The organism is Promicromonospora sukumoe 327MFSha3.1 (genome assembly GCF_000385135.1).
GTDB classification, from domain to species: Bacteria; Actinomycetota; Actinomycetes; order Actinomycetales; family Cellulomonadaceae; genus Promicromonospora; species Promicromonospora sukumoe_B.
On sequence record NZ_ARQM01000014.1, the window covers coordinates 230152 to 287499 of the forward strand.

51 protein-coding genes and 1 tRNA gene (2 of these 52 cut by a window edge) are annotated in these 57348 nt (G+C 73.5%); 32 read left to right on the forward strand and 20 right to left on the reverse strand.

What is annotated here, in order from left to right; all coding sequences use genetic code 11:
* A protein-coding gene (locus H291_RS0123470) for a glycoside hydrolase family 10 protein (RefSeq protein ID WP_232216150.1) crosses the window boundary here: on the forward strand, positions 1-308 show its end. It extends 1393 nt beyond the left edge of the window; 308 of the gene's 1701 nt are visible here — the last part of the coding sequence; the start codon falls outside the window, past its left edge; it ends in the stop codon at positions 306-308.
* Between the two features lie 3 nt (positions 309-311).
* On the opposite strand, the gene H291_RS0123475 is transcribed toward H291_RS0123470, so the two are convergent.
* Positions 312-647 (reverse strand): rhodanese-like domain-containing protein, encoded by a 336-nt coding sequence (locus H291_RS0123475; RefSeq protein ID WP_020017472.1) that lies wholly within the window; start codon positions 645-647, stop codon positions 312-314.
* Between the two features lie 87 nt (positions 648-734).
* Here H291_RS0123475 and pgm point away from each other — a divergent pair, with 87 nt between their 5' ends.
* Positions 735-2420, forward strand: coding sequence for a phosphoglucomutase (alpha-D-glucose-1,6-bisphosphate-dependent) (pgm, locus tag H291_RS0123480; RefSeq protein ID WP_020017473.1), 1686 nt, complete (start codon positions 735-737; stop codon positions 2418-2420).
* On the opposite strand, the gene H291_RS31445 is transcribed toward pgm, so the two are convergent.
* Positions 2421-3116 carry a TetR/AcrR family transcriptional regulator gene (locus H291_RS31445; protein WP_020017474.1) on the reverse strand — a complete coding sequence of 232 codons (696 nt, stop codon included), beginning with the start codon at positions 3114-3116 and terminating at the stop codon, positions 2421-2423. It abuts the gene before it with no gap.
* 125 nt (positions 3117-3241) lie between these two features.
* Between H291_RS31445 and H291_RS0123490 the strand changes: the two genes are divergently transcribed.
* Complete coding sequence (locus H291_RS0123490; RefSeq protein WP_020017475.1) at positions 3242-6076, forward strand: MMPL family transporter; 2835 nt, start codon at positions 3242-3244, stop codon at positions 6074-6076.
* Positions 6073-8448 (forward strand): YhgE/Pip domain-containing protein, encoded by a 2376-nt coding sequence (locus H291_RS31450; protein ID WP_020017476.1) that lies wholly within the window; start codon positions 6073-6075, stop codon positions 8446-8448. The genes H291_RS0123490 and H291_RS31450 overlap by 4 nt, the downstream gene beginning before the upstream one ends.
* Before the next feature lie 70 nt (positions 8449-8518).
* Here H291_RS31450 and H291_RS31455 read toward each other — a convergent pair whose 3' ends face one another.
* The 3 genes from H291_RS31455 to H291_RS0123510 all read right to left on the reverse strand — a co-directional run bounded on the left by H291_RS31455 (position 8519) and on the right by H291_RS0123510 (position 11936).
* Positions 8519-8893 carry a hypothetical protein gene (locus H291_RS31455; RefSeq protein WP_020017477.1) on the reverse strand — a complete coding sequence of 125 codons (375 nt, stop codon included), beginning with the start codon at positions 8891-8893 and terminating at the stop codon, positions 8519-8521.
* A gap of 64 nt (positions 8894-8957) precedes the next feature.
* Positions 8958-10334, reverse strand: coding sequence for an acetamidase/formamidase family protein (locus tag H291_RS0123505; RefSeq protein ID WP_020017478.1), 1377 nt, complete (start codon positions 10332-10334; stop codon positions 8958-8960).
* Between the two features lie 231 nt (positions 10335-10565).
* Positions 10566-11936, reverse strand: a complete 1371-nt coding sequence (locus H291_RS0123510; protein ID WP_020017479.1) for a M20 family metallopeptidase — start codon at positions 11934-11936, stop codon at positions 10566-10568.
* 88 nt (positions 11937-12024) lie between these two features.
* On the opposite strand from H291_RS0123510, the gene H291_RS0123515 reads away from it, so the two are divergent.
* Complete coding sequence (locus tag H291_RS0123515) at positions 12025-13629, forward strand: AbgT family transporter (protein WP_020017480.1); 1605 nt, start codon at positions 12025-12027, stop codon at positions 13627-13629.
* A gap of 105 nt (positions 13630-13734) precedes the next feature.
* On the opposite strand, the gene purB is transcribed toward H291_RS0123515, so the two are convergent.
* Positions 13735-15216, reverse strand: coding sequence for an adenylosuccinate lyase (gene purB / locus H291_RS0123520; protein WP_020017481.1), 1482 nt, complete (start codon positions 15214-15216; stop codon positions 13735-13737).
* Positions 15217-15479: 263 nt separating this feature from the next.
* Here purB and H291_RS0123525 point away from each other — a divergent pair, with 263 nt between their 5' ends.
* Positions 15480-15719, forward strand: a complete 240-nt coding sequence (locus H291_RS0123525) for a hypothetical protein (protein ID WP_157237279.1) — start codon at positions 15480-15482, stop codon at positions 15717-15719.
* The gene (locus H291_RS0123530; RefSeq protein ID WP_157237280.1) at positions 15716-17266 is read left to right on the forward strand and encodes a hypothetical protein; all 1551 of its coding nucleotides are present in this window, start codon (positions 15716-15718) and stop codon (positions 17264-17266) included. The genes H291_RS0123525 and H291_RS0123530 overlap by 4 nt, the downstream gene beginning before the upstream one ends.
* A 32-nt stretch (positions 17267-17298) precedes the next feature.
* Here the strand turns inward: H291_RS0123530 and H291_RS0123535 are convergent, their stop codons facing one another.
* The gene (locus H291_RS0123535) at positions 17299-17706 is read right to left on the reverse strand and encodes a phage holin family protein (RefSeq protein WP_020017484.1); all 408 of its coding nucleotides are present in this window, start codon (positions 17704-17706) and stop codon (positions 17299-17301) included.
* A 14-nt stretch (positions 17707-17720) separates the two neighbouring features.
* Here H291_RS0123535 and hisC point away from each other — a divergent pair, with 14 nt between their 5' ends.
* The gene (hisC, locus tag H291_RS0123540; protein WP_020017485.1) at positions 17721-18809 is read left to right on the forward strand and encodes a histidinol-phosphate transaminase; all 1089 of its coding nucleotides are present in this window, start codon (positions 17721-17723) and stop codon (positions 18807-18809) included.
* Between the two features lie 39 nt (positions 18810-18848).
* On the opposite strand, the gene H291_RS0123545 is transcribed toward hisC, so the two are convergent.
* Entirely contained in the window at positions 18849-19748 is a 900-nt protein-coding gene (locus H291_RS0123545) for a helix-turn-helix transcriptional regulator (protein WP_020017486.1), read from the reverse strand.
* Between the two features lie 101 nt (positions 19749-19849).
* Between H291_RS0123545 and H291_RS31460 the strand changes: the two genes are divergently transcribed.
* On the forward strand, positions 19850-21364 hold the full coding sequence (locus H291_RS31460; RefSeq protein WP_020017487.1) for an MFS transporter: 1515 nt from the start codon (positions 19850-19852) through the stop codon (positions 21362-21364).
* Between the two features lie 108 nt (positions 21365-21472).
* On the opposite strand, the gene H291_RS0123555 is transcribed toward H291_RS31460, so the two are convergent.
* The gene (locus tag H291_RS0123555; RefSeq protein ID WP_020017488.1) at positions 21473-22477 is read right to left on the reverse strand and encodes an acetylxylan esterase; all 1005 of its coding nucleotides are present in this window, start codon (positions 22475-22477) and stop codon (positions 21473-21475) included.
* 303 nt (positions 22478-22780) lie between these two features.
* Here H291_RS0123555 and pdhA point away from each other — a divergent pair, with 303 nt between their 5' ends.
* Genes pdhA through H291_RS0123570 form a run of 3 tightly spaced genes read left to right on the forward strand, consistent with a single transcriptional unit; the run spans position 22781 to position 26454 of the window.
* Positions 22781-23950: a pyruvate dehydrogenase (acetyl-transferring) E1 component subunit alpha gene (pdhA, locus tag H291_RS31465; RefSeq protein WP_232216152.1), complete on the forward strand. Its 1170-nt coding sequence runs from the start codon at positions 22781-22783 to the stop codon at positions 23948-23950.
* A 5-nt stretch (positions 23951-23955) separates the two neighbouring features.
* Positions 23956-24990, forward strand: coding sequence for an alpha-ketoacid dehydrogenase subunit beta (locus H291_RS0123565; protein WP_020017490.1), 1035 nt, complete (start codon positions 23956-23958; stop codon positions 24988-24990).
* Positions 24991-25008: 18 nt separating this feature from the next.
* Positions 25009-26454, forward strand: coding sequence for a dihydrolipoamide acetyltransferase family protein (locus tag H291_RS0123570; RefSeq protein ID WP_020017491.1), 1446 nt, complete (start codon positions 25009-25011; stop codon positions 26452-26454).
* 233 nt (positions 26455-26687) lie between these two features.
* On the opposite strand, the gene H291_RS0123575 is transcribed toward H291_RS0123570, so the two are convergent.
* The gene (locus tag H291_RS0123575; protein WP_020017492.1) at positions 26688-26960 is read right to left on the reverse strand and encodes a WhiB family transcriptional regulator; all 273 of its coding nucleotides are present in this window, start codon (positions 26958-26960) and stop codon (positions 26688-26690) included.
* 167 nt (positions 26961-27127) lie between these two features.
* On the opposite strand from H291_RS0123575, the gene H291_RS0123580 reads away from it, so the two are divergent.
* Complete coding sequence (locus tag H291_RS0123580; RefSeq protein WP_020017493.1) at positions 27128-29176, forward strand: cytochrome c oxidase assembly protein; 2049 nt, start codon at positions 27128-27130, stop codon at positions 29174-29176.
* A gap of 896 nt (positions 29177-30072) precedes the next feature.
* A complete protein-coding gene (locus H291_RS0123595; RefSeq protein WP_020017496.1) occupies positions 30073-32244 on the forward strand; it encodes a S9 family peptidase in 2172 nt (723 codons plus the stop codon).
* Positions 32245-32313: 69 nt separating this feature from the next.
* Here H291_RS0123595 and H291_RS33925 read toward each other — a convergent pair whose 3' ends face one another.
* Positions 32314-32454 carry a hypothetical protein gene (locus H291_RS33925; RefSeq protein WP_157237281.1) on the reverse strand — a complete coding sequence of 47 codons (141 nt, stop codon included), beginning with the start codon at positions 32452-32454 and terminating at the stop codon, positions 32314-32316.
* 462 nt (positions 32455-32916) lie between these two features.
* A complete protein-coding gene (locus H291_RS0123605; RefSeq protein ID WP_020017498.1) occupies positions 32917-33972 on the reverse strand; it encodes a hypothetical protein in 1056 nt (351 codons plus the stop codon).
* 259 nt (positions 33973-34231) lie between these two features.
* On the opposite strand from H291_RS0123605, the gene H291_RS0123610 reads away from it, so the two are divergent.
* Both H291_RS0123610 and H291_RS0123615 read left to right on the forward strand, forming a co-directional pair.
* Positions 34232-34447: a hypothetical protein gene (locus tag H291_RS0123610; protein WP_157237282.1), complete on the forward strand. Its 216-nt coding sequence runs from the start codon at positions 34232-34234 to the stop codon at positions 34445-34447.
* 10 nt (positions 34448-34457) lie between these two features.
* A complete protein-coding gene (locus H291_RS0123615) occupies positions 34458-36392 on the forward strand; it encodes an NHL domain-containing thioredoxin family protein (RefSeq protein ID WP_020017500.1) in 1935 nt (644 codons plus the stop codon).
* A 4-nt stretch (positions 36393-36396) separates the two neighbouring features.
* Here the strand turns inward: H291_RS0123615 and H291_RS0123620 are convergent, their stop codons facing one another.
* Complete coding sequence (locus H291_RS0123620) at positions 36397-37041, reverse strand: HAD family hydrolase (protein ID WP_020017501.1); 645 nt, start codon at positions 37039-37041, stop codon at positions 36397-36399.
* Between the two features lie 33 nt (positions 37042-37074).
* Positions 37075-37560, reverse strand: a complete 486-nt coding sequence (locus H291_RS0123625) for a PTS sugar transporter subunit IIA (RefSeq protein WP_033327785.1) — start codon at positions 37558-37560, stop codon at positions 37075-37077.
* Between the two features lie 253 nt (positions 37561-37813).
* Between H291_RS0123625 and ptsP the strand changes: the two genes are divergently transcribed.
* From ptsP to H291_RS0123640, 3 genes are all read left to right on the forward strand, one after another.
* Entirely contained in the window at positions 37814-39463 is a 1650-nt protein-coding gene (ptsP, locus tag H291_RS0123630; protein WP_020017503.1) for a phosphoenolpyruvate--protein phosphotransferase, read from the forward strand.
* A gap of 55 nt (positions 39464-39518) precedes the next feature.
* The gene (locus tag H291_RS0123635; RefSeq protein WP_020017504.1) at positions 39519-40397 is read left to right on the forward strand and encodes a sugar phosphate isomerase/epimerase family protein; all 879 of its coding nucleotides are present in this window, start codon (positions 39519-39521) and stop codon (positions 40395-40397) included.
* A 311-nt stretch (positions 40398-40708) separates the two neighbouring features.
* Positions 40709-41845 (forward strand): magnesium and cobalt transport protein CorA, encoded by a 1137-nt coding sequence (locus H291_RS0123640; RefSeq protein WP_020017505.1) that lies wholly within the window; start codon positions 40709-40711, stop codon positions 41843-41845.
* 28 nt (positions 41846-41873) lie between these two features.
* Here H291_RS0123640 and H291_RS0123645 read toward each other — a convergent pair whose 3' ends face one another.
* A complete protein-coding gene (locus H291_RS0123645; RefSeq protein WP_157237283.1) occupies positions 41874-43235 on the reverse strand; it encodes an MFS transporter in 1362 nt (453 codons plus the stop codon).
* Positions 43236-43304: 69 nt separating this feature from the next.
* Positions 43305-43916, reverse strand: coding sequence for a TetR/AcrR family transcriptional regulator (locus tag H291_RS0123650; protein ID WP_020017507.1), 612 nt, complete (start codon positions 43914-43916; stop codon positions 43305-43307).
* 368 nt (positions 43917-44284) lie between these two features.
* On the opposite strand from H291_RS0123650, the gene H291_RS0123655 reads away from it, so the two are divergent.
* Positions 44285-45238, forward strand: a complete 954-nt coding sequence (locus tag H291_RS0123655; RefSeq protein ID WP_232216153.1) for a hypothetical protein — start codon at positions 44285-44287, stop codon at positions 45236-45238.
* Positions 45239-45748: 510 nt separating this feature from the next.
* Positions 45749-46789, forward strand: coding sequence for a pirin family protein (locus H291_RS0123660; RefSeq protein WP_020017509.1), 1041 nt, complete (start codon positions 45749-45751; stop codon positions 46787-46789).
* Positions 46790-46832: 43 nt separating this feature from the next.
* Here H291_RS0123660 and H291_RS0123665 read toward each other — a convergent pair whose 3' ends face one another.
* Positions 46833-47588, reverse strand: a complete 756-nt coding sequence (locus H291_RS0123665; protein WP_020017510.1) for an NUDIX hydrolase — start codon at positions 47586-47588, stop codon at positions 46833-46835.
* A 90-nt stretch (positions 47589-47678) separates the two neighbouring features.
* On the opposite strand from H291_RS0123665, the gene H291_RS0123670 reads away from it, so the two are divergent.
* Positions 47679-48731, forward strand: coding sequence for an SPFH domain-containing protein (locus tag H291_RS0123670; RefSeq protein WP_020017511.1), 1053 nt, complete (start codon positions 47679-47681; stop codon positions 48729-48731).
* Position 48732: 1 nt separating this feature from the next.
* The gene (locus H291_RS0123675) at positions 48733-49662 is read left to right on the forward strand and encodes a hypothetical protein (protein ID WP_020017512.1); all 930 of its coding nucleotides are present in this window, start codon (positions 48733-48735) and stop codon (positions 49660-49662) included.
* A gap of 79 nt (positions 49663-49741) precedes the next feature.
* Here the strand turns inward: H291_RS0123675 and H291_RS0123680 are convergent, their stop codons facing one another.
* Complete coding sequence (locus H291_RS0123680; RefSeq protein WP_332257184.1) at positions 49742-50488, reverse strand: GntR family transcriptional regulator; 747 nt, start codon at positions 50486-50488, stop codon at positions 49742-49744.
* 113 nt (positions 50489-50601) lie between these two features.
* On the opposite strand from H291_RS0123680, the gene H291_RS0123685 reads away from it, so the two are divergent.
* The 6 genes from H291_RS0123685 to H291_RS0123710 all read left to right on the forward strand — a co-directional run bounded on the left by H291_RS0123685 (position 50602) and on the right by H291_RS0123710 (position 54211).
* On the forward strand, positions 50602-50901 hold the full coding sequence (locus H291_RS0123685; protein ID WP_020017514.1) for a hypothetical protein: 300 nt from the start codon (positions 50602-50604) through the stop codon (positions 50899-50901).
* Positions 50898-51272, forward strand: coding sequence for a hypothetical protein (locus H291_RS0123690; RefSeq protein ID WP_020017515.1), 375 nt, complete (start codon positions 50898-50900; stop codon positions 51270-51272). The genes H291_RS0123685 and H291_RS0123690 overlap by 4 nt, the downstream gene beginning before the upstream one ends.
* 103 nt (positions 51273-51375) lie before the next feature.
* On the forward strand, positions 51376-51888 hold the full coding sequence (locus H291_RS0123695; RefSeq protein ID WP_157237284.1) for a hypothetical protein: 513 nt from the start codon (positions 51376-51378) through the stop codon (positions 51886-51888).
* 101 nt (positions 51889-51989) lie between these two features.
* Positions 51990-52805, forward strand: a complete 816-nt coding sequence (locus H291_RS0123700) for a DUF1206 domain-containing protein (RefSeq protein WP_020017517.1) — start codon at positions 51990-51992, stop codon at positions 52803-52805.
* Positions 52805-53386, forward strand: coding sequence for a hypothetical protein (locus H291_RS0123705; protein ID WP_020017518.1), 582 nt, complete (start codon positions 52805-52807; stop codon positions 53384-53386). The genes H291_RS0123700 and H291_RS0123705 overlap by 1 nt, the downstream gene beginning before the upstream one ends.
* 45 nt (positions 53387-53431) lie before the next feature.
* Positions 53432-54211: a class I SAM-dependent methyltransferase gene (locus H291_RS0123710; protein WP_020017519.1), complete on the forward strand. Its 780-nt coding sequence runs from the start codon at positions 53432-53434 to the stop codon at positions 54209-54211.
* Positions 54212-54277: 66 nt separating this feature from the next.
* Here H291_RS0123710 and H291_RS0123715 read toward each other — a convergent pair.
* Positions 54278-54348, reverse strand: a tRNA-Gly gene (locus H291_RS0123715).
* Between the two features lie 156 nt (positions 54349-54504).
* Here H291_RS0123715 and H291_RS32945 point away from each other — a divergent pair.
* The 3 genes from H291_RS32945 to H291_RS0123730 all read left to right on the forward strand — a co-directional run bounded on the left by H291_RS32945 (position 54505) and on the right by H291_RS0123730 (position 56836).
* Complete coding sequence (locus tag H291_RS32945) at positions 54505-54936, forward strand: TM2 domain-containing protein (RefSeq protein ID WP_020017520.1); 432 nt, start codon at positions 54505-54507, stop codon at positions 54934-54936.
* A 96-nt stretch (positions 54937-55032) separates the two neighbouring features.
* The gene (gene dcd, locus H291_RS0123725) at positions 55033-55608 is read left to right on the forward strand and encodes a dCTP deaminase (protein ID WP_020017521.1); all 576 of its coding nucleotides are present in this window, start codon (positions 55033-55035) and stop codon (positions 55606-55608) included.
* A 106-nt stretch (positions 55609-55714) separates the two neighbouring features.
* On the forward strand, positions 55715-56836 hold the full coding sequence (locus H291_RS0123730) for a hypothetical protein (RefSeq protein ID WP_020017522.1): 1122 nt from the start codon (positions 55715-55717) through the stop codon (positions 56834-56836).
* Positions 56837-56989: 153 nt separating this feature from the next.
* Here the strand turns inward: H291_RS0123730 and H291_RS0123735 are convergent, their stop codons facing one another.
* Positions 56990-57348: the 3' portion of a bacterial proteasome activator family protein gene (locus H291_RS0123735; protein ID WP_020017523.1), read on the reverse strand. It continues 262 nt past the right edge of the window; 359 of the gene's 621 nt are visible here — the last part of the coding sequence; its start codon lies beyond the right edge, outside the window; it ends in the stop codon at positions 56990-56992.

Consider the following 57348-nt stretch of genomic DNA (forward strand, 5'->3'; position numbering starts at 1 on the left):
CCGTGGTCACGCCGGTGCTCGCAAAGGCGCGCCGGGTGCGCGACGGCGTCCGGCTCCACCTCACCGACATCGGCAACAAGGACGCGCGGGCGACGTCGTTCGCCGTCTACCGCACGGACGGAGCCGTCGACGCGGTGGACACGAACGACCCCGCCAACCTCATGGGCACGTTCCGCGCCGGGTCCGGCCGCGTGCAGTCGTGGCTCGACACCACCGTGGGGCCCGGCAAGACGTACACCTACGCCGTCACGGCGCTGGACCGGGTCTGGAACGAGACCGACCCGAGCCAGCCGCGGGTCACCGAGTAGGCGTCAGCGCTCGACGGGCAGGCCGGCGCCCGCCCAGGCGACGATGCCGCCGTCGAGGTTGGTCGCCTCGAAGCCGACCGCCTCGTTGAGCCACTGCGTGGCCCGCGCCGAGCGGCCGCCGGAGTGGCAGATGACCAGGACCTGCGCGTCGGCGTCGAGCTCGCCGTACCGCGCGGGCAGGTCGCCCAGCGGGATGTGGACGGCGCCCGGGGCGTGGCCGGCGTCCCACTCGTCCTGCTCGCGCACGTCCAGCAGCACGGAACCGGCGGGCACGGGGGCGGACGGGTCGAGCTCGCTGGGGTGGAGCGAGGGGACTTCGGGCTGCATCGGCGGGAACATGCTGCCAGCCTACGACGGCGACGCGCGGGTGCCCGACCCGGGCGCGGGCGGCGACGGACGCGCCCGTTACCTGGCAGTATCGGAGGCATGGATGCGCGTGCCGGAACCCCCGCCCAGCCCAGCGACCTGATCGACGTCGACCGGGTGGTCGGGGCGTACTACGACCTCACCCCGGATCCCGGAGACCCTGGCCAGAAGGTCGTCTTCGGCACCTCCGGTCACCGGGGGTCGAGCCTCGACCATGCCTTCAACGAGGCGCACATCGTCGCGATCACCGCTGCGATCATCGAGTACCGGCGCGGGCAGGGCACCGACGGCCCGCTGTTCATCGGCCGGGACACGCACGCGTTGTCCCAGCCGGCGTGGCAGACGGCGCTCGAGGTGCTCGCCGCGGCCGGCGTCGACGTCATGGTCGACGCGCGTGACTCCTGGACGCCCACGCCCGCCGTCAGCCAGTCGATCCTGCTGCACAACCAGACGCGGTTCGCCGCGGGCACGCCCGGCGTCGGCGCCCCCGGCTCCGGCCTCGCCGACGGCATCGTGGTGACGCCGTCACACAACCCGCCGCGCGACGGCGGGTTCAAGTACAACCCGCCGCACGGCGGGCCCGCCGACTCCGATGCGACCGGCTGGATCGCGGACCGGGCCAACGAGATCCTGCGCACCGGCGTCGGCCAGGTGGAGCGGGTTCAGCTCGACCAGGCGCTCGCCGCCGAGACCACGCACCGGCACGACTTCCTCTCCACCTACGTGGACGACCTCGCGAACGTGCTCGACCTGGAGGCGATCCGCACGTCCGGGGTGCGGATCGGGGCCGACCCGCTGGGCGGCGCGTCCGTCGAGTACTGGGGCGCGATCGCCGAGCGGTACGACCTCGACCTCACCGTCGTGAACCCGCAGGTCGACCCCCGCTGGGCGTTCATGACGCTCGACTGGGACGGCAAGATCCGCATGGACTGCAGCTCGCCGTACGCGATGGCGTCCCTGGTGCAGCGGATGACCGGCGGCGACGGCCCGGCGCCCTTCGACGTCGCGACCGGCAACGACGCGGACTCCGACCGGCACGGCATCGTGACGGCCGACGGCCTCATGAACCCCAACCACTTCCTCGCAGTGGCGATCGAGTACCTCTACGGCGGGGCGCGCCCGGGCTGGCCCGCAGACGCCGCGATCGGCAAGACGCTCGTGTCGTCCGCGCTGATCGACCGGGTGGCCGTCGGCCTGGACCGCCGCTTCGTGGAGGTGCCGGTCGGCTTCAAGTGGTTCGTGCCCGGCCTGCTCTCCGGCGAGGTCGGCTTCGGCGGCGAGGAGTCGGCGGGTGCGTCGTTCCTGCGCAAGGACGGCCGCGTCTGGTCGACCGACAAGGACGGCCTGCTGCTCGCGCTGCTCGCGTCGGAGATCCTGGCGACCACGGGCCGGTCGCCGTCCGAGCACCACGCCGACCTGGTCGAGCGCTACGGCCAGAGCTGGTACGCCCGCGTCGACGCCGCCGCGTCGCGCGAGGAGAAGGCCCGGCTCGGCGCGCTGTCGCCGTCCGACGTCTCGTCCACCACGCTCGCGGGGCAGGACATCACGGCCAAGCTGACCGAGGCGCCCGGCAACGGCGCGAAGGTAGGCGGCCTCAAGGTCACGACGGCGGACGCGTGGTTCGCCGCGCGGCCCAGCGGCACCGAGGACGTGTACAAGATCTACGCGGAGTCGTTCGTCTCCGCGGAGCACCTCACCGAGGTGCAGGACGCCGCGAGGGCGCTGGTGGGCGAGGCGCTCGCCTGATCAGTCCGCGGTGGTCACCAGCAGGTTGACCAGCTGGCTCAGGACGGCGGCGCCGGGTGCGGCGTCGTCGTCCTCCTGCGTGTGGCTCGCCACGGCGGCGGCGCGGGCCGACGACTCGTAGGCGCTGAGCAGCAGGTCGACCGCGGTGCGCCGGTCCACCGTGAACCGCAGGCCGAAGTCTTCGAGGATCCGCGCGATCGCGGCGCCCAGCTCGGTGCGCAGCGTCTCCTCCTGCGCGCGGAACGGCCGCCCGACGGCGGGGTCGCGCATGGCGAGCAGCTCCAGCTCGGCCCGCATCAGCGCGCCCTGCCGGGCGTCCCCGGCGTCCGGGACCAGCACCGAGAGGATCCTGCCGATGGCGTCGGGGTTCACGGCGCCGCAGTGGACGACGTCCGGCTCCATGTTCCTGGTGACCGACTCCAGCGCGACGAGCTCGCGGCGCATCGCCCGCTCGGAGAGCGCGAGGAACAGCTCCTCCTTGCTGCTGAAGTTCGAGTAGAAGGCGCCGCGGGTGAACCCGGCGGCCTCGCACACGGCCTCGATGGACGCGCCGTGGATGCCGTGCTGCGCGAAGACGGTGAAGGCGGCGTCGAGCAGACGCTCGCGCGTCCGTTCGCGTCGGGGGGTCAGGGCCGTGGCGAACGCGCGCTCGACGGACGACCCCGAGCCGACGTCACTGGCGGGCTCGGTGCTCACAGCAACTCCTCAGGTGGCGGGTGGCCAGTCTATCAATACATTGATGTATCGGATGCACTCGTGTATCGGATACAGTGGTGCATCGAACGTCCCGTCATCGGTCCCCGCCTCGTCCAGGAGTGTGCGTGTCCTCCGTCCTCTACTCGCTCGGCCGCTGGGCCGTCCGCGCCCGCCGGTTCGTCGTAGCCGCCTGGGTCGTGGCACTCGTCCTCGTGGGCGGTGCGGCCGGCCTGCTGCAACAAGGTCTCGACAACCAGGTGTCCATCCCGGGCACCGAGTCCCAGGAGGCGCTCGACCGCCTGGCAGCAACATTTCCGCAGGTCAGCGGCGCTTCGGCGCAGGTGATCGTGGTCGCGCCCGAGGGCGGGACCATCAACGACGACGCGATGCGCACCGCCATCGAGGACGGCGTCGCGGACCTCGAGGACGTCTCCCAGGTCGAGGTCGTCACCTCGCCCTACGACGACCTGATGCCCGCCTCGGTCTCCGACGACGAGCGCGCCACCCTCCTGACGATCCAGCTCGACGGCGACCAGGGCTCCATCACCGACGAGACCAAGGACGCGCTGGGCGTCGAGACGGACGCGCTGGCGCAGGCCCTGCCCGACGGCGCCGAGGCGCACCTCGGCGGCCAGCTCTTCTCCTCGAAGTTCCCCGAGATGACGCTGACCGAGGGCATCGGCCTGCTGGTCGCGCTCGTGGTGCTCGTCCTGACCCTCGGCTCGCTCGTGGCCGCCGGTCTCCCGCTGCTGAACGCGCTGCTCGGTGTCGGCGCCTCGATGGGGCTGCTGTTCGCCGCCACCGTGCTCGGTCCGATCAACTCGACCACGCCGATGCTGGCGGTGATGCTGGGCCTGGCGGTCGGCATCGACTACGCCCTGTTCATCGTCTCCCGGCACCGCGAGCAGCTCGGCAAGGGCCTCGACGTGCACGAGTCGATCGCGCGGGCCACCGCCACGGCCGGCTCCGCCGTCGTGTTCGCGGGGCTCACGGTGATGATCGCCCTGGTCGGCCTCGGGGTCGCGGGCATCCCGTTCCTCACGATCATGGGCGTCGCGGCGGCGGTCACGGTGGGCGTCACCGTGCTGGTCTCGCTCACCCTGCTGCCCGCGCTGCTCGGCTTCGCGGGGGAGCGGCTGCGGCCCAAGCCCTCGCGCAAGGAGCGGCGCGCCGCGGCGGCCGCCGCGGCTGCGGCAGCGACCGAGTCGGACGCCGACCCCGAGGCGACCCGCCCGCGCGCGGCGGCCGTGGCCCTGCCCGAGCAGAAGCCGAACCGGTTCTTCACCGGCTGGGTGCGCGCGGTCACCAAGATCCCGGCGCTGACCGTGGTGCTCGTCATCGCCGCCATGGGCGCACTGAGCTACCCCGCCCTGGACCTCCGCCTCGCCCTGCCGGACGCCGGCGTGATGGAGCAGGACGACCCGGCGCGCATCACCTACGACCTGGTCTCCGAGAACTTCGGCGACGGCTTCAACGGTCCGCTCATCGTCACCGGGTCCATCGTGACGAGCACCGACCCCGTGGCGCTCATGGACCAGATCGGTGACGAGATCGCCGACCTGCCGGGCGTCGCCGACGTGCCGCTCGCGACGCCCAACGAGACCGCGGACACCGGCATCATCCAGGTGGTGCCCGAGGGCGGCCCGACCTCGGCCGAGACCGAGGCCCTGGTGCGCGAGATCCGCTCCCTGCACGGCCACTTCCTCGACGAGTACGGCGTGGACCTGTCCGTCACCGGCTTCACCGCCGTCGGCATCGACGTGTCGGACAAGCTCGGCAACGCGCTGCTGCCGTTCGCCTTCGTGGTCGTGGGCCTCTCCCTGATCCTGCTCACGATGGTGTTCCGCTCCATCGCGGTGCCGATCAAGGCGACGATCGGCTACCTCTTCTCGGTCGGTGCCGCGTTCGGCGTGGTCTCGCTCGTGTTCGAGCACGGCGTCCTCGCCGAGGCGCTGAACGTGACGCGGACCGGGCCGGTGATCAGCTTCATGCCGATCGTGCTCATGGGCATCCTGTTCGGCCTCGCCATGGACTACGAGGTGTTCCTCGTGTCCCGCATGCGCGAGGACTACGTGCACGGCGGCAGCGCCAAGCACGCCATCACCACGGGGTTCCAGGGCTCGGCCAAGGTCGTCACGGCCGCGGCGATCATCATGATCGCGGTCTTCGTGGCGTTCGTGCCGCACGGCGACATGAACCTCAAGCCCATCGCGCTCGGCCTCGCCGTGGGCGTGGCCGTGGATGCGTTCGTGGTGCGCATGGTCTTCGTCCCCGCGGTGCTCGCGCTGCTGGGCGAGAAGGCCTGGTACATGCCCAAGTGGCTCGACAAGGTGCTGCCCTCGTTCGACGTGGAGGGCGAGGGTCTGACCCGCGAGCTGTCGCTGGCCGACTGGCCCGAGCCGGGCGCCACGGACGCGGTAGCGGCCGGGGACATGGAGGTGCACGGCCCGGCCGGCACGATCGTCGGCCCGGTGAGCGTCCGCGTGCCCGACGGCGGCACGCTGCTCGTCCGCGGCGACGCGACCGCTCCGGTCAGCGCCTTCCTCCTGGCCGTCGCCGGCCGGATCAAGGTGACCGGCGGCGTTGCCAAGACTGCTGGCCTCGTGCTGCCCGAGCGGGCCTCGTCCGTGCGGCACCGGGTCGCGGTGGTCGACTCGGCGGCCGAGGGCGGGCACCCCGCCGCGGCGGTCCGCCGGGCGCTGCGCGACAAGCCGAAGGTGCTCGTCGTGGACGCCACGGAGACCGTGGGCGACCTCGCCGCGCGTGCGGAGCTGGCGCAGGCCGTCGCCCACGCCCAGTCCGCGGGGGTCGCGGTGCTGCTCGGCTCGACCGGGTTCGCCGCGACCGACCTCGCCCAGGCGGGCACACCGGAGCTCGACGTGAGCGCCGGCGAGCGGGCCCCGGCCGGTGTCCACCTCACCCTCAACACAGACGTGACCGAGCAGGAGGTGCGGGCATGACGACCGCGAACAAGTGGCTGCGGCCCGAGCCGTTCCGTAACCCGTGGCGCGCCGTGGCCGTGGCGCTCCTTCCCCTGATGATCCTGGGCCTGCTCATCTCGGCCCTGTGGAACCCGCAGGACCGGCTCGACACCGTCAAGGCCGCGATCGTGAACCTCGACGAGCCGGTCGAGGTCCAGGGCCAGACCGTGCCGCTCGGCCGCCAGCTCGCCGCGGGCCTCGTGAGCGGCGGCGAGACCGCCGACGCCGCGGCCGGTGAGGCGGCGGCCATCCCTGCCTCCGACGCGAGCTACGACTGGGAGATCTCCGACGAGGAGACCGCCGCCGCCGGCCTGGCCGACGGCACCTACGCCGCGGTCATCACGATCCCCGAGGACTTCTCGGCGGCCGCGACCTCGTTCAGCGGCGACGACCCGGACAAGGCGGAGCAGGCGACCATCGACGTCGCCACCGCCCCCGACGGCCGCGTGCTGGACGACGCCCTCGCACAGGTGGTGGCGCAGACCGCCACCGGCGTGCTCGGCAGCACCCTGACCGAGACCTACGTGGACAACGTGCTCGTCGGCTTCTCCACCCTCTCGGAGGAGCTGGGCAAGGCCGCCGACGGCGCCTCGCAGCTCGCCGACGGCGCGAACGAGGCCGGCAAGGGCGCGCAGCAGCTGGCTGACGGTGCCGGTGAGCTGGCCGACGGCGCGACCGAGGCGGGCAAGGGCGCGCAGCAGCTCGCCGAGGGTGCCCACCAGACGTCGGACGGTGTGTCCGGGGTCGGCGCCGGGGTGTCCAGCCTGGCCGGCGGTGCCGGCCAGTGGGCCTCGGGCGCGGACCAGTGGGCGGCCGGTGCGGACCAGGCAGCGGCGGGCGTGAACCAGCTCGCGGCCGGCGCGGGGCAGTCTGCTGCCGGTGCCTCCGACCTGGCATCCGGTGCGGACGACCTCGCGACCGGTGCGAAGGGTGTCGACAAGGGGGCGAAGGCGCTCGCAGGCGGCCTCGCCGAGACCTCGGCGAAGCTTGAGGGCACTGGTGGCACCCCTGGGCCGGCCGCTGCGGCGACCCAGCTCGCCTCGGGCGCGTCCGAGGTGTCCGGCGGGGTGTCCGACCTGGTCGATGGGATGGAGCTGGCTTGTGCCACTCCTTCGCTCGACCCCCGCCTGACCGCCCTGTGCGACCAGCTGCCGGAGCTCAAGAAGCTCGAGGCGGGTTCCGAGCAGGTCGCTGGCGGTATCAGCGGTCTGGCCGGGACGCCCGGCGCTAAGCCCACGGGCCTCTACGAGCTGACCGCAGGTATCTCGGGTCTGGCTGGCGGTGGTGCCGAGCTCGCTGGTTACACCGGTCAGGTCTCCAGTGGTGCCTCGCAGCTGGCCGACGGCACGCACCAGCTCGCCGGTGGCCTGGACGAGCTCTCGACCGGCGCCGACCAGGCGGCCGGCGGCGTGAGCGAGCTGTCCGCCGGAGCGCGTGAGCTCTCCACCGGGGCCGGCGGCATCTCGTCCGGCGCCAACCAGCTCGCGACCGGTGCCAACCAGCTCGCCGCGGGCTCCAGCCAGCTCGCCACGGGCGTGGACGGCCTGGCCGGCGGCGTCACCGAGCTCGGCTCGGGCACGAGCCAGCTCGCGACCGGCGTGGGCGGCCTGGCCGACGGTGTCGGCGAGCTGGCCGGCGGCGCGCAGGACCTGTCCGACGGACTGGGGCAGGCGACCGAGGAGATCCCGTCGTACACGGAGCAGGAGCGCAAGTCCCTGGCCTCCGTCGTGGCCGACCCGGTCGCGACCGACGGCGAGGTCACCGACCTCAACACCGGTGCCACGGGCCCGATGTTCGCGGTGCTGGCGCTCTGGCTCGGCGCCCTCGCGCTGATGATCGTGTTCCCGCCGGTGCCGCTGCGCGCCCGCGGCTCGACCCGTGGTGCGCTGCGCCTCACGCTCGGCACGTTCGTGGTCCCGGCCGCGATCGGCCTGGGCACGGGCCTCGCGACCGGCGCGATCCTGGCCGGCCTCGAGGGGCTCGGCGTCGGTGGCTGGCTCGCCACGATGGGCTTCGGTGCGCTGGTCTCGGTCGCGTTCGTCGCGGTCAACCAGGCGCTCGCGGCGGCGCTCGGGCACGTCGGGCGGGGCATCAGCCTGCTGGTCGCGGTGCTCGTCATCGCCACGGGTGTGGTGTCCACCGCGCCGAGCGTGCTGGAGGGCCTGGCCGGGTTCCTCCCGGTCGGCCCGAGCCTCGCCGGCCTGGTCCGGCTCGTCGAGCCCGGCACGGGCGGCGTCGCGATGGCGACCGCCGCGGTGGTCCTGTGGGCCGTCGCCGGGATCACGATCACGGCGCTGATGGTGGCGCGCGAGCGCACCGTCCGGGCGGCGGACCTCCTCCGCACCGCCTGACCGTACAGCCGCTCCACCGAGTGCGGGATGGTCGCCCTTCCAGTTGGCTGGAGGGGCGACCATCCCGCACTCAGTCGTTCTGGACCCGGCGCAGCCGGCCGGCCGTGTCCGGCCAGGGCACGTGCGTCGGTTCCAGCGGGACCAGGGCCTTGGCCAGGAACGCGTCGCGCAGCACGATGCCGGCGGGCGAGAGCTCGCTGATCGCCAGCTCGACGCCCGCGCCGTCGAGCAGCCAGTGCTCCGCGAGCTCGCGCAGGCCACGATCGAGCACCAGCTCCTCGGCCGCGTGGTAGTCCTGCGCGTCGCCGACGGCGTGGCCGAGGCGGTTGCGCGGGATCACGTCGGCGTAGTCGTCGGTCACGGGCTCGAGGTAACCGACGGTCTCGCCGTCCTCCCGAGTGACCGCGAGCCAGGTGTCGACTGGGGCTGTCTCCGGCATCGTCATGGCTCGACCATAGGGTCGCCCACCGCGCTGGTGCCCGCTGTTTTCCGGCCCGGCGCGGCGGACCTCAGCCCAGGTCGGACTTCCGGATCAGGCCGTGCACGCCAACCGTCCGGTCGACGACCTGCGAGACCGCGAAGTCGGCCGCCGCCGAGAGGTAGGCGTAGGCCACAGCCCGGTCCAGGCCGTGGTCGTGCTCCAGGAAGTCGAGCGCGTTCACGACGGCTCGGCGCATCGCGACGTCGAGGTCGCTGAGCTGGCCGTCCACCGCGCCGTCCGGGTCGGACAGGCCGATCGGGATCCACGCGTCCCGCGTCTCGGCGAACGGGTAGGAGTACGCGACCGAGGGCGCGTCCCCGGAGCCCGGCTTGCAGACGGTGAGCCGGAACGTGCCGCGCAGGGAGCCCTCCATCGCGGTGAGCGCCACCTCGCCGTCGCCCATCGCCATGTGCGGGTCGCCGACGTAGAAGAGGGCGCCCTCCGCGCTGACCGGCAGGTAGAAGGTGGAGCCGGCACCCAGGTGGCTGATGTCGATGTTGCCGCCACCGAGCGTCGGCGGGATCGAGTTGGCCTCGGGCGCGGTGAGCGCCGTCGTCTCGGCGTAGGCCACGCCCATCATCCCGAAGAAGGTCTTGAGCGGGAACCGCACTCGCCCGCGGCCCGAACCCATGGTCGCGTGGCCGCCGCGCACCTGGGCGAACACCGACACGTTGCCGTACTCGGTCGGGACGCCGGAGCCGCGCCCGTCGGTGCCGACGGGCGGCATCACCTCGTCGAGCGTGATGCCCGCCGGGGCGCCCGCCGCAGTCCGGGCCAGCGCGCCCTTGCCGTGCCGCGACGAGACCACGCCGTAGGGCACGCGCGGCGTCGCCTCCAGCGTCTCGATCTTCAGCACGTCGCCCGGCTCGGCCCCCTCCACGAAGACGGGCCCGGTCACGATGTGCGGCCCGTCGACGTCGAAGTCGCGCGGCGTGCGGGAGTACCCGGTGGCGATCGCGGCGGCGTCCTCCAGCACCTCGCGGCGGTGGACGCCGTGCTCGGCGAAGTACGCGACCGGGTCGCGGCCCTGGTCCTCGAGGATGCCCTCGTGGGACACGGCGTCGATGGTGACGGTCTGCCCGGAGCGCATCCGGGTCACGGCGTCGGCGTGCACCGACGGGACGTAGCCCCACAGGACGTCGTCGACGTCCGAGCGCAGGTAGACGTCGCCGCGGATGCGACCCCGGCCGGGCTGCAGGACCCCGGAGTACCGCCCCGAGCCCTGACCGGCGCCCGCGCCCCGGCTCGCTGACAGGGTCGCGCCCGCGGCCGGCACCGCCGATCCGGCGGCCAGGGCCGACCCGGCCCCGACGCCCAGCGCGGCCTGCAGGAACCGCCGTCGGCCCAGCGCCGCGACCAGGGTCTCCGCTGCGGTTCGTCCGTCTCGGTGTCCGCGAAGTGTCACGGGTCCACGCTCCTTCGGTCTGGGGCGCGGTCGGGCACCGCGCGATCCCGACGGTAGGAAGCGGAGATTTCGCCCGGATGTGCCGGTCGTTACGAGCCGCTACGCGCTGGGCCCGGCGATCGACCATGCAGCTGCTGCCAACGAGTGTCTGCGACTGGCAGCAAGTGCATGGTCGGCAGATCGGGGCCGGCCCGCGGCAGACCACCCCGGCCGAGCACCGGAGCCCGCCCCTCAGTCGAAGTAGCGCACCACGTCGACCGGACCGCCCTGCGCGGCGAACTCCTCGTGCACGGCGGCGCGCAGTCCGGCGTCGGCCAGGTAGTCCAGCGCCGTCGCCGCGAGCCCGGCGGCGCTGTCCACGGCGGCCGAGACCGCCGCGGGGGTCGCGGCGGCGGCCGCGAACTCGGCGGTGTGCAGCGCGACGTCGGGCTCGGAGACCTGCACGAGCGGGTGGATGCCCGGGACGCGGAACGAGACGTTGCCGAAGTCGGTGGACGCGGCGAGCGTCTCCGAGAGCACGCCGGCCGGCAGCGGATCGCGCCCGCGGCGCCGCTGGGCCGCGACCCAGCGGCCGGTCAGCGCCTCGTTCGTGCGCACCGGGAGGCTCGGGTGCGCGCCGTCGTCCCAGGTGATCTCCACCTCGGTGCCGGTCATCAGGGCCGCGCCGCGGGCGATGTCGTCGAGACGGCGCGAGAGGTCGCGCAGGGTGTCCGGGTACTTGGACCGCGCGTACAGGTGCACCACCGCGCGCTCGGTGATGATGCTCGGCCGGGTGCCGCCCTCGGCGATCGTCGCGTGCACCCGGTCCACGGGCGGCATCTGCTGCCGCAGCAGGCCGATGCCCTGGTACGCGAGCGTGGCGGCGTCGAGCGCGTTGCGGCCCATGTACGGCTGGGCGGAGGCGTGCGCGGGCCGGCCGGTGAAAGTCCAGGTCAGCAGACGTCGGCCGAGCCAGACCTGGTCGGCGACGTCGAGCCCGTACGGGTGCACCATGATCGCGGCGTCGATCCCCTCCAGCGCCCCGTTGCGCGCCAGCACCTCCTTGCCGGAGTGCCCCTCCTCGGCGGGCGTGCCGAGCAGCACGACGCGCCCGGCGGGCACGCGCCCGGCGGCGTCGCCTGAGGTCAGCACCCGGTGCAGCGCGAGGAACGCGCCGACGCCGGACGCCGCGATGACGTTGTGGCCGCAGGCGTGGCCGATGCCGGGCAGCGCGTCGTACTCCGCGCAGATCGCGATCGTGGGGCCGGCGGCGTCGCCGACCTCGGCCCGGAACGCCGTCGGCACCCCGTGGGCGCCCAGCTCCGCCTCGACGCCGTGCCGCGCCAGCACCTCCACGAGCGTCGCCGAGCTGCGCACCTCCTCGAACGCCGGCTCGGGGTGCTCGTGCAGCCGCCGGACGATCTCCGCGAGGTCCGGCTCGAGCTCGTCCGCCGCCCGCTCGACGGCGGCGACCAGCTCGGCGGGCGCGCCGCCGTCGGGCCGGGCACCCTCCCCGTCGCCGGGCACCGCGGCGGCCAGGGCGGCCCGCCGTCCCGCGGTCTCGGCGACCAGGTGGTCCAGATAGGCGGTGCTGGGCGGGGTGGGGCGGTTCATGCGGTCCATCGTATGGAGCGCGTTACACGACGGAAAAATCACCCTTTACATTACGGCCCTAGGCTGCCCGACCACCGGAGATCCGAGGGAGACCGCTGTGAGCAACGCTGCTTCGCCCGTCCGACCGTCCCGCACGGACAGGTTCCTGGGTGCCGTCGAACGGCTCGGCAACCGGCTGCCCGAACCGTTCACGCTCTTCCTGATCCTGTTCCTGGTGATCGCGCTCGTCTCGACGTTCATGGCGCTCGCCGGCGTGACCGTGCAGGTCCCGGGCGCCGAGGAGGTCACAGAGATCCAGGGCCTGTTCACGCCCGAGGGCATGACCTGGTTCACGCAGAACATCGGCGCCAACTACATCGGCTTCCCGCCCCTGCTCACGGTGCTGACCATCTGGCTCGCCGTCGGCGTCGCGGAGAAGACGGGCCTGCTCGCCGCGGGCGTCCGCGTCGTCTTCGGCTCGGCACCCCGCTGGGCGCTGCCGTACGCCGTCGGGTTCGTGGGCGTGATGGGCTCCGTCATGTCCGACAGCGCGTTCATCGTCATCCCGCCGCTCGCGGCGCTCGTGTTCCGGGCGGCGGGCCGGCACCCGGTGGCGGGTCTGCTCGGCGGCTTCGCGGCGGCCGGCGCCGGCTACTCCACGAACATCGCCGTGACCAGCCTGGACGCGCTCTTCGCCGGCATCACCACGGCGGTCACCGAGATCCTGCCGAACCCCGGCGACCCCGTGAACCCGCTGTCCAACTGGTACTTCAACGTGGTCGCGGCGGTCGTGCTGTCCGTGCTCGCCGGGTTCCTCATCGACCGGGTCCTGGAGCCGCGCCTCGTCCGCCAGGGCGTCCCCGTCGAGGAGGCGCGCCTCGCCGGCACCGTGGTGCCCGACGGCGGGACGGCGCCCGGTGCGGGTGCGCACGACGAGCCCGCCGTCACCGCCGACCTCACGGCGACCGAACGGCGCGGACTGGCGTTCGCGGTCGGCTCCCTGCTGCTGGTCGCCGCGGTGCTCACCGTCGCGTTCGTGCTGCCCGGTTCCCCGTGGCGCAACGAAGACGGCGGGTTCCTGCCCGAGTCGCCGCTGCTCGGCTCGATCACCTTCGTCATCTTCGTGCTGTTCATGGTGCCCGGCGTGGCCTACGGCGTCGTGACCCGGTCGGTGACCTCGATGAAGGACGTGCCGCGGCTGCTGGAACAGTCCGTCAAGGACATGGCGGGATTCCTGGTCCTCGCGTTCGTGCTGGGCCAGTTCATCGCGCTGTTCAACTGGTCCGGCGTGGGCCAGTGGATCGCCGTGGCGGGCGCCGAGGGCCTGGAGTCGAGCGGCCTGACCGGCTACGGCGCGATCATCGGGTTCCTGGCGCTCGCGTCCCTGCTGAACTTGTTCATCATCTCGGGCTCGTCGCTGTGGACCATCATGGCGGCCGTGTTCGTGCCGATGTTCGCGCTCATCGGCTACGAGCCCGGGTTCGTGCAGGCCGCGTTCCGCGTGGGCGACTCCGCGACGCAGATCATCACGCCCCTGAACCCGTACATGATCGTGCTGCTCACGTTCCTGCGGCGCTGGGAGCCGAAGGCCGGCCTGGGCACCGTGATCGCCCGGCTGCTGCCGTTCACCGTGGCCTTCTGGCTGGTGTGGGCGGCGATCCTGTCCGTGTTCTTCTTCCTCGACCTGCCGATCGGGCCGGGCAACGGGATCTTCCTGGACTGATCCACCCCGTCCACCTCGCCGAAACGGAACGCCCGGTCCGGTTGCGCGCGGCGCAGGGCCTCGCGCACAACCGGACCGGGCGTTCCGTCTCGGCGCCGGGACCGGTCAGTCGAGGTAGTCCTTGACGAGCTGCTCCGCCAGGCCCGTGTACGTCGCGGGCGTCAGCGCGGCCAGGCGCGCGGCGACGTCGTCGGGCAGGCCCAGGCCCGCGACGAACTCGCGCATGCGCGCGCCGTCGACCCGCTGGCCGCGCGTCAGGTCCTTGAGGCGCTCGTACGGGTTCTCCATGCCGGGCACGCCCGCGACCGAGGCCGCGCGCATCGCGGACTGGACGGGCTCGCCCAGCACCTCCCAGTTGGCGTCGAGGTCCTCGCGCAGCAGGGTCTCGTTCACGGCCAGGCGGTCCAGGCCGCGCGACACGTTGTCGATCGCGAGCAGGCTGTGCCCGAACGCCGGGCCGATGTTGCGCTGCGTCGTGGAGTCGGTGAGGTCGCGCTGCAGGCGGCTCGTCACCAGCGTGGCCGAGAGCGTGTCCAGCAGCGAGCACGAGATCTCGAGGTTGGCCTCGGCGTTCTCGAACCGGATGGGGTTCACCTTGTGCGGCATCGTGGACGAGCCCGTGGCCCCGGCGACCGGGATCTGCGTGAAGAACCCGAGCGAGATGTAGGTCCACACGTCGGTCGCGAGGTTGTGCAGGATCCGGTTGAAGCGGGCGACGTCGGCGTAGACCTCGGCCTGCCAGTCGTGCGACTCGATCTGCGTGGTCAGCGGGTTCCAGTCCAGCCCGAGGCCCTCGACGAACGCCTTCGACACCGCGGGCCAGTCGGCCGACGGCACGGCGACCGTGTGCGCGCCGTAGGTGCCCGTGGCGCCGTTCAGCTTGCCCAGGAACTCGGCGCCGTCGACCCGGCGGAGCTGACGGCGCAGGCGGTGCGCCAGCACGGCGAGCTCCTTGCCGAGGGTGGACGGCGTGGCGGGCTGGCCGTGCGTCCGCGACAGCAGCGGCGCCGCGGCGTGCTCGCGCGCCATGTCCGCGAGCTGGTCGACGACGGCGGTCGCGGCCGGCAGCCAGACCTCCCGGACCGCGCCCCGCACCATCAGCGCGTAGGACAGGTTGTTGATGTCCTCGCTGGTGCACGCGAAGTGCACCAGCTCGCTCGCGGCGGGGAGGCTGGTCTCGCCGAGCGCCTCCGGGGCGGCCGCGATGCGGCGCTTGATGAAGTACTCGACCGCCTTGACGTCGTGCACGGTCTCGCGCTCGATCTCGGCCAGCTCGGCGATCTCGGCCGCGCCGAACGTCGCGGGGATCGCGCGCAGGTACTCGATCTCGGCCTGCGTCAGCGTGGGCGCACCCGGGACGACGGGCGCCGCGACGCCCTCCGCGCCGTTGCACAGCGTGATCAGCCACTCCACCTCGACGTGGATGCGCTCGCGGTTCAGCGCGGCCTCGCTCAGGTGGTCCACGAGCGGGGCGACGGCCTTGCGGTACCGCCCGTCCAGGGGGCCGAGCGCGATGGCGGGGCTCACCTCCGCGAGCGTGACGCGGGCGGCGGGGCTGGGCGTGGTGGTCTCAGGCACGTGCTCCATTCTCCCACGGGCGCGTCCCACCGCGGCTCGTCGTCCACAGGATCGACCCGCGTGACGGCGTCCCGGCGCCGCGAGCGCGACCACAGGGGACCGTTTCAGGTGTTCGTGCACAGGCAGGCTCGGTTGCCCGACGCCGGGCCGCTCGCCCGGCCTAACGTCTCCGGAGGACATAACCGGGAGACCGAGGGAGTGCGAGCGCCGATGGAGAGAGAGCGTCTGAACGGGGCACGCCTGAGTCGGGCCAGGCTGAACGGGGCCCGGCCGTGAGCTGCGCGCCGGGTGGCGGGCCGGCTCTGGAGAGCGTGCTGCCGGGGCTCGCCCGGGCCGTGGACCTGGTGGACCGCGCGTCCGCCGGGATACGGGCCGCCGCCGAGGTCGAGTGGGCTGCTCGGGCGGCGCAGTTGTACCGGATGGCGGTCGACGACGTCGGGCGCGCCCTGGCCCGCGACCGCGTCCTGCTCGACGAGGCCCTCCTGCTGGCCCGCAGCGGGTGGGCGCGATGACAGGGGACCCGCGGCGGCCCCAGGACACGGTCACCGTCCACGGCGGGCGCGGCACCTCGGCCGTCGAGTCGGAGTCCGTGCGGCAGGCGGCCGCGGTGCTCGCCCGCGCCGCGGACGACCTGCGGGCGGCGGCCGTGCAGTGCCTGGGGGTGAGCCGGGACCTCGTGGTCGTGCCGGGCGGGAGCTCGGCCGCGGGACCTGTCTCCGGGGCGCCCGCCTTCACGTCGCCCGCGTTCACCCCGGAAGCGCATGCCCTCGCTCCCGCGGCGCTCGCGCTGGACGAGGCGGCGCGAGCCGCGGCGCGCGGCCTCGCTGAGCGGGCCGACCTGTGCGACCTGCTCGGCTGGCGGCTGCTGCGCGCGGCCGGCCTCTACGAGGAGGCGGAGTCCACCGCGCAACGTCTGCTCGGCGGGCTGGTCACGGCAGGGACGTTCGGACTCGGGGCGGCGGCCGGCGTACTGGGCTGGGCGGGCCTCGCGGGCCTCGGTCTCGTGGGCGGCGCGGAGGTCGCGGGCCGCCTGGCCGGGGGAGCGTTCGCCGGCGGCCTTCCCGCCGCCGTGGCGGGGTGGGCCGGAGCCGAGGCGACGCGAGGCCTGGCGCCGTACTCGGACGAGGTGTTCGCCGGGCTGGGCGGCGGCGTCGCCGTGACCCGGCCCGGGCCGGCCCAGGGGCGCCAGGGCGTGGCCGGCGGGGCCGGTGTGCTCGCGCACGTGGCCCGCGAGGTCCCCGTGCTCGGCGACGACGATGCCGGGATCCGGCTCACGCGGCTCGGCCCCGGGGACTTCGCGGGTGGCGCGCTGCCGGCGTGGTCCGGCCGCGGTGCGGCGTCGGTGCAGGAGGCGCTGGCGCGGATCGACGACCTCTACCCGGGCGCCGGCGGAGCCCCCGAGGCCACGATCGCGGTCCAGCGGGTGACGGCACCGGACGGCGCGGTGTCCTGGACGGTGCTGGTCCCCGGCACGCAGTCGGTCCTGCCCGCCGACCACCCCTGGGACGGGCGCACCGACCTCGAGCTGATGGCGGGCGAGGCCGACGGCGCCACAGCGGCGATCGAGAGCGCGCTCGCCGACTCCGGCGTAGGGCCCGACGAGCCCGTGACCCTCGTGGGCCACAGCCTCGGTGGCATCGCGGCCACGGCGCTCGTGTCACGGGCGGGCTTCGCCGAGCGGTACCGGGTGGGCGGGCTGGTCACCGCCGGTGCGCCGACCGGGCTGCTGGCCACCCCGCCCGGCGTCCCGGTGCTGCACCTGGAGACCCCGGAGGAGCTGGTCTCGCAGACTGACGGCCGCTCCGCCGCGGAGAACCCCCGTACGCGGGACCGCGTCACGGTGGTGCGGTCGCTGCGGGACTCGGCTGCCGCGGCCGACCGCACGGCGTCCGGCAGCCTGCCGCAGGCGCACGCCGTCTCGACGCACGTCCGGACCCTGGACCTCGCCGTCGCGTCCGGCGACCCGCGGGTGACCGGAACGACCGACCGGATCGGCGCACGGCTGGACGGGCCGGCCGCGAGCACCGTGTTCTACCGCGCGGAACGGACCGGGTCGTGACCCGGAGAACCCGGGTCGAGCCCGGAGGAGGATCAGTCCGAGATCCGCTTGGGCAGCAGCGCCAGCAGGATGGTCTGCACCACGGAGATCACGATCGCTGCCAGCACGTACCACCAGAAGCCGCCGTTGATCTCAAGGCCCCAGTTGGGGGTGTCCGAGAACCACGACTGGTTCGTGATGAGCGTGGTGATCCACAGCATCAGCGCGTTGACCAGCACCGACACCAGGCCGAGGGTCAGGATGTAGAGCGGGAGCGAGATGAGCTGGACGATCGGCTTCACGATCATGTGGACCAGGCCGTAGACGACGGCCACCACGATCACGGCGAGAATCGTGCCGAGCGTGGTGCCGTCGCTCACGACGTCCATGTGGGAGCCGAGGATCAGGGACGAGAGCCCGATCGCGAGTGCGGTGATGAGGATGCTGGCCACGAGCTTCATCTGGTCATCGTGGCATGCTGACCCTCGTGGAAGAAGCATTCGTACCGCTCCGCGCGGCCGTGTCGGCCCTCCCCGCCTACGTTCCCGGCGCCCGTGTCACCGCCGGCTCCCAGGCCTGGAAGCTCTCGTCCAACGAGAACCCGTATCCGCCGCTGCCGTCCGTGCTGGACGCGATCGCACGCGGCGCGACCGAGGTGAACCGGTACCCCGACATGTACGCCGGCGAGCTCGTCGAGGCGCTCGCGGCCCACACGGGCGTGGCCCCGGAGAACGTCGTCGTCGGCAACGGCTCGGTCGCCGTGCTCGCGCACGTGCTGCAGGCCGTCGTCGAGCACGGGGACGAGGTCGTGTTCCCGTGGCGGTCCTTCGAGGCGTACCCGATCGCCGTGGCGGTCGCGGGCGGCAAGGCCGTCATGGTCCCCGTCGAGGGGGGCACCGGCCGGCTCGACCTGCCCGCGATGGCGGCCGCCGTCACGCCCGCGACCCGGGTGGTGCTGGTCTGCACGCCGAACAACCCGACCGGCCCTGCGGTGCACGCCGCCGAGCTGGAGACGTTCCTCGCGGCCGTGCCCCGGGACGTGCTGGTCGTCGTGGACGAGGCCTACCTGGAGTTCGTGCGCGACCCTGAGGTGCCCGACGGCGTCGACCTGCTGCGCCGGCACCCGAACGTGGTGCTGCTGCGCACCCTGTCCAAGGCCTACGGGCTGGCGGGCCTCCGCGTGGGCTACGCCGTCGCCGAGCCCCGGCTCGCGGCGGGCATCCGCGCGGTGTCGACGCCGTTCGGCGTCTCGCACCTGGCGCAGGTCGCCGCGCTGGCCTCGCTCGCACCCGCCGCGCAGGGCGAGCTGCTGGAGCGCGTCGACGCGCTGGTCACCGAGCGCACGCGCGTCACCGAGTCGCTGCGGGAGCAGGGCTGGGACCTCCCGGACACGCAGGCGAACTTCGTCTGGTTCGGCCTCGGCGAGGCGACGCTGCAGCGTGCCGCGGAGGCGAAGGAAGCGGGCGTCCTGGTGCGCCCGTTCGCGGGCGACGGACTCCGCGTGAGCATCGGCGAGACCGAGGCGAACGACGCGTTCCTCCGCGTCGCCGCGACCTGGCGCTGACGGACGTCGCTGACGGAGGCGTCGATCGGCTGAGCCGGCTCAGCCGATCAACGCGTCCGTCAGCACGCCGTCCCGGGCGGTCCAGGCGGGCGCGGCGCCCACCAGAGAGTCGAGCCGCTCCAGCCGGCGGGCCGAGTCGGCGTCGGCGGGAGTGAGCACGATGATGCGCTCGCCGCGCTCGCGGTCGAGCCACAGACCCTGGAAGACCGTGTCGAGCCTGCCGACCCGGGAGGACAGGTAGCGGCGCAGCTGTCCGGGCCGGTCGCCCCGCACGTCGTGCTCGTCCCAGTACCGCACGAACTCGGGCGAGTGCTCGCGCAGGCCGCCCAGCAGCCCGCTCCACCTCGGGTGCTGCCGGAACTCGGCCTCCCGCGCGCGCAGCCGGCCGGCGAGGTCGCGGAGCACCACCTCGGGCTCCACGAGGCTGTCGCGCCACTCCTCGTTCATGAACAGCAGCCAGGCGCAGTTCCGGTCGGCGGGATCGACCGAGTCGAGGTCGCCGAACAGGAACCGGTAGGTGCGGTTGGCCGCGACCAGGTCGTACGTAGCGGTCTGGATGGCGGCGGGGAACGGCAGCAGCCGCTCCAGCAGCGCGATGTGCTCGGGGCGCACCTCCATGAGCGGGTTCGGCGCGTCCGCCCCGGTGTCGGCGGCGCGGCCGGCCAGGATCATGAGGTGCCGCCGCTCCTCGGGACGCAGCCGGAGAGTCCGGGCGACGGCGTCGAGCACCTGGTCCGACGGGTTGGGCGCCCGCCCCTGCTCGAGCCACGTGTACCAGGTGACGCCCACCCCGGCGAGCTGCGCCACCTCCTCGCGGCGCAGCCCAGGCGTGCGACGCCGGCCGGCCTGCGGCAGCCCGACGTCGGCCGGGGTCACGCGGCCGCGGCGCTCTCGCAGGAACGCCCCCAGCGCCTTGTGGTCCGGTGCGGTACTCGTCACCGGACCAGTGTCACCCCGCACGGTGCGGGGAACCAGGTGGTGTCAGTACCCGTATGAACAGGCTCCTGGTACCAGGATGCCGAACGGCGCACGGTCGGGGCATGACGACATCCCTCCGCACGGCGGTCGACCCCGTCGCGCTGCCGGCCCACCCGGAGGTCCGGGCACAACGGCTCCCCGCCGCGACACCGGCCCTGACCGCGGGCGGCCTCGCGGTGCTGCTGCTCGCCTTCCTGCCCGTGAACTTCACGTTCGGCGCGGTGAACCTGCTGGTCCCCGCGATCACGGCAGACCTGGGTGCCGGCCCGTCGGGCGGGGCACTCGTGCTGTCGGCCTACACGACCACCTTCGCCGCCGGGCTGGTGGTCTCCGGTCGGCTGGGTGACCGTTACGGCCGCCGGAAGCTGCTCAGGATCGGGCTGGTCGCCTTCGGCGTGCTGGCCGTACTGACCGGGCTCGCCCAGGACCTGATCTCCCTGGTGGCCCTGCGCGCGGCCCTGGGCCTGGCCGCCGGGCTGTTCACGCCGCAGGTGCTGACGAGCATCCAGGCCACGGCGCCCGACCGGCTCCGTACCCGCGGAATCATCCTGTTCACGGCGGCCGGGGCGGTCGCCTCGATCGCCGGCCAGGTCGTGGCGGGCGCGACCACGGCCGCGCTGTCCGAGCATCTGGCCTGGCGAGCGGTCCAGGTGATCACCGGCCTCATCGCGCTGCTGGCGCTGGCCGGCCTGCGTGCCGTCCCGGAGTCCCGCTCGCCGGCGCCGCTCGGGCTCGACCTGCGAGGCGCCGCACTGCTCGGAGGCGGGCTGGTGGCCCTGGTCGTGCCGCTGACCCTCGGTCCGACGGCGGGGTGGCCGGCCTGGTCGATCGGCCTGCTGGCCGTGGCCGCGGTGACCCTGACGGCCTTCGGCCTGGCCCAGCGGGCCACGGAACGGCGGGGCGCGCTGCCTGTCGCCCCGCCGAGCGTGCTGCGGGTCCCGGCGGTGCGGATCGGCCTGACCATGACGCTGCTCTTCTTCGTCTCCTACAGTGCGTTCCTCTACGAGGTCTCGGAGTACTCGCCGACCGTCTGGGGCGCCGACGGCTGGGACGTCGCGATGCTGACGCTCGGCTTCGGCGGCGGATTCTTCGTCGCCGCGCTGCTGCTGCCGGGCATCCTGCGCCGTGTGGGGCCGCGGATCATGGTCTACGCCGCGTCCGGTCAGGCGACGGCGCTGCTCGCCATCGCGCTGGTGATCGGGCTCGACGACGGCCGGAGCGCCCCGCCGGCGCTGCAGCCGCTGCTCGTCGGTCTCGGTGCCGCGCAGGCGTTCATGTACGGGCCCGCGCTGCAGACGGTGCTCTCGCGCACCCCGGTCTGGGCGGCCGGCGTCGCGGGCGGGCTGCTGACCACGTTGCAACAGCTCGGGATCGGGCTGGGCGTGGCCCTGCTGGGCGGGCTCTTCCACGCCGTGGCGGGCCTGGCGGGTGGAGCGGCGGGCGGGACCGCCGCGGCGGACGCCACCGGGACGGGTTCCGGCCTGACCGTCGGCCTGGTCGCCGCCCTGACCGCCCAGGCCGGGTGCGCCGTCGTGTTCGCGTTGCTGGCGCACCGCGTCGCGTCACACGCGGAGTGATCGGTAGAACGTCAGATGACCGGTAGCCCGAGCTGCCGACCATCTGACGTTCTGCCGACCACCGCGCCTGCGCCGGCCCCCTGCGCCGGCCCCCTGCGCCGGCCAGTCTCAGCGGCTCAGGCAGCGCGTGACGTGCGCCCGGGTCGCCAGTGCGGCCCGGGCCTTGTCGTCCTGCTCGCCCGGGTACTCGGCGTGCCCCGCGGGCAGCACCTCCAGCTCCAGCGCGGTCCCGTTGCGCTGCCCCGACCGCTCGGTGGCGGCCACGGCGTTCGCCACGGCGAACTGCCCCGGCGGCGGCACCGCGGCGTCCCACAGCGCGCACTCGCAGCGCACGGGCACGCGCAGGTACGCGGCCGCCGTCGACGTGTCGAAGTAGCGCAGCACCTCCCGCGCCTCGGGGTGCCCGGCGACGTACCGGCGCACGGCCTCGCCGCTGCCGGTGCACTCCAGGCCGAGCCGCACGTCGTACTGCCCGAAGCTCGGCACCACGAACGTCGCGCCCACGAACCGCCGGTCCCACGGCACGGCCAGCGCCCCGATCCCGCCGAAGCTCTCGCCCACGTAGTAGAGCGGCAGGTCGCCGGCGATCTCGACCAGGGCGTCGGCCGCGTGCCACAGGTCCACGGCGCAGCGGCCCAGGGAGTAGGTCTGCACCGACTCGATGCCGTGCACCACGTGCTCGGCGGCGTCGTCCGGGGCGCCGACCCCCGAGTTGAGCGCCCCGAGACCGCGTGCCACGGGGAAGACGACGGCGGCGTCGTCGGGCACCCGGTCGAAGTTCGGCGCGTCCCGGCCGCCGTAGCCGTGGCTGTGCACGATGCCGACCCGGGCGGCACCGTCCGAGGGCAGGGCCAGCCAGCCGCGCAGCCGCAGCCCGCCCGCGCTCGCGTGCTCCACCTCGTAGAGGTCGTGCGCGCCCTCGCGGCCGAGCGACGTCAGCCGCGGCTCGGGGCGTACCGCGCGGGAGGCCGTGAACCAGCCGTTCCACAGCTCGGCGAAGCCGGCGGGCGCCGGAGCCGGCGGCACGGCGAGCAGGGACTCCCGGTCGTACCCGTAGGTGCCGTCGATCGGGGCGTCGGGAAACCAGCCGGCGTACGGCTCGGGCAGGGGCATCGGACCAGTATCGGGTCAGGCCCCGGCGAGACGCGGACGCCGCGCGGAGGGCGTGGTGGCCCCTTCTCCGAGACCCGGTCGCACCCTTGGTGGGTTTCGACAAACGCTCCCCGGAGAGATTGGGGGACATCGCGGCAGACCAACCTACGGAGCCGTAGCCTACGCTTGCGTAGGCTACGACAGCGTAGGTTGCGGATCGGCCAAATTTCCGGCTGGACCCGTGCCAGGATGGAAAGGTCCCCGGAACGGGCCGGGCGTCTCCGCATCAGCGGGCGCTCGCGTCCGCAGGTGAAGGAGGAAAGTGTGACTACCACCAACGGCTCCAACGAGGCGATCCCGACGTTGCAGCTACTCGATCCCCGAGGAAGCCGCGTCACGACACGCGGCACCAAGGGCTATCGCGACCGCGCCGCCGCCCTGACCACGGAAGACCTCCGTGGCATGTACCGCGACATGGTCCTGACTCGTCGTTTCGACGACGAGGCGACCTCGCTCCAGCGGCAGGGCGAGCTCGCCCTGTTCGCGCCTGCTCGTGGCCAGGAGGCCGCGCAGGTCGGCAGCGCCTACGCGCTGCGGACGCAGGACTACGTCTTCCCGTCCTACCGGGAGCACGGCGTGCTGCACGTCCGCGGGCTGGACCCTGTCGACCGGCTGCGGTTCTTCCGCGGTTCGGACCACGGCGGGTGGAACCCGACCGAGCACAACACGGCCGTCTACACGATCGTGATCGGCGCCCACGCGCTCCACGCCGTCGGCTACGCCATGGGCGTCCAGCGGGACGCCACCCCGCAGGACAAGCACGACGGCACCGCCGTGATCACCTACTTCGGTGACGGCGCCACCTCGCAGGGCGACGTCAACGAGGCCATGGTCTACGCGGCGGTCAACGAGGCCCCGGTCGTGTTCTTCCTGCAGAACAACCAGTGGGCCATCTCGGAGCCCACCACCCGGCAGACCAAGACCCCGCTGTACCGCCGCGGCGAGGCCTTCGGCATGCCCAGCCTGCGGGTCGACGGCAACGACGTGCTCGCGGTGTACGCCGCCACGCAGGAGGCGCTCGAGCGGGCCCGCAACGGTGAGGGCCCGAGCTTCATCGAGGCGTTCACCTACCGCATGGGCGCGCACACCACGTCGGACGACCCGACGCGCTACCGCACCAGCGACCAGGAGGAGGAGTGGCGGCGTCGTGACCCGATCGACCGCCTCGCCGCCCTGCTGCGCGCCGAGGGCGGGCTCGACGACGACTTCGAGGCCGAGATCAAGGCCGCGGGGGACGAGCTGGGCGCGAAGCTGCGCACCGGCGTCCGCGCCCTCGACGGCGGCCCCGCCGTCTCCAGCACCTTCGACGACGTGTATGCCACGCCGCACGGCGTCGTCGCCGCAGAACGGGCCTGGTACGAGGCCTACGACGCCGGCGACCCGCCGGCCCCCCAGTACGCGATCGCGGAGTCGGCCCAGGGAGGCGCACGATGACAACCATGGCGGAACGAACGCAGACCACATCAGGTGGCGCCACGGAGCCGGCGTCGGGCACCCAGACGCTGACGATGGGCAAGGCGATCAACGAGGGCCTGCGCGCCGCGATGCGGCGCGACGACAAGGTCATGCTCATGGGTGAGGACATCGGCCCCCTGGGCGGCGTCTTCCGCGTGACCGACGGCCTGCAGGCGGAGTTCGGCGAGCGTCGCGTGGTGGACACGCCGCTGGCGGAGTCGGGCATCGTCGGCACCGCGATCGGCCTGGCCATGCGCGGCTACCGGCCGGTCTGCGAGATCCAGTTCGACGGGTTCGTCTTCCCGGCGTTCAACCAGATCACCACGCAGCTCGCCAAGATCCACAACCGGACGCGCGGGGCCGTGCAGATGCCCGTCGTGATCCGCATCCCGTACGGCGGCGGCATCGGCGGCGTCGAGCACCACGGCGAGAGCCCGGAGGCGCTGTTCGCGCACACCGCGGGTCTGCGGGTGGTCTCCCCGAGCACCCCGCAGGACGCCTACACGATGATCCAGGAGGCCATCGCCTCCCCGGACCCCGTGATCTACTTCGAGCCGAAGAGCCGCTACTGGGGTAAGGGGCAGGTCGACCTGGGCGCGCCCGTCGGCACCGACACGCTCAACGCCGCCCAGGTGGTCCGCCAGGGCACCGACGTCACGCTCGTCGCGTACGGGCCCTCGACGGTGACGGCGCTCAAGACCGCCGACGCCCTCGCGGAGGAGGGACGCTCGGCCGAGGTGATCGACCTGCGCGCCATCTCGCCGATCGACACCGCGGCCGTGGTCGCCAGCGTCCGCAAGACGGGCCGCTGCGTGGTCATCCACGAGGCGCCCGTGTTCTTCGGCGCCGGCGCCGAGATCGCGGCACGGGTCACGGAGGAGTGCTTCTACGCGCTGGAGGCACCCGTGCTCCGCGTGGGCGGCTTCCACACGCCGTACCCCGTGGCCAAGCACGAGCACGAGTACCTGCCGAGCGTGGACCGTGTGCTCGACGCCGTCGACCGTGCCTTCGCGCACTGACCCAGGAGTGAACCGAGAGTGAGTTCGAACATCCAGCGGTTCCCGCTCCCTGATGTCGGTGAGGGCCTCACCGAGGCCGAGATCGTCGAGTGGCAGGTCGCCGTCGGCGACACCGTCGAGGTGAACCAGACGATCGTCGAGATCGAGACGGCCAAGTCGCTCGTCGACCTGCCGTCGCCCTGGAACGGGACCGTCTCCGCGCTCCTCGTCGAGTCGGGCACCACCGTCGACGTCGGCACCCCGATCATCGAGATCACGGTGTCCGACGGCGCCGGTGCGCCCGCCCCGGCGTCGAACGGCACCGCGGCCGCGGCGGCACCCGCCGCCGAGGCCGCCGACGAGACCTCCGGGTCGGTGCTCGTCGGCTACGGCACCGCCGAGGCCAAGGCGAGCGGACGCCGTCGCCGGCACCAGGCGGCGGCAGCCGGCTCGGCGCCGACGGCGGTCGCCCCGGCGCCCGTCGCGGCCCCGGCCCCCGCCCCGGTGGTGGCCCCGCCCGCCCCGGCCCCCGCCCCGGTGGTGGCCCCGCCGTCGGACACCGGGACGACGACGGCCGCACGCGCCCGCGTGCTGGCCAAGCCGCCCGTCCGCAAGCTCGCCAAGGACCTGGGGGTGGACCTCGCCGGGGTGCACGCTTCGGGTCCCGGCGGCATCGTGACGCGCGAGGACGTGGTCGCCCACGCCGAGCGCTCGTCGGTGCAGAAGCTGACCAGCTACCCGGACGACGAGCCGTGGCTCGCCCAGGGGGTCGTCTCGCCGGACGGGCGCCAGACGCGCGTGCCGGTGCGGTCCGTGCGCAAGCGCACGGCCGAGGCCATGGTGGCCAGCGCCTTCACCGCACCGCACGTGACGGTGCTGCACACCGTCGACGTCACCAAGACGATGAAGCTCGTGGCCGCGCTCAAGGAGGACCGCGACTTCACGGACGTCAAGGTGACGCCCCTGCTGGTGGCGGCCAAGGCTGTGCTGCTCGCCGTGAAGCGGCACCCGCAGATCAACGCCTCGTGGGACGACGCGGCCCAGGAGATCGTCTACAAGCACTACGTGAACCTGGGCATCGCCGCGGCCACCCCGCGGGGGCTCGTGGTGCCGAACATCAAGGACGCGCACACGCTCGACCTGCTCGGCATCGCCAAGGCGCTCGCGGGGCTGACGGCGACCGCGCGGGCCGGGCGCACGTCGGTCACCGACATGTCCGACGGCACCATCACCATCACCAACCTGGGTGTCTTCGGCATCGACACGGGTACGCCGATCCTCAACCCGGGGGAGTCGGGCATCCTCGCCTTCGGCGCGATCCGCAAGCAGCCGTGGGTGCACAAGGGCAAGGTGAAGCCGCGGTGGGTCACCACCCTGAGCTTCAGCTTCGACCACCGGCTGGCCGACGGCGAGCTCGGGGCCCGGTTCCTGTCCGACGTCGCGCGCGTGCTCGAGGAGCCGGCGCGCGGCCTCGTCTGGAGCTGATCCCGGGCACAGCCCCTAGAACGTGTCAGACCCCCAGGTCACCCGGGTGACCTGGGGGTCTGACACGTTTCGCACGTCTTCGTGTGGATCGATCCAAAGCGCCGGCCGGCCGGAGCAGTGCGCCGGCCCGGATCGGTCTGGGAGACCCGCGGTACGGCCCGGCGCACTGCCCGACAGATCACGGCAGCCGGTCGCGGCCGCCGTGCCCCGGACGACGTCTGGTCACGCGGCCGTCACGCCACGCGCATGCCGCCGATCGAGCGGGGGCGGCCGCGACGGCGCTTGCGGCTGCGCACGGTTCCGTCGACGACGATCTCTCCGCCCCACACGCCCCACGGCTCCCGGCGCGCGAGAGCGCCCGCGAGGCACTGCGCCTTGAGCGGGCACGCGGCGCACGCGCGCTTCGCTTCCTCGAGGTCCGCCGGGTGCTCAGCGAACCAGAGCTCGGGCTGTTCCGAGCACGGCACGGAGTCGTCGGTCTCGGTGATGATGTTCACGAGGTCCACACTGGTCACAACGCAGAAGAGGGCTAAAGGGTTGGGTTTGGTGCATAATCCTTCCGAACTTTTTCTGAACATCGCCGAAAGCCCTGGTGCCGGGAAGCTCGCGATGTGGTCAACGGGATGCCCGCGGACGGTCAGAACCGCTGCCGCACGCGCCTAGGCTGGACCGTGTGACCCCCACCGACGCCCGGAACGGGACCAGCAGGACCGCGCGGAAGAGCGCCGAGAGCGGCCCGACCAGCCCTTCGTGGCTCGCCGCCGCCCTACCTGCCGCTGCGCTCGTCGCGCTGGCCGCCCTCTTCGCCGCCGGCGCGTTCTCCGGGGCGTTCACCGCGTTCGCCAACTTCGCCGACCCGGGCGTCGTCGTGCGATGGGGTGTGCCCGTCGCGACCGTGGCCACCGAGCTGGCCGTGGCGGTGACCATCGGCACGCTCGCGCTGGCCGCCTGGGTGCTGCCGCGCGGGCCCCTCGTGGACCGCGCGCTCGGGGTCGCGGGGATCGCGGCGGGCGTGTGGACCGTGGCCGCGCTGGTGCAGCTCGTCCTGCGCTTCTCGTGGTCCACCTACCTGCCCCTGGACTCGCCCACGTTCGGCCCGGCGCTGATGGAGTACGTCTCCACGATCGCGGTGGGCCGCACCTACCTGGGGATCGTGATCGTCGCCGCGCTCACGGCCGCCGTCGCCCTGCTGGTGCGGGGGTCGGTCGGCGCGCTGTGCGCGATGGCGCTGCCGCTGGTCGCCCTCGGCATGCAGTCCTCCACGGGGCACGCTGCCGGCGCCGCGAGCCACGACCTCGCGATCTCGGCCCTGTTCCTGCACCTGGGCGGCGCGGCACTGTGGATCGGCGGGCTGGCCGCGATCGTCTTCGTCGGCCTGCGGCACGCCGCCACCGCCGACGTGATCCGGCGGTACTCCGCGATCGCGCTGTGGTGCTTCGCCGCCGTTGCGGTCTCCGGCCTGGTCAGCGCCTGGATCCGGATCGGGTCGCTCGACGGGCTGACCACCGACTACGGCATCCTGCTCGTGGTCAAGGCCGTGCTGCTGATCGTGCTGGGCGGCCTGGGCTGGCTGCACCGCAGCACCGTCGTCGACCGCCTGTCCTCCGGCACCACCACCCGGAACGCGGCGATCGGCCTGTTCTGGCGGCTCGCCGCGGTCGAGGTCGGGGGCATGGGCGCGGTGTCCGGCGTGGCGGTCGCGCTCGGCTCCACGGCCCCTCCCGTGCCCGACGACGAGATCGTCGACCCGACCCCGGCCGAGATCGTCACCGGCCACCCGCTGCCGCCCGAGCCCACGACGCTGCGCTGGCTCACCGAGTTCCAGTGGGACGTCATCGTCGCGTTCGCCTGCGCGGCCGCCCTGATCGTGTACGTGCGCTGGGCGCTCCGGCTGCGTGCCCGCGGGGACGCGTGGCCCGTGGGCCGCACGGTCTCGTGGTGCCTCGGCATCGTGGTGCTCTTCTGGGCCACCAACGGCGGCGCCGCCGTCTACGGCCACGTGCTGTTCAGCGCGCACATGGTGCAGCACATGATCCTGGCGATGGTCGTGCCGCTGTTCCTCGTGCTGGCCGCGCCGGTCACCCTGTTGCTGCGGGCGGTCCCCGCGCGCAAGGACGACTCCCGCGGCCCGCGCGAGTGGGTGCTGCTGCTGGTCCACTCCGCGTTCGGCCGGTTCCTGGCCAACCCGATCGTGGCCGCGGTGCTGTTCGCGGGCGGCATGATCGTCTTCTACTTCACGCCCCTGTTCGAGCTGGCGCTGACGACGTACGCCGGCCACCTGTGGATGATCCTGCACTTCACGCTCGTCGGGTACCTCTTCGCGAACGCGCTGATCGGCGTCGACCCCGGCCCCACCCGGCCGGGCTACCCGATGCGGCTCGTGCTGCTGTTCGCCACCATGGCGTTCCACGCGTTCTTCGGCGTGACGCTCACCTCCGGCACGGCTCTGCTCGTCCCGGACTGGTTCGGGCTCATGGGCCGCCCGTGGGGCCCGAGCGCCATCGTGGACCAGCAGAAGGGCGGCGCCGTCGCGTGGGGCATCGGCGAGCTGCCCACGCTGCTGCTCGCCGTCGCCGTCGCGATCTCCTGGACCAAGTCCGACGCCCGCGAGGCCCGGCGCACGGACCGCAAGGCGGAGCGCGACGGCGACGCCGAGCTCGAGGCGTACAACGAGATGCTCGCGAAGAAGGCGGAGCAGGCCGCGAAGCGCGGTGAGGGCTGAGCGACACCCGGATGACGCGTCCGGGTGACGGATCCGGCGGGCGTGGCCTATTCTGAGGACGAGCCTTCCCCCGCTGAGGGAATGGAAGTGAGGCCGGGAACTCCTGATGTAGGTCAGGACCCCGGCTCTCGCGTTTTCTAGGACAGCTCGATGTCGATCTCGTCCACCTCGCCGAGCGCCGTCCGGATATCGAGGTCAAGACCCTGCCGCGCGCGGGAGACAGCCCGGCGACGGCGTCGGCCGCCCACAGCATCGGTTCGTCGTCCGGCAAGGAGTGCGCGACCCGGGTGCGGGTCACGAGCGTCCCCCTGGCGCGCAGGGCGTCCACGAGCTCGACGTCACGCCGGTTCAGCAGGGTCGACCTCGCCTCCAGCCACACGTGCGAGACACCGATCCGCTCCAGCTCGAAGAGCAGTCGCTCCATGCACTTCCGCCGCGCCCGCTCCTGGCGCCGCGCTGCGATAGGCACGCCGACGACGACGATGCACGCGAGGTCCTGCGTCCCGATCGCCGCCGCGATCTTGGCGCGGCGAGGGGCCTCCTCCTGCCTCCAGTGCAGGCGGCCGCCCCGCTTGCGCACCAGTTCTCGCAGCGCGTCGCGTGCCGGCTCGCACGTCGAGGGGTCCCCGACCACCGCCGCGAGCAGGTACATCCCATCCGTCTGACCGCTCTGCTGCTTCATCGACTCGTCCACCCATGCGTGCAGCGTGAAACCCGCCGGCGAGTCTCCGGCCCTCTTTCCCATCGCGCGATATTCACATCTGAAGGATGATCGTGCACGCCCAAGAGCCATTGCATATACGCAACAGCTAGAAAAAGGCAGTCAGGCCAGCCGTGAGTCCGGCGCGGTCTGAAAACTCATGCCGCCCGACGCCCCGGCGTGATAGGACGGCGGCGTGAGCGAATCTCCGCAGACCCCGCAGACCCCGTTCCACGACCTCGACCACTACGTGGCGATCCCGCGCGTCACCGGCCTCACGGCCAGCCCTGACGGCACCCGGCTCGTCGCGACCCTCCAGACGCTCGACGGTGAGCGCACCGCCTACCGCACCGCCCTCTGGGAGGTGGACCCGGCCGGCGAGGCACCGGCGCGGCGCCTGACCCGGTCCGCCAAGGGCGAGTCGTCGGCCGTGTTCACGCGGTCCGGCGACCTCCTGTTCAGCTCCGCACGGCCGGACCCGGACGCCAAGGACGGCGACGAGCCCCGGCCCGCTCTCTGGCTCCTGCCCGCTGGCGGCGGCGAGGCCCGCGTCATCGTGGCCCCGCAGGGCGGCGTCGGCGGCCCGCTCGTGGCGCGCGACGCCGACACCGTCAGTGTCGCCGCGAGCCTGCTGCCCTCCGCGAAGGACCTGGCGCAGGACGCCGAGCTGCGCAAGGCCCGCAAGGACCGATCAGTCTCCGCGATCCTGCACACCGGCTACCCCGTGCGCTACTGGGACCACGACCTCGGCCCCGACCAGGAGCGCCGCTTCGTCGGCGACCTGGCGGCGCTCGCCGACGAGCCCGCCGTGCCCCTGCCGAAGCCGGCGGACGGCGAGACGCCGGCAGCCGCCCCGGACGCGCTGGGCAAGCACCTCGACCTGCGCGACCTCACCGGCGCGGGCCGTCACCTGATGGACCACTCCGCCGACCTCTCCGCCGACGGCACGACGCTCGTGACCACCTGGAGCGTCAGCGACCCGGGCGCCGCCGTGCGCAACACCCTGGTCGCGCACGACACGGCGACCGGCGACCGGCGCGTGCTGGTCGACGATCCGGACGCCGACACCGGCGTCCCGCGTATCTCGCCCGACGGTGCCTGGGTCGCCTACGTGACCGAGTCCGTCTCGACGCCGCACGAGGCCCCGGTGGTCCGCCTCGCCCTGGTGCCCACCGACGGCTCCGCCGACCCTGTGGTCCTGGCGGACGACTGGGACCGCTGGCCCGGCCGCCCCACCTGGCTCCCGGACGGCAGCGGCCTCCTGGTCCAGGCCGACGACGACGGCCGCGGCCCGGTCTTCCTCCTCACCTTCTCGGGGACGCTCCCCGGCGCCGGCGTGGTGGTCGAGAAGGTGACGTCCGACGACGCCGTCTTCTCCGACCTGAACGTCACGCCCGACGGTGCCACCCTGTTCGCGCTGCGCAGCTCCTATGCCGCCCCGGCCGAGCCGGTCCGCGTCGACCTGGGCGCCTTCCTCGCCTCGGGCGCGCCGGGGGAGCGGACGCCGGTCGCGGCGACCGTGCTGCGCTCCCCGGTGCCGGCCCCGGACCTGCCGGGCGCACTCACCGAGATCGAGACGACGGCCGAGGACGGCACGCGCGTGCGCGCCTGGCTGGCCCTGCCCGCCGACGCCGGCCCGGACGCCAAGGCCCCGCTGCTGCTGTGGATCCACGGCGGACCGCTGGGCTCCTGGAACGCGTGGAGCTGGCGCTGGAACCCGTGGCTGCTGGTGGCCCAGGGCTACGCCGTGCTGCTGCCGGACCCGGCGCTGTCGACCGGGTACGGCCAGGAGTTCGTGCAGCGCGGCTGGGGCGCCTGGGGCAAGGCCCCGTTCACCGACCTCATGGCGATCACGGACGCAGCCGAGGCGCTGCCCGAGATCGACGAGACCCGCACCGCGGCGATGGGCGGCTCGTTCGGCGGCTACATGGCTAACTGGGTGGCCGGGCACACCGACCGGTTCCAGGCCGTGGTGACGCACGCGAGCCTGTGGGCGCTCGACCAGTTCGGCCCGACCACGGACGCCTCGTTCTACTGGGCGCGCGAGATGACGCCCGAGATGGCGCTGGAGAACAGCCCGCACCTGTCGGTGGGCGACATCCGTACCCCGATGCTCGTGATCCACGGGGACAAGGACTACCGGGTCCCGGTCGGCGAGGGCCTGCGGCTGTGGTTCGAGCTGCTGACCAAGTCCGGCCTCCCGGCGTCCGACGACGGCGAGACGGTGCACCGGTTCCTGTACTACCCGGACGAGAACCACTGGATCCTGACCCCGCAGAACGCCAAGGTCTGGTACCAGGTGGTGTCGGCGTTCCTCGCGGAGCAGGTGCTCGGCGAGAAGCCCGAACTCCCGACGACGCTCGGCTGAGCCGAGCGGTCGGTTCCGGTGTGCGCCGGGGTGGAGCGGGACGGCACCCGCTCTGCTCCGGCGCCGGGGTCAGCCCGCCCGGACCGCCCCCACGACGCGCACGCGCACCGCGACGTCGTCGATCTCCTCGGGGATCCTGTCCACGAGTCGTGCGTCGGTCACGTTGACCTGCAGCACCCAGCTCCCGCCGGGCCCTGCCACCTGCTCCACCAGCTCGTCCTCCGAGAGGACCTCGACAGGGGACCTGCCGGCCGGCGACTTCGCTTGCTTCCGTGCGGGGTACTCACGTGGTGGCTGTCCGATTGACGCCGTGAACTCTGGGGCGACGCCAACCCCGATCACACCGTCGAGCCCGGTCACCTTTTCCCGCAATGCGGCTTTTGCGGACCTGGCTTCGTCGAGTGTTGCCATCCCGATCACCTCCTGGTCATCCATTGTGTCTCCCGTGTCTACCCCCTTCCACCGGGGCGGGAGGGCGTGTCGGGGCTCGGTGGAGGCTCCGGTGCTGCGTCGCAGGTCAGCCGTGTTATCCGGACCGACGCGCCGTCCGGACACGCCCGTCGGATCGCCCGCCGAAAGCGACACGCCCGGGGCGGGAAACGCTGGTGCGCAGGGCGAACATTCACCCGGCCGGCCCCGGCCCGGCCCGAGCCGGGGCCGTCGGAACGGGGTTCATCCGAACGGATGGGCCTGGTCCCCGGCGAGCTCCACGTCCAGTATCTCCAGCACCTGGTCGATCGGGTTCGCATAGGTCAGTCCCTTGCCGCTGCGCCCGCCCGACTCGGACCCGGCGAACAGCAGGCCGATGGCCACACCGTCCTCCCGGTAGACCAGCGCGCCCGAGTCGCCCCCGCGCGAGAACGGGCCGTCGTCGGTGCTCTCGATCTCGATCTGGTCGTCGAAGCTCAGGGCACCCAGGTCCTCGTAGCCCACGATCACGTCGTCGAGCTCGATGGCCGTGACCCGCCCGCGCGTGGTCGCCGTCGTGCGGCCCACCTTGCCGACGATCTCCCCGCCCAGGGCGCGTGCGGTCTTCATCACCCGGCCCACCGGGTACTCGAAGCTCACCGGCACCCGGTCGAGCCGGGCGATCGCGGCGTCCGTGTAGGACGGCTCGGCCGAGTCCAGGTCCACCACCTGCGTGAGCTCGCCGATCCGGTCGCCGGGTGCCAGCCCGCCGTCGGCCGGCCCGGGCTGCAGCACGACGTCGCCCGGCCGGGCCTCCGGGGAGCCGGCCAGCACGTGGTAGTTCGACAGCGCGTACAGGTGCCCGTCGCCGGGGACGGCGCGGGTCACGAAGGCACCGAGCGTGCCCGCCGTGACCCCCACGTGCCCGATGGAGATGCCGGGCCGCAGCGGACGGCGCCGGTCGGTGTCGCCGTCCGCCTGCGACGTCGGCGCCGGCGGTCGGGGGCCCAGCTCGCTCACCGGGCGGATGCGGCCGGTGCGGCGGATGTCGGCGTCCGGCCCGATCTCGGCCGAGACCTTGCGCACGATCGAACGGGCCCGGGGCACCCCGAGCCGGTAGCGGACGGCGATGCCGAAGCCGCCGTCCTCCTGCGGCACCAGCCCGAGCGCCAGGGTCGGGGCCCGGACGGCGTCGGCGGCGTCCGACTCGCTCTGCGCACCCGGCGAGCGGGGTGTCGCCGCGATCCCGTGCTTCTCGGCGAGCTCTCTGGCGAAGGTGGTGAGCTGCTCCTTCATCTTCCTGGCCTCGTCACGGTCCATGCCCCTGATCCTCTCCTCACCCACCAACACGACACGGCAGCAGGATGGCGACACGCCGGTCTGCCCTGGAAAGTCATCCGATAGATGGATATCCCACTGCCAGGTTTGCGCGGTACGTTCCTCTGCTACACCCAACCATGGCCGGGTGAAAGCCAGGAAGCCCCGAGGTGTCACAAAAGATCCCCCGCGGCCTCTTGAAACGTTGGCGGTGCCTGGTACGGGCGCCGAAAGACACGAAACGGCGAGAATGATCGGGACGATGGACGAGACGCGGAGCGCGCGGGTAACCCGCGCCGACGTGCGGGAGGCCCTCATGTGGGCTCTCGAGCGGGACCGCGCTGCCCTGCTCGCGCACCGTGCGGCCGTGCACTCCAGCAAGAGCGACCTCACCCGCCGGCGGGCCGACAAGGCGCTGGTGGAGCGGTGGCGTGCCCGCAGGACGGACGGCGGCAAGGACGGTTCGGCCCGGGAGTGACAATGGGCTGGTGAGCACCAGCGTCCAGAATCTTCCCCGCGTCCGCGCGTCCGAGCTCGTCGGGCGCGGCTGGCTGAACACCGGCGGCCGTACCGTCACGCTCTCCGAGCTGCGCGGCAAGGTCGTGGTCCTCGACTTCTGGACGTTCTGCTGCATCAACTGCCTGCACGTCCTCGACGAGCTGCGCGAGGTCGAGGAGCAGCACCGCGACGAGCTCGTGATCATCGGGGTGCACTCGCCCAAGTTCGAGCACGAGGCCGACCCCGACGCGCTCGCGGCCGCCGTCGAGCGCTACGAGGTGCGCCACCCCGTGCTCGACGACCCGGAGCTCGTGACCTGGGGCGCGTACACCGCGCGGGCCTGGCCCACGCTCGTGGTGATCGACCCCGAGGGCTACATCGTGGCGCAGATGGCGGGGGAGGGGCACGGCTCCGCGATCGCGGCGCTCGTGTCCGACCTGATCGCCGAGCACGCGCTGAAGGGCACCCAGCACCGCGGCTCGGGGCCGTACGTGCCGCCCGCTCCCGCCTCCGGCACCCTGCGGTTCCCGGCCAAGGCCCTCGCGCTGCCGAACGGGAACGTGCTGGTCGCGGACGCCGGGCACCACTCCCTCGCGGAGCTTGCGCCCGACGGCGAGACCCTGGTCCGCCGCATCGGCTCGGGCGAGCGCGGGCTGGTCGACGGCGCGCCCGGAGAGGCGCGGTTCTCCGAGCCGAACGGTCTGTGCCTGGTGCCCTCCGACCTGACGGCGAGCCTCGGGTACGACGTCGTGGTCGCCGACACGGTCAACCACGCCCTGCGCGGGGTGCGGCTCTCGGACGGCGTGGTCACCACGCTGGCCGGCACGGGCGAGCAGTTCATGGTGGGCGGTCAGGAGAACGTGACCGGCACGGTCGGCGCGTTCGAGCCCGGCGAGTCCTACGACTCGCTGAGCGTCCGGCTCTCCTCCCCGTGGGACGTCGAGTGGTCCGCCGAGCTCGGCGCGTTCGTCGTGGCGATGGCCGGGAACCACACGCTCTGGGACTTCCACCCCGGCCCGCACCTGCCCGTGGTCTCGCTGCTCGCGGGCACCATGAACGAGGGCCTGGAGGACGGCCCGGGCGAGGGCGCCTGGTTCGCGCAGCCCTCCGGCCTGGCCACGGCGGCCGACGGCGCGCTCTGGCTCGCCGACGCCGAGACCTCGGCCCTGCGCCGCCTCGTGCCGGTCGACGAGACCGACGTGCGCGTGGAGACCGCCGTCGGCCAGGGCCTCTTCGACTTCGGGCACCGGGACGGCGCCGCCGACCAGGCCCTGCTGCAGCACCCGCTCGGCGTCGCCGTGCTGCCGGACGGCAGCGTCGTCGTCGCCGACACCTACAACGGCGCGCTGCGCCGGTACGACCCGGCCTCCGGCGAGGTGACCACCCTGGCCAAGGACCTCGCGGAGCCGTCGGACGTGCTCGTCGAGGTCGCGGACGACGCCGTGCACCTGCTCGTCGTCGAGTCCGCCGCGCACCGGCTCACGCGCGTGGCGCTCCCGGCGACGCTCGCGGGCGAGGTGCTCGACGGCGGCGCGCACAAGGTCGCCCGGCCCGCCACCGACGTGGGCTCCGGAGCGCTGCGCCTCGACGTCCCGTTCGCCCCGGCGCCCGGACAGAAGCTCGACGACCGCTGGGGGCCGTCGACGTCGCTCCAGGTCAGCGCCACCCCGCCGGAGCTGCTGCTGTCAGGCGCGGGCAGCGGCACGGACCTGTTCCGCGACCTGGTGATCAACCCCGACGTGGCAGAGGGCGTGCTGCACGTGACCGCGAAGGCGGCGTCGTGCGACGAGGTGCCGCTGCTGCCGAACGGCGAGCCGGACCCCGACGTCTTCCCGGCCTGCCACCTGGCGCAGCAGGACTGGGGCGTCCCGGTCCGCGTGGTGCCGGACGGCGACGCGGCCCTCACTCTGCCGCTGCGCGGCTGACAGCTCAGCCCGCCAGCACCGCCGGCAGCTCGGTCAGCGAGTCGATGACGGTGGTACGCGCGGCCTCGGGCCGGCGCGCGTGCAGGTACCCCCACGGCCCGCGGCGCAGCAGCACGGGCAGCATCCCGGCGTCGGCGGCGGGGAGCACGTCGTTGTCCAGGCGGTCGCCCACGTAGGCGATCTCCTCGGGCGCGACGCCCGACAGCTCCGCGACCCGCGCGAAGAACTCCGGCTCCGGCTTCTGCACGCCCCACTCGTCGGAGGTGCGGATGGCGCTCGCGGGCAGGTCCATCGCCTCCAGCGCGGCGCGCGCCTCGGGCGGCTGGTTCCCCGCGACGACGACGTCGAAGCCCGCCGCGCGCAGCGCCGTCAGCGCGGGCCGGACGTCGGGGTAGAGGTCGTCGGCGTCGAACCCGGTGCGCAGCCCGTGCGGGTCGTCCTCGGCCCAGCGCACGGCCTCGGCCTGGAAGTCCAGCCCGGGCCGCAGCAGCTCGAACGCCTCCCGGTGCGACAGGTCGAGCGCGGCACAGCCGCCGAGCACGCCCAGGAACGTCAGGGGCGGCACCCCCAGCCGCTCCGCCCAGCGGAGCCAGATCCGGGACTCGTCGATCAGGGTCTCTCCGACGTCGAACACCACCGTGCGCACCATGGCCCCGACCCTAGGACGCGCGGGGCGTGCCGGTCACGCCAGGTGGAACAGCGGGTCGCCCGCCCGGACGACTGCGCCGGGGCGCACCAGCTCGTCGAGCCGGCCGTGCCCCAGGTCCAGCGCGACGACGGGCACCAGCGGCGAGCGGCCGCCCTCGGCCACCGCGGTCGGGGACCAGACGATCAGCTCCTGGCCCGCCGTGACCGTGTCGCCCTCGTCGACCAGCAGCGTGAAGCCCTCGCCCTTGAGCTGCACCGTGTCGATGCCGAGGTGCACCAGGACGCCCCGGCCCCCGGCGGGCTCGGCGTCGGCGGACGGTGCCAGCAGCACGAAGGCGTGCGGGTGCAGCTTGACGACCACACCGGCGCACGGGGCGACGACGCGTCCACCGAGCTCGGCGTCCGGCTCGACGGCGAGACCCGGGCCGACGATGCTCTCCGCGAAGACGGGATCGGGCACGTCACGCATCGCCACCACCCGTCCTGCGACGGGCGAACCGACATTCAGGGCCTCGGCCATGCGGACATCTTGTCAGAACGGTGCCGCGCGGAAACGCGGCACGCCGGGCCTCGGACCGGACCTCACCCGCCCTCCGCGGTCGGCGATCCGGCCACGAACCGGACCTCCACCGGCCCGCGCGGCCCGGGACCCGGGCCGCGGACGGACCTCGCCCGCACCTCACCCGGGGCCGCCCGGACCGGGCCTCGCCCGGCCGGTGCGTCGCGTGTAACGTTCCCAGCACACTCGACGACGAGCCCGAGGGAGCGTACGGATGACGAGCGAGAGGCTCACGGGGGTCCCGGCGAGCCCGGGCCGCGCGGTGGGAACGGTGGTCCGGATGCCGGCCCGCGTCCCGGAGCCGAGCACGAGCCGCCTGACGGGTTCGGCCGACGACGCCGTCCGCGCCGTCGAGGAGGCCGCCGCCCAGGTCGAGGCCGACCTCGCGGAGCGCGCGGGCCGTGCGTCAGGCACCGCGGCCGACGTCCTCGCGGTGACCGCGGCCATGGCCGCGGACCCGACCCTCGCCGCCGGCGCCGCTCGCCGCGTCCGGGAGGACCACCTCACGCCGGAGCGTGCCGTGTGGGACGCCGCCGGTTCGGTGGCGACGCAGCTCGAGACGCTCGGCCCGCCCATGTCGGAGCGGGCCCGGGACGTGCGCGACGTGCGCGACCGCATCGTCGCCGCGCTCACCGGCGCGGCCCCACCCGGAGTACCGGACCCCGGGCACCCGTTCGTGCTGGTGGCGAGCGACCTCGCCCCGGCGGACACCGCGATGCTCGACCCCGCGGTGGTCACCGCCATCGTCACCGCGCGCGGCGGCCCGACCTCCCACATGGCCATCCTGGCCCGCGCCCTCGGCATCCCCGCCGTCGTCGCGCTGCCCGGCGCCAACGACCTCGCGCACGGCGAGGAGCTCGTGGTCGACGGCACGCTCGGCACGGTGCTGCGCGCCCCGTCGGCCGACGACGTGGAGGGCGCCCGGCGCCGGGTCACCGCCGCCACGTTCGACGGCCGGGGCGTGACCCGCGACGGGTCCGAGGTGGAGCTCGTGGCGAACGTCGCCGACCCGGCGGCCGCCGCGGCCGCCGCGGAGGCGGGCGCGCGCGGCGTGGGCCTGTTCCGCACCGAGTTCTGCTTCCTGGGCCGGGGCGAGGAGCCCAGCGTCGAGGAGCAGGTGACCGCATACCGGGCCGTGCTGTCCCACTTCCCGGGCCGCCGGGTCGTCGTCCGCACGCTCGACGCCGGCGCCGACAAACCCCTGCGCTTCCTCACGCCGGACCACGAGGACAACCCGGCGCTCGGTGTGCGCGGCCTACGCACCGCCGTCGCGCACCCGGACGTGCTGGACCGGCAGCTCGGCGCGATCGCCCGGGCCGCCGCCGCCGAGACCGCCGAGGTCTGGGTGATGGCGCCGATGGTCTCCACCGTCGACGAGTCCCGGGACTTCGCGGCGGCGTGCGCGGCGCACGGCCTGGACACGCCGGGCATCATGATCGAGACCCCGGCCGCCGCGCTCCAGGCGCGGCACCTGCTGGCGGAGGTCTCGTTCGCGAGCCTGGGCACCAACGACCTCACGCAGTACACGATGGCGGCCGACCGGGACCTGGCCGGGGTCGCCGTCCTCTCGACGCCGTGGCAGCCCGCCGTCCTGGAGCTGGTCCGGGTGGCGAGCGAGGGCGGTGCGTTGCATGGTGCTCCGGTGGGGGTGTGCGGTGAGGCGGCGGCGGATCCGCTGCTCGCTCCCGTCCTGGTCGGACTGGGCGTAACGTCTCTGTCCATGACCCCTCGTGCTCTGGCGGACGTCGCGGCCACCCTCGCGGCCGTGTCCCGCGACGAGTGCGTGGACCTGGCGCGGGCGGTCCTCGAGTGCTCGACCGCCGACGCCGCCCGCGACCTGGCGCGGGACCGTCTCCTCACCTGAACCCCATCACCTCCAGGTCACACCACAGTCACGTAGGCGCTCTAAGGTGGCCCGCATGCCCGAACCGATCAGCACCGAACCGCAGGAGCCCGACGAACCCGACGTGCACGTCACGCTCTCGACCGCCTCGGTCTTCCCGCGCCGTGTGCCGCTGGCCTTCGAGTCCGCGGCCGAGCTCGGCTACGACGGCATCGAGGTGATGATCTGGTCCGAGGAGGTCACCCAGAACCCGCGGTCCCTCGCGAAGCTCGCCGCCGACAACGGGATGCCGGTGCGCTCGGTGCACGCGCCGACCCTGCTGGTGAGCCAGCGGGTCTGGGGCCGGTCCCCGGTCGCGAAGCTGGAGCGGACCACGGAGATGGCGCTCGAGCTCGGCGCCGGCACGGTCGTGGTGCACCCGCCGTTCCGCTGGCAGTACAAGTACGCGCGCCAGTTCCAGGACCAGGTGCGTGAGCTGAGCGAGACGACCGGCGTCACGATCGCCGTCGAGAACATGTACCCCTGGCGCGGCGGCCGCCGCGAGTTCCAGGCCTACCTGCCCGGGTGGGACCCCGCCGAGCACGACTACGACGCCGTGACCCTCGACCTGTCGCACGCGAGCGTGGCCCAGCAGGACGCGCTCACCCTGCTGCACACGTTCGGCGACCGCCTGCGGCACGTGCACCTCGCCGACGGCAACCACGGCGCGCGCGACGAGCACCTGGTGCCCGGCCGCGGCAGGATGCGTGCGGAGAAGGTGCTCCAGGAGCTGGTGGCGCGCCGCTGGAGCGGCGACGTCTGCGTGGAGATCTCGACCCGCGCGGCCCGCAGCGCGGCCGAGCGGCACGACGACCTGGCGGCCTCGCTGCAGTTCGCGCGGGCCTACCTGTCGCCCACGCCGCACGAGTTCCACACCCCGCCCGGGGCGCACCACCGGCCCTACGACGCCTGGTGATCCTGGCTGTGACGTTGCTCTCGAACTGTTTCGATCCCGAGGGGCGACGGGTCTAGACTGGCCCCTGGTAGAGCATGACCTGGTGCGGCGGACCGCCGCAGGACGAAGGAGGTGGCGCGCATGACCCGTAGCGAGCCTCCGAGTAGTCCGAACCGCAGCTGAGCTGACGGTTCCCCTGCCCGCGTGTCCGCGGGCTCTCGCGCACCGGTGCGCTCCGCCCCTCGTCGGGGTGTGAGGTCCACCGGTCGCCCGGCCGTCCCTGTTGCGGTGTTCGCAGTCCTTTTCCTGCGCTCGACCCCAGGAGTTCTCCCATGGCCACGTTCCTGCCCTCCCGTCCTGCCCGCCCGCTGCTGGGCGCCCTGCGCCAGCGCCGCGCCGTCGGCGTCGTGCCCGACGTCGCCCCGCGCGCCGTCGAGCCCGCGCCCCGCTCGGCCGTGGTCGCCGCCGCGATCTACGACGACGGCGTCCGCACCGCCCGCTACGACAACCTCGCCGAGACGTTCAGCGCGCTGCGCTCGCGCCCGGGCGGCATGGCCTGGATCGGGCTGGAGCGGCCCGAGGAGACCGAGCTGACCTCGCTCGCGCGCGAGTTCGACCTGCACCCGCTCGCCATCGAGGACGCCATCCAGGCGCACCAGCGCCCCAAGATCGAGCGCTACGGCGACACCCTGTTCGTGGTGCTGCGTGCCGCCCGCTACCTGGACGACGCCGAGGAGGTCGAGTTCGGCGAGCTGCACGTCTTCGTCGGCCCCGACTTCGTGGTGACCGTGCGGCACGGCGCCTCGCCCGACCTGGCCGCTGTGCGCACCCGGCTCGAGTCCGACCGCGAGATGCTCGCCCGCGGCCCCGAGGCCGTGCTGTACGCGATCCTCGACAGCGTCGTGGACGGCTACGCGCCGGTCGTGGCGGGCCTGGACCACGACATCGACGAGATCGAGTCCGACGTCTGGGGCGGCGCCCCCGACGTGTCGCGGCGCGTCTACGAGCTGTCCCGCGAGGTCATCGACTTCCAGCGCGCGGTCCGGCCGGAGCAGGCCCTGTGCGGCTCGCTCGCCAAGGGCGCCGACAAGTACGGCGTGGACCCCGAGCTGCAGGCCTACCTGCGCGACGTCGCCGACCACCTCACCGAGGCCGCCGACCGCATCGAGGTCTTCCGCGCCGCGCTGCGCGACATCCTCACCGTCGCCGCGACCCTGGTCGCGCAGCGGCAGAACGAGGAGATGAAGCACCTCTCCGAGGTCAGCATCCGGCAGGGCGAGGAGGTCAAGAAGATCTCGGGCTGGGCGGCCATCCTGTTCGCCCCGACCCTCGTCGGCACGGTCTACGGCATGAACTTCGACGTCATGCCGGAGCTCGGCTGGGCGTGGGGATACCCGGCGGCGCTGGTCGGCATGCTGGCCGTGAGCGTGGGCCTGTTCGGCGTCTTCCGCTGGAAGCGCTGGATCTGACACCTCGCGGCCGGGGCCCGGCCCCGGTCTACGCGGGGTCCGGCGTCTCCGGGTCCAGTGTCTCCGGGTCGGGCAGCGTGGCGATGTACCGGTGCCCGGCGACGGCGACCATCAGGCCCGCCGTGGCCCCGACCAGCAGCGGCGTGCTGTAGCCGGTGCGGGCCAGGAGGCCGCCGGCCAGCGAGCCGATCGGCATCGCGCCCCACAGGGCGGTGCGCCAGGTGCCGTGCACCCGGCCGAGCAGGTGGTTCGGCACCGCGGCCTGGCGCAGCGACATCACCAGCACGTTCCAGGTCGTGGTGCAGCCGAACGACACGAAGATCGCGACCGCGCCCACCCAGACCAGGGGGAACGCGCCGGCGAGGAACCAGGCCCCGAGCCCGACGGCGTTCGCGACCGCCATCACGGGTCCCGTCCCGAAGCGCGCCTTGAGGCGGCTCGTGGTGGCCGCCGCGGTCAGGGAGCCCAGGGCGCCGGCCAGCATGAAGGTGCCGTACCAGGCCTCGGGCACGTCCAGCCGATCCAGGATGAACAGCACCAGCGTGGACGTGATCGCGGCGTGGCAGATGCCGATCAGCACGCTGACGATCCACAGCGGGCGGAGCATCGCGCTGTCCCAGATGAACCGGAACCCCGCGGCGAGCTCGGCGCGCCAGCCGGTGGTGGGCGGGGTGCCGCGGTCGGGCTCCCCGTCCGGCCGCTCGTCCGGCGCGGTCGGGTCCCCCTGGGCGGGCTTGTCGACGGGCCTGGCTGCCCGACGGCGCGCGACGACGCCGGAGGCCACCGCGGGCAGCGTCAGCGCCAGCCCACCGGCCACGGCGTACGCGGCGGTGTTCAGCCCGAGCGCCCAGGCCGCCGAGATCGCGAGCAGCCACGAGGTGAGCGGCTGGGAGAGGAACTGCTGCACCACGATCTCGGTGGCCTCGATCCGCGAGTTCGCGCGCGGCAGGTCGCCCCGGCCCACGAGCGACGGGACCACGGCGCGGATGGCGCCGTCGTAGACCGTCTCCAGCACGCCGTACAGGAGCACCACCAGCAGGAGCCACCAGATCGTGAGCGCCCCGGTCAGGTGCAGTGCGAGGAGGCCGCCGGCCACGAGCGCGCGGACCCCGCCCGCCAGGCCGAGCGCGAGCCGGCGGTCGATCCGGTCCACGAGCACACCCGCGGGGATGGCGAACAGGAGCCACGGCAGCAGGGCGGCGACCGCGACGAGCGACACGAGCAGCGGGTCGTCCGTCAGCTGGGCGGCCAGCAGCGGCGCGGCGACCCGGGCGATGCCGTCGCCCAGGCTCGAGCTCAGGTTCGCGGCGACTACCTTGGTGAACGCACCGCCGAGCGGCTCGGGCCGCATCGAGGGTGCGGGTTCGGAGCTCGCGGCAGCGGAAGACACGCGCCAGAGGCTACCGCCTGGGCGGCAGCCGTTTTCGCCCGATCAGGTAGGGAAGCTGGGCGGGGGCAACTACGCGGAGACCCGCTCCGGGACCCGGGCGCCGACCGCACGCAGCACGAACGCCTCGGCCGCGCGGATGGTGCGCTCGCGGGCCACGGGCTCGTCCGGGATGAGCCGCCCCGACAGGCACGCGTTGACGAGGTGCACCGTCGGCTCGATGTCCTGGGGCGGGAACGTCCCGGCGTCGATCCCCGCGGTGAGGATCCGGCGCAGGATCGCCTCCACGATGTCGGCGTGCTCGCGCAGGCGCTGCAGCGTCGCGCGGGACAGGACGGTCCGCAGGTCCGGGCCGGGGGCGAGGTGGAACACGCGGGTCAGCTGAGCCTGCTGGCGGATGTAGGTACGGAGCTGTTCCACGGGGTCGCTCACGCCGTCCAGCGCGCGCTCCAGGGTGTGGGCGTACTGCTCGGTCTCGTGGGTGATGAACCCGAGGAGCAGCGCTTCCTTGTCGTGGAAGTGGTTGTAGACGGCGGTCCGTCCGACGTTCGCCGCGGCGGCGATGTCGGCCAGGGTGATGGTGTCGAACCCGCGCTCCGCCATGAGGGTGGACAGAGCGGTGAACAGCTTGTGCCTCGTCATCTGGCGGTGCTCGTGCAGGCTCTTGCCGATGATCTTGGGCATGCTGACATCATATGCCCGCGTCGTCAGTAACTGGAACGCGGGATCGTGGGTGCAGGGCGGTCGAAGGCGAATTCGGCAGACAGATGGCGCTAAGTTCGGATAGATCCGCTTTGCCTGGCCGCAGAGGCGCGGTATTCATGCATTTGCACTGAGACTCAGTCGCCCGAAAATGCGGCCCAGACACTTCCGCGTGGTTCCGCGAATTCCAGGCCGGGAATGCCGCCATTGCGTGAGCACGCCGTCACAAGTGTGTTTCCTCTCTGTAACACGCTCGCATCATGGGCGAAAGTGCGCGGCAGTAGGGTTCCCGCATGACTTTTCTGGCGGGCGTGATTCCTGCGGAACACGCCTCGGGTCACCTTCTGGTTTTGCCCAGTACGAATGGCCCCGTCGCGGTCAGCGAGCTCGCCGCCGCCTGGTTCTCGGACGTCACATGGCTCCGAGAACCGACCCGCGCCGCGGGGTCCCGGCGGATGGCCGGTTCCCGGTTCCGGGGCATGGCGCAGGCCGACTCGCTGGTGCCCGGAGTCATGCGTCTGGGGGACGAGCACGTCGCGACCGGCCCGTTCGAGGTCACCGAGGCGCACCTCGCCGAGCTGCAGATCCCGGCCACCACGGCCGAGGCGTACTCGATCGCGCGCAGCGACGGCCTCCGGGACGTCCGGGGTGCCGCCCCGACGTCGTACGACGACCGGGACGGCATCGCCCGCGCCTTCCCGCACGCGCTCCCGCAGGCCGAGGAGCTGCGCATCGTGCAGTGGACGGTCGCCTCCGCGCGCAAGACCGGCGGCGGGGTGCTCGCCGACGGCCGGCAGCCGCTGGTCCCGGACCCGGCGGCGTCCGTCAACCTGCAGCTCTACTCCGCGCACCCCCTGCAGCCGGGGGACGTGCTGCCCATGCTGCGGTCGCTCATCGCGACCGCCGACGTGTCCGCCGAGCAGGTCACCCCCGACGGGACGCCGCGCTACACGCTCGCGGGCAGCACGCCGTACGACGGCTCGATCGTGATCGACGTCGAGCGCGTCGACCGGGTGCCCCGCGCGCTCGGGTCGCTGGACTGGCGCAGCTACGGGCCGTACGCCTACCGCATGACCTGGGTGCCGGCCGACCCCTACGAGCTGGAGCTCGAGCACGGGTCCGGGCTGCACGTCATCGCCCGCGCGCGCATGCGCGCCTCGCTCGCGCGCCTCGCGGTGTCCCTGCAGAGCCGCATCGCGGGCATCCTCGTGGACGACGGCGGCTTCATCGCGACGCCGGACGAGCTGGAGGCGCGCAGCGACTCGGCCGCCGGCGGCACCCCGGGATCCCGCGCCTGGGTCTGACCCCGTTTAGTTATCCACAGATTTGGTCCACAGCCCTGTGCATTGTGTGGGAAATCCAGGGAATTACCTGTGGATAGAACTGTTGAGAACCGCAGGGTGAAAATTACAGCCGTGGAGCGGTTGCCGGTGGTGCGACACGCGGATAGAAACGTTGGCAGTGGTTCGACGATCCGGGTGCAGATGCGGTGCGCTGCAGCAGTACCGACCGGCCCGGGCATCGGACACTTGGTCGACCGGAGAACGACAGGACGTCCCGTACCGCGGTGCGGGCTGTGGATGACGCCACAGGTGCCTGTACGGGGCCGGAAGACCGCCCGCGTTCGAGGTGCTCGTGCAGAACAGGCCTGGCGTTCCGGGTCTGACGGGCACATCGGAGTCGTGACGTCGACACGGCGCCCCTGGTCCTCGCCGAGCGCGGGCCACGGGTATGCGGTTTCGCCAGGGCCCCCGGCCTGCCCCGGGGGCCCTGGCCCCTCCCCGGACGTCCGCCGCGCGATCTAGGCTCGGCGCATGAGCAACCTGGAGACCCGGCCGACCGAGCAGGTCTGCGTCGCGGGCGAGCAAGGCGACGGCATCGAGCTCCTCACCCCGCGCGACGTGCCGCTCGGCGGGCCGCGGGCGATGAACGTGCGGCGCACCATCCCGCAGCGCGCCCGGTCCCTCGTGGGGGCGTGGTGCTTCAGCGACCACTACGGCCCGGACGACGTCTCGGACAGCGAGGGCATGCAGGTACCGCCCCACCCGCACACGGGGCTGCAGACCGTGAGCTGGCTCTTCGAGGGCGAGATCCTGCACCGCGACTCCGTGGGCTCGCTCCAGACGGTCCGGCCGGGCGAGCTCAACCTGATGACCGCGGGCCGCGGCATCTCCCACTCGGAGGAGTCACCGGCGCAGAACCGCCCGCCCCGCCTGCACGGCGTCCAGCTCTGGACGGCGCTGCCGGACTCGGCCCTCGGCGTCGACCCGCACTTCGAGCACCACGGCGACCTGCCCGTGGTGCGGCACGACGGCGCCGTCGTGCAGGTGTTCATGGGGCGGCTCGGGGTGGCGGGCCAGGAGCCGGCCTCGCCCGCGACCGCGTACACGCCGCTCGTCGGGGCGCAGATCGACCTCGAGCCGGGGGCCGAGGTGCGGCTCGCCGTCGACCCGGAGCACGAGCACGCCCTGCTCGTCGACTCCGGCGACGTGACGTTCGAGGGGAGCGCCGTGCCGCCGTCGAACCTCGGGTACGTGGCGCCGGGCCGCTCCGGTCTCGTGGTGCGCGCCGGGTCCGGGGCGCCCGCCCGGGCGGTCCTGATCGGCGGCCTGCCGTTCGACGAGGACGTCGTGATGTGGTGGAACTTCATGGGCCGCACGCACGAGGACATCGTCCGGGCCCGCGACGCCTGGATGGCTCAGATCGCGGAGCTCGGTACTGGTGCGACCGGGTACGCGGACGGCGCCGAGGGGCGCCTGTTCGGCCGGGTGCACGGCTACCCGAGCGGGCCGCTGCGCGCGCCCGCCCTGCCGGACCTGCGCCTCAAGCCCAGGACGCGGCCGGGCCAGGGCTGACCCGGCGGGCTTCACCCCGCCGGCCCGCCCCGCGCCCGGCCCCTCAGCTCGCGCCTGCCCGCAGCAGCGGCGGATGCAGCACGGTCGCGCTCGGGTCCACGCCGGGCGCCAGCCGGAACAGCTCGGCGGGCCGGCCGGGGCCGCCGCCGCCCAGGCGGCCGGTCGGCTCCAGGAATCCTGGCGTGCCCGTGGCCTTGCGGTGGAAGTTGCGCGCGTCCAGCCGCGTGCCCCAGACCGCCTCGTAGACGCCGCGCAGCTCGGCGACCGTGAACTCGGGCGGGCAGAACGCGGCGGCGAGGGGCGAGTACTCGATCTTGGCGCGGGCGCGCTCGATGCCGTCGGCCAGGATGTGGTCGTGGTCGAACGCGAGGCCCGCCCCCGTGTCGCCCACCGGGACCCAGCGCGCCGCGGCCGCGTCGCCGCCCGCCGCGGGCAGCCCGAACGCCGGCGCGAGCAGCAGGTAGGCGACCGAGAGCACGGGCCCGCGCGGGTCGCGCCCGAGCGGACCGTAGGTGCGGAGCTGTTCGAGGTGCCACGGCCCGGTGCCGGTCGCGCCCGCAGGCACGGTGAGCCGGGTCTCCTCCTCGAGCTCCCGCGCCGCGGCCTGCTCCAGGGTCTCCCCGGCGAGCACGAACCCGCCCGGCAGCGCCGCCTGCCCGCGGTACGGCTCCAGCAGGCGGTCGACGACGAGCGCGTGCAGCTCGGCGTCGCGCACGGTCAGGGCGACGACGTCGACCGTGACGGGGAACGCGCCCGCCGTCTCGGGAACGGCGGACGGGGCGGGTGTGGTGCGGGGCATGACATCGACCGTACATTCTCGTCACCTTGACGAAAAGCCGAGGCAGTAGATATCGTCAAACTGACGACAACAACGAACGAGAGGCCGACGATGGCTACGATCAAGCGCTACCCCGGATTCCGGCAGTTCCTGGGCTCCGCGAGCGACTACGTGGTGCACCTCAGCAAGGGCGGCGTGCGGCACCAGGGGGTGGGCCAGGCCTTCTGGTTCCGCCCGGACACCTCCGTGCTCAGCGAGGTGCCCGCCACCGACCAGGAGCTGCCCGTCCTGTTCCACGCGGTGACGCGCGACCAGCAGGACGTCACGGTGCAGGCGAACGTGACCTACCGGTTCGGCGACCCGGTCCTCGCGTCCCAGCGCCTCGACTTCGGCATCTTCCCCGTCACGGGCAAGGGGCAGGAGGCGAGCGGCCGGCAGCAGGTCGGGGCCATCGTGGGCCAGCTCGCGCAGAGCCTCACGGTCGACCTGATCGCCACGGTCGACCTGGCCGAGGCGCTGGAGTCCGGCGTCGGGAGCGTGCGGACGGCGCTCGGCGCGCTCGGCGAGGACGCGCGCCTGGTCGCGACCGGCATCGAGATCCTCGGCGTCCGGGTGCTCGCCGTCCGGCCCGAGGGTGACGTCGAGAAGGCCCTGCGCACGCCGGTCCGCGAGCGGCTCCAGGCCGAGGCCGACCGTGCGACCTACGAGCGTCGCGCCGTCGCCGTCGAGCGGGAGCGCAAGATCGCGGAGAACGAGCTCGCGAGCCAGATCGAGCTCGCCGCCCGCCGCGAGCAGCTCGTCGCCCAGGAGGGCGCGAACAAGCGGCGCGAGGCGGAGGAAGCCGCGGCCGCCGCGCTCGTCTCCGCGAAGTCCGACGCCGAGCGGCGCGAGATCGCCGCGACCGCCCAGGCGGCCTCGCTGCGGCAGCTCGGTGAGGCCGAGGCGGCCAAGGAGGCGGCGCTCATGGCGGTCTACGCGAACGTCGGCCGCGACGTGCTCACGGCCCTCGCGCTGCGCGACGCGGCACCGCACCTGCCGAACGTCGGCTCGCTGACGGTCACGCCCGACCTGGTCAGCGGGCTGCTGAGCGCGCTGACCAACCGGGCGGCCGAGCCGGCCGCGGACGCGCCGTCCTCGAACGGCGCGCCGGCCGTGGAGCGCTGACGTGGCGCTCCGGACGCGCGCGGTGCTCGTGCACCGCCGGACCGAGCTCGACGAGCTGCTCGACCGGCACGCCACGCGCGGCCAGGCGGAGTTCTTCCTCCGCACCCGCGGCCGCACGCTGGCCGACGTCGAGGCGCGGCACGACGCCGCGGCGTCGGCCCGCCGGGAGGTCGCGGCGAGCGTGCCGTCCGACTGGGCGCTGGCGGAGGTCGAGCGCGCGGACCTCGACCGGTTCCTGTTCGCGCCCGAGGACGTCGTGCTCGTGGTGGGGCAGGACGGGCTGGTCGCGAACGTCGCCAAGTACCTGGACCGGCAGCTCGTCGTCGGCGTGGACCCCGAACCGGGCACCAACCTGGGCGTGCTCGTGCGGCACGGTGCCGAGGACGTCGCGGAGATCATCGGCGGCCTGGCCGCCCGGCAGGGTGACACGGCCGCCCGGCAGGGCGACCGGGCGTCCGCTGCGGCGCTGCGCTGCGACGAGCTGACGATGGTCCACGCGCGGCTCGACGACGGCCAGGAGCTGCACGCCGTCAACGAGCTGTTCCTGGGGCACCCCAGCCACCAGTCGGCGCGCTACACCCTGCGGGTCGACCGGGGGTCGGAGCGGCAGTCGTCGTCGGGCCTCATCGTCAGCACCGGGACGGGCGCCACCGGCTGGTGCGCCTCGATCGCGCACGACCGGGGCGGCCGCCGGCTGCCCGGTCCGACGGACCCGGCGCTGGCGTGGTTCGTGCGGGAGGCCTGGCCGTCGCCCGTCACCGGCGTCACCATGACGGAGGGCGTGCTCGGCGGCGGCGGCGAGCTCGTGGTGGCCGTGCAGTCCGACCGGCTCGTCGTGTTCGGGGACGGCATGGAGGCGGACCGGCTCGAGGTCTCCTGGGGGCAGGAGGTCCGGATCGGCGTGGCCGAACGGCGGCTCCGGCTCCTGTGAGCCCGGGGCCGCCCGGCCGCACGTGGTGCAGATTCAGGCTCTGCTCGTCGGTCGCCTGAGCCTGCGCTGCACCTTCACCTCAGGAGATGTCGTAGCGGAGCATGAACTCGCCCGCGTCCAGCACCACGTGGCTCACCTCGACGGCCGAGCCGTCCTCGGTGAACGCCGTGCGGGTGACCGCGAGCACCGGCGTGCCGGGCTCGATGCGCAGCTCCTCGATCTCCTCGATCGTCGGCATGCGGCCCACGACGTCCTCGCGGAACCGCACCGGCGCGTGCCCGGCCTCGGCCAGGCGGGCGTGCGTGCCGCCGGTACCGACCTCCTGGTCCGCGATCGGGGTGCCCGCCGCGATGGACGCGGGCAGGTACGACGTCGCGAACAGGACGGGCTTGCGCTCCCGCAGGTGCAGGCGCTCGCGCACGGTCACCTTGTCGCCCTCGGCGAGGCCGAGCGCCGTGCGGATCTTCTCGGACGGCTCCGCCTCCGCCGTGACCGCGAGCGTGCGGACCACGAGGCCGGCACCCGTCTCGTCGATCTCCGCGGTCACCGTGCCCTCGTCGGCCCGCCCGGTCGTGCCGGTACGGACGATCGGCTCGAAGGCGCGGACGAACACGCCGGAGCCGTGCCGGGTCACGGTCAGCCCCTCGTCCTTGAGCATCGACAGGCCGTGGCGCGCGGTCATGCGGGCCACACCGTAGTTCGACATGAGCGCAGCTTCGCTCGGAAGGCGGTCGCCCGGTTTGTAGGTCCCGGAGCGGATCGCGGCACGAAGATCCTTGGCGATGCTTGCGGCAGTCACACGTCCCTCTCTAGACACGGAACCCACCTAACCCGCAGCCAGTGCGTATACGCAACTTTTCCGCGTAGCGGTTGCAACCCCCAGTTAACCCGCAACAGGCTGTCTATGCGCCTAGAGGTAGGTGCAGAGAGGCGGGAGAAATGGGAACGATTGCGGGCACTCTGGCGGATTCCGCGAGCGGCGTGCGGGATCTGCTGGCTGAGGTGGGGGATGCGCGGATCAAGTGGGTCGAGGTGTTCCGCGATCATCTGGTCGTGCATCCGGAGCGGAGGTCGGAGGGTGCGGCCATCGCCGAGCAGCTCGGGATCACCGTGGCGACCGACTACCCGGCCACCCGGCCGGGCTTCACCATGTGGACCGGGTGCTGGAACGGGATGGACATGTATGTCTACGGCGACCTGCGCGGCACCACCCGCGCGGTCCGGTCGTGGCCCACATGACAGCAGGATCCTGCGCCGGCGGCCCGGGCTCGGACGGCTGCCCGGCGCCGGCGGCGCACCTCGCCGAGCTCGTGCAGGTCACCGCGCTGATCGCGCACGTCTTCGACATCCCCACGCTGGACGTGCGGGCGGGTGTCGACCACCTCGACCTCGAGGACGACGTCGTGGGCGTGCTGACGGTCGACGTCGTCGCGGCGCGGCTGCCGGACGCCGTCCGGCTGGCCCGGATGCTGCATCTCGCCGAACGGCGCGGGCACCACGACGACGGGGTGTCCGGTCGCGCGGTCTGGCGGTGCTGGAGCGGCTGGGTGCCCGCCTCCGGGCACGGACTGCCGGTGTCGCTGCACCTGACGGCACCGATCCGGGGATGAGTTCCGCTCCCCGCACGGACGAGCGCCGCGGGCCGGACGGTGGGTCCGGCCCGCGGCGCTCTTGTGTCACCTCGCGTTCATCCCGGCCCGGCAGACTGCGCCGATGACGTCTCGGTCGCCCCGTCCCGTCCCTCTACGTCCCGCGCGCGTCGCGTCGCGCCTCGCGACCGCTGCCCTGGCCGTCGCCCTACTGACCGCCTGCTCGACGCCGCCGCCCCCGGGCGCGCTGCCCGACATGCCGCCGGGGGTCACCGCCCCGGACGAGTACGCGTTCGGGGACGACGTCGCCTCGCGCGACCTGCGCGCCTCGGGTCCCGTCCACGACGTGCTCGTCGAGGAGGTCGACGCCGACAGGCTGCGCAACCTGCCGCTCGTCCTGGAGGTCGACGCCGACGTGGCCGCCGTGCGTGGCGCCTACGCCGACGAGCTCGTCGGCCGGGGCTGGACGTCGATGCCGGACCTGCCGGCCGGGGACGACGCCTGGACGCAGGGCTGGATCAGCGCCGACGGGCGGGACGCGCTCGCGCTGGTCGCCCTCGACCCGGAGGAGGGGGAGGCGCACGTGCCGCTGACGGTCCTCACCACGCTGCCGGACGAGGTGGCCGACAGGTCCTGAGTCGCCGCTCGCGCCACGCCGGACCAGCAGGTATGCGAATTGCGGTGAAATGCGGGAATGTGGGGGCGTCGCGACCCCCGCGACCTGATGGAGGTGTACCCGTGCCCAAGAACTCCACCACCGCCGGCGGCGCCGTACGCCGCGCGAAGAACAGCCGCGCCGTCCGCGGCCTGGCCCGGGGCGGTTATGCCGCATCGGGTGTGCTCCACCTGCTGATCGGCTGGCTCGCCGTCCAGCTCGCGCTGGGCGAGTCCGAGGGGCAGGCGGACCAGTCCGGCGCCTTCCGCGCGGTCGCCCAGATGCCCGGCGGTGACGTGGTGCTCTGGCTGGTCGCCGTGGGCTTCGCCGCCCTCGCCGTCTGGCAGCTCGCCACCGCCGTCGTCGGCGTGCCGAACGCGGAGAACCAGCTGGCCGCACGGTCCAAGAGCGTGGCCAAGGCCGTGCTGTACGGGGCGCTCGCGGTCACGGGTTTCCGGTACGCGACGGGGTCAGGCGGTGGCAGCAGCGGCAGCGAGGAGAGCCTGACCGCACAGGTGCTGGGCATGCCGGGCGGCGTCTGGCTCGTGGGCGCCGCCGGTCTGGTGATCGTCGGTGTCGGCGTCTACCACGTCGTCAAGGGCGTGCGGAAGAAGTTCCTGGAGGACCTGACGGGAACCGGCGGCGGTGCGGTCGGGCCGGTCGTGGTCCGGCTGGGACAGGCGGGATACATCGCCAAGGGAGTAGCGCTCGGCGTCGTCGGCGGGCTGGTCGTGGCGGCCGCGGTGACGGCCGACCCCGAGCAGGCCGGCGGCCTCGACGAGGCGCTGCACACCGTGCGCGACCAGCCGTACGGAACGGTGCTGCTCATCGTGGTCGCGCTGGGCATCGCCGCGTACGGCGGCTACTCCTTCGCCCGCGCCCGCTTCGCGCGGCTCTGATGCGGCTCGCCGGGCTCGCCGGGCTCGCCGGGCTCGCCGGGCTCGCAGCCGCGGCGCTCGCCGTGGTGGCGCCCTGGCTCGGGTGGGTGCTGGTCGTCGACGGTCGCGTGGTGCCCGGCTGGGGCCTCGGTCTCGGGGTGCTCGTCGTCGCGGTGATGCTCCTCTGGATCCCGCGTGCCACCCGGGTGCGCGCCGCTGACGAGGCCCGGGGAGCGCGGGTGGTCCCGCGCTGGGCCAGCGCCGTCGCGACGGCGCTGGCCGTGGCGAGCGTCGGCCTCGGGGTCGCCGGTGACGCGTTCTCCGGCGCGGAGTACCAGGTGCTCCGCTCCGAGGCCTCGGACGGCTGCCGGGTCGTGACACGCGAGACGTCGTTCCTGGCGGCCGGGAGCGGCGACGTCTACGTGGTGCGGAATCTCGGCGTCGGGCAGCGAACCGGCACCTGGGTCGCCGACGACGGCTACCGCCCCGTGCGGGCGGACGCCTACGACCTCGCCCTGGGGCCGGACGGCGGGACGCTGACCGTGCGTGGCACGGCGAACGATCCGGTCATGCCGAGCACCCATCCGATCGACTGCGGCTGACCCGGTTCAGCGAGAATCGGGCGCCGTGCCACTAGGTTTTCCGGCGTGGCCACTACTGACGACTCGCACCCGACGAACAGTTCGCACCGGCCCGACGGCGGCGACGAGAGCCAGCCGTGGTTCACGCTCGCGCACGACTACGAGAAGGCCCGAGCCAGGGAGGACTCGCTCGACCGCCTGGTCGAGTGGCCCGCGCAGCGAGACCTCCTGGGTGACGTCGGCGGTCTGTCGGTGCTCGACGTCGGCTGTGGCAACGGCGCCAAGCTGGCGGAGCTGGTTCGCGACGGTGCGACGGCGTCCGTCGGCGTCGACATCAGCGGCAACTTCCCGGCCGGACCGACACCCGGCATGGAGCTCGTCCGGGGCGACCTCTCCGACCTGGAGTCGGTGCCGGAGCTCGCGGGCCGCACGTTCGACCGGATCTTGTTCCTGCAGTCGATCGGGTACGCGAACGACCCGGTGCGCACGTTGCGGGCGGCACGGGCGATGCTCGCCGACGACGGGTTCATCCTGCTGACCAGGAGCCATCCGATCAGGTGGGCGGTCGAACGGGCGGAGCAGAACGGGACCACCCTCGGCGAGGAGTACTACTCCACGGCCTCCTACACCTACTACCACCGGTCCTGGAACGACCAGATCGCTCTCACGAAGCGTGCCTACACAGTCGCCGACCTGCTCAACCTGTTCAGCGCGGCAGGGCTCTCGATCGAGACCACGGTCGAACCCCAGCTCTCCGAGGAGGCCCGGCGTCGCTACCCGCACAAGCAGGTATGGATGGACAAGTACCTCGGCATCCTGATCTTCAAGCTCCGGCCCCGTCCCTGAGCGGCTGGCAGCCCGCGCCGGGAACGACGAAGGCCCCAGGTCTCTGACCTGGGGCCTTCGTAGCTGAGCGGGTGACGGGAATCGAACCCGCGCTATCAGCTTGGGAAGCTGAAGTTCTACCATTGAACTACACCCGCAACGTCCGGTTCTGACCGGGTTTCTGCCGTTCCGGAATCCCGCTAGGGTTCCGCAACAGCGCCCCCTGAACCTGGCGCGCGACCCGATCATACCCAAACTCGCCCGGATGCCCGAACCGGTTTCCGTGCGAGTGTCGCCGAGCAGCCGGAGCAGCAGTGAGCGAGCATCCCAGCGAGAAGCCCACCGAGCCGATCTACCAGGAGACCAAACCCCTCCCTCCGCGGCCGCCGCAGCCGCCGAAGTCGGCGCGCGAGACCCGCGCCATGCAGACGCCCAAGTCCGCCCCGGCGAACTACCAGCAGCAGTACGACTACGACCGCCCGACCCCGCCGGCGGAGCACGTCCCGGGCCGCAAGTCCCGGATCACCGCGGGCCTGCTCGGCATCCTGCTGGGCGTGGTGGGCGCGCACCGGTTCTACCTGGGCTACAAGGGCCTGGGCTGGATCATGCTCCTCATCACAGCGGTGTCGCTGGGTCAGGCCTGGTTCGTCCCGGCGATCTGGGGCGCCATCGAGGGCATCCTGTACCTCGTCATGCGCAAGGGCTACTGGTCGGTGGACTCGAAGCACCGTCCGCTGCAGTGGTGACCACCGCAGGCTGACCACCGGCGCGCTCCCCGGCGAGGCCGGCGCCCGTCCCGAACCGGGGCGGCGTCGGCCCCCGGTGGCCAGTACCGTATCCGGGTGCTCCTCTCCGACCGCGATATCCGTGCCGAGCTCGACGCCGACCGCGTGGTGCTCGACCCGTACGACGCGTCGATGCTGCAGCCGTCGAGCATCGACGTGCGCCTCGACAAGTTCTTCCGGCTGTTCGACAACCACAAGTACCCCTTCATCGACCCCGCGACGGACCAGCCCGAGCTGACCCGCCTCGTCGAGGCGGAGAACGGTGAGGCGTTCGTCCTGCACCCGGGTGAGTTCGTGCTCGGCAGCACCTTCGAGGCGGTCACGCTGCCCGACGACGTCGCCGCCCGTCTCGAGGGCAAGTCCTCCCTCGGCCGGCTGGGCCTGCTGACGCACTCGACCGCCGGCTTCATCGACCCGGGGTTCAGCGGCCACGTGACGCTGGAGCTGAGCAACGTCGCCACGCTGCCCATCAAGCTGTGGCCCGGCATGAAGATCGGCCAGCTCTGCTTCTTCCGGCTCTCGTCGGCCTCCGAGCACCCGTACGGGTCGGACCTGTACGGCTCCCGCTACCAGGGCCAGCGCGGCCCGACGGCGTCCCGCTCCTCCCAGAACTTCCACCGCACCACGGTGTGAGCGGGGCCGGCCCACGGGCCGTCCGGGCGCGCCGACGGGCGGTCGCCGGAAGGTAGGCTCCGGGTGCCCGGCGCCGGCCGGGCACCAGGACCTCGAAGGGACCCCGATGGCCGCTCCCCAGCTTCCGCTCCTGCCGCGCACGGTTGCGCAGGCACACCAGGCCAGGCACGTGCTGACCGTGCCCGGTGACGTGGAGCTGGACGAGATCGAGGTGCTCGCCCTCTCGCGGTTCTCCGCGACCCGCTGGGACGTGGTCCCCGCCGGGATCCTCCCGGGCAACGTGGCCGGCGCGCCGCAGGGCCGCCGGGCGCAGGGCAAGGAGCCCGGCGTGCTGCGGGTCTCGCGGCACGCGGTGATGAACGGGCCGTACCAGCCCGTGGGCGACGGCTTCGACGTCGGCGTGCCGCCGGGTGCCGCGATGGCCTTCGACATCGTCTGCCACCGGGAGCGCGGCGAGGCCCCGTTCCCCGCGGGGGACCGCGACGGCATCGGGCGGGCGTTCGCCGCGGGCATGCCGGAGCGCGAGGAGCGCCGCCTGGTCGAGTGGCTCGTCGCCGTCGCGCGTCGTCTCGGCGGCTCGCTGCGCCTGGACGTCGGCGGCCTCTGGGACGCCGCCACGGACGGCCCGCCCGCGCGGAAGGGCGCCGGCGTCGTGCTCACGCCGGACGCCGGGGCCTCGATCGACATGACCGTCTACTCCGACGTCTGGCTCGACCCGCAGGCCGCGCACAGCATCCTGCAGCGGGTGCACCCCCGGGCCCGGCTGCACATGGACGGCAAGGAGTGGGGCGGTCCGCCTGACGGCATCGCCGACAAGCCGCTCTACCGTGGCGAGGAGATGGACCCCGAGCTGCGCAAGAAGCTGCACGCGGCCGCGGACGAGTACGACATCAAGGCGCTCACCGGCCCGCGCGTGCTGGACGGGTACGGCCTGGTCGTGGAGCTCGGCGTCGACGGCATCGTCTCGGTCGAGATCAGCGGCGAGGAGAAGCTGCCGCGGCTGCTGCGCGGCCTGCCGTGGGCCGAACAGGGCGCCGTCTGCTACCGGGTGCACTGGGAGCCGCAGGACCTCGTCGAGTCGCAGCGCGAGTTCCCCAACATGGAGCTGCGGATCGCGCGCAAGCGCGCCGCCGAGCTGGTGGCGAGGCTCGCAAGTGCGATCCACGACGCCGCCGGAGGCGAGATCGCCGACGAGGACGGCTTTCTGGTAGACCCCGTCGACCTGTAGGCGCCCGGCGCTTTACCCGGTTTGTCCGCCTGCTGTCCGCCCGATCGCGTCGGCCGGCCGGCTGCCGGGTCCGGCCCGCGGTCCCGCGAGCCGGGCCCGCCGCCCCCGAGCGAGGCCCGGCCCGCCGCCCCCGGAGCCGGGGGCGGCCGCGGGTCAGAGGTACTGGCCGGGCGTCCGGCGCTCGCCGGACTCCTCCTCGGAGGCACCGGGCAGGGTCGGGCCGCCGGGGCCGGCCGGGCCGAACGCCGCGGTGCCGGGCGGCAGGGCGCGCCGCATCTGGGAGAGCTGCGCCTGCGCCGCCATCTGCTGCGCGACGAGCGCCGTCTGGATGCCGTGGAAGAGTCCCTCGAGCCAGCCCACGAGCTGCGCCTGCGCCACGCGGAGCTCGGCGTCGGACGGCGCGGAGTCGTCCGTGAACGGCAGCGTGATGCGGTGCAGCTCGTCGACGAGGTCGGGGGAGAGGCCGTCCTCGAGCTCGTGGATCGAGCGCTCGTGGATCTCGGCGAGGCGGG

Coding starts and splice junctions, on each gene's coding strand:
- H291_RS0123620 (WP_020017501.1), bottom strand. CDS start 37,041: ATGGTGCGCACGGTGGTGTTCGACGTCGGAGAGACCCTGATCGACGAG.
- hisC (WP_020017485.1), top strand. CDS start 17,721: ATGCTGACCCTCGTGGAAGAAGCATTCGTACCGCTCCGCGCGGCCGTG.
- H291_RS0123555 (WP_020017488.1), bottom strand. CDS start 22,477: ATGCCCCTGCCCGAGCCGTACGCCGGCTGGTTTCCCGACGCCCCGATC.
- H291_RS31450 (WP_020017476.1), top strand. CDS start 6,073: ATGACGACCGCGAACAAGTGGCTGCGGCCCGAGCCGTTCCGTAACCCG.
- H291_RS0123730 (WP_020017522.1), top strand. CDS start 55,715: ATGGCCGCTCCCCAGCTTCCGCTCCTGCCGCGCACGGTTGCGCAGGCA.
- H291_RS0123660 (WP_020017509.1), top strand. CDS start 45,749: ATGAGCAACCTGGAGACCCGGCCGACCGAGCAGGTCTGCGTCGCGGGC.
- ptsP (WP_020017503.1), top strand. CDS start 37,814: ATGACGAGCGAGAGGCTCACGGGGGTCCCGGCGAGCCCGGGCCGCGCG.
- H291_RS0123635 (WP_020017504.1), top strand. CDS start 39,519: ATGCCCGAACCGATCAGCACCGAACCGCAGGAGCCCGACGAACCCGAC.
- H291_RS0123535 (WP_020017484.1), bottom strand. CDS start 17,706: ATGAAGCTCGTGGCCAGCATCCTCATCACCGCACTCGCGATCGGGCTC.
- H291_RS0123565 (WP_020017490.1), top strand. CDS start 23,956: ATGGCGGAACGAACGCAGACCACATCAGGTGGCGCCACGGAGCCGGCG.
- H291_RS31460 (WP_020017487.1), top strand. CDS start 19,850: ATGACGACATCCCTCCGCACGGCGGTCGACCCCGTCGCGCTGCCGGCC.
- purB (WP_020017481.1), bottom strand. CDS start 15,216: ATGGAGCACGTGCCTGAGACCACCACGCCCAGCCCCGCCGCCCGCGTC.
- H291_RS0123510 (WP_020017479.1), bottom strand. CDS start 11,936: ATGGACCGCATGAACCGCCCCACCCCGCCCAGCACCGCCTATCTGGAC.
- H291_RS0123530 (WP_157237280.1), top strand. CDS start 15,716: ATGACAGGGGACCCGCGGCGGCCCCAGGACACGGTCACCGTCCACGGC.
- H291_RS0123705 (WP_020017518.1), top strand. CDS start 52,805: ATGCGGCTCGCCGGGCTCGCCGGGCTCGCCGGGCTCGCCGGGCTCGCA.
- H291_RS0123685 (WP_020017514.1), top strand. CDS start 50,602: ATGGGAACGATTGCGGGCACTCTGGCGGATTCCGCGAGCGGCGTGCGG.
- H291_RS0123670 (WP_020017511.1), top strand. CDS start 47,679: ATGGCTACGATCAAGCGCTACCCCGGATTCCGGCAGTTCCTGGGCTCC.
- H291_RS0123695 (WP_157237284.1), top strand. CDS start 51,376: ATGACGTCTCGGTCGCCCCGTCCCGTCCCTCTACGTCCCGCGCGCGTC.
- H291_RS0123650 (WP_020017507.1), bottom strand. CDS start 43,916: ATGCCCAAGATCATCGGCAAGAGCCTGCACGAGCACCGCCAGATGACG.
- pgm (WP_020017473.1), top strand. CDS start 735: ATGGATGCGCGTGCCGGAACCCCCGCCCAGCCCAGCGACCTGATCGAC.
- H291_RS0123625 (WP_033327785.1), bottom strand. CDS start 37,560: ATGGCCGAGGCCCTGAATGTCGGTTCGCCCGTCGCAGGACGGGTGGTG.
- H291_RS0123690 (WP_020017515.1), top strand. CDS start 50,898: ATGACAGCAGGATCCTGCGCCGGCGGCCCGGGCTCGGACGGCTGCCCG.
- H291_RS0123605 (WP_020017498.1), bottom strand. CDS start 33,972: ATGGACCGTGACGAGGCCAGGAAGATGAAGGAGCAGCTCACCACCTTC.
- H291_RS31455 (WP_020017477.1), bottom strand. CDS start 8,893: ATGACGATGCCGGAGACAGCCCCAGTCGACACCTGGCTCGCGGTCACT.
- H291_RS0123610 (WP_157237282.1), top strand. CDS start 34,232: ATGGACGAGACGCGGAGCGCGCGGGTAACCCGCGCCGACGTGCGGGAG.
- H291_RS0123640 (WP_020017505.1), top strand. CDS start 40,709: ATGGCCACGTTCCTGCCCTCCCGTCCTGCCCGCCCGCTGCTGGGCGCC.
- H291_RS0123665 (WP_020017510.1), bottom strand. CDS start 47,588: ATGCCCCGCACCACACCCGCCCCGTCCGCCGTTCCCGAGACGGCGGGC.
- H291_RS0123475 (WP_020017472.1), bottom strand. CDS start 647: ATGTTCCCGCCGATGCAGCCCGAAGTCCCCTCGCTCCACCCCAGCGAG.